The sequence below is a fragment of the Glycomyces algeriensis genome (assembly GCF_027622855.1).
GTDB classification, from domain to species: Bacteria; Actinomycetota; Actinomycetes; order Mycobacteriales; family Micromonosporaceae; genus Glycomyces; species Glycomyces algeriensis.
The window spans coordinates 1-46586 of sequence record NZ_JAPZVR010000026.1; the positions used below are offsets into that span (position 1 = coordinate 1).

Here is a 46586-nt window from a genome sequence, read left to right on the forward strand (position 1 = left end):
CCGCCTTCACGATGAGCACCTCGAACCTGTACCTCGTCCCGCTCATGACCGGACGCGGCACGGACACCGCCACCGCCGCATGGGTCCTGGGCATCTGCGGCGCAGGACAGCTCCTCGGCCGTATCGCATACGCGCCCATCGCGATCCGCACCGGACCGAGCGTCCGTGCGGTCGCCATCCTCGCCATCGGCGCCGCGACCACGCTCGCCACCGCGCTCATCGCGGGCCCCCTCGGCCTGGTCTTCGCCACGGTCGTCCTCCTCGGCGCCGCACGCGGCGCCTTCACCCTGCTCGACGCCACCGCCATCACCGACCGCTGGGGCCCGCACGGATACGGCACCCTGCACGGCATCCTCTCTGCCCCGGCCACCGTCGCCATCGCCCTCAGCCCCTGGGCAGGAGCCCACCTCACCGCCTGGACCGGCGGCACCCCGCAGATGTTCACCCTCCTCGCCGCCATCACCGCCCTCGCAGCGGCGATCATCCTGGCGGAGCGCATCATCAAGCGGCCCTTGGAGGTTCGTGCCGCACCGGAGTGACGGCTCGGCGCCTCAGGGTGCCATGGTCGTTCGCGGCGGCGTCCAGCGTCCGCGCCGGTGCGGCACGCCGAACTCCGGCTTCAGCTCCGCCGGGATGGCGTAGTGCATGACCCGGCCCCGGGTCAGCGCACTGAGCTGAAACACGGTGGTGAGGTGGCCCAGCCGGTCGATGCCCCACTCCCCGAACGGCGATCGCTCCTCGACCGACTCGACCACCCGCAGGAGCGACGGCGCGACCTTCGCGACCGCGTCCCAATTGGAGCGCGGCACGTCGAGCCAGTTGGCGCAGGTGTCGCCGATGAGGTGGCGGATCATGGCGCTCACGATCGGGTCCAAGAACGTCCCGGGCACGACCTCCTCGTACATCTCGATGAGCTGGCGGGTGAGGTCGGCGCCTTCGGGTGACGGTCCCATGTGGCGGGTCAAGTAGAGGTCGAGGAAGCGGCGGGCGCTCTCGAGGTCCGCCGGGGCGTGCGCCTGGTCGACGCCGAGCATCGCGCCGACCACCCGCCACGCGTAGAAGTACGCCTCGGCGCCTTCGGTGCTCATCTGGACCCCGAGCCGTTCGAGGCTGTCGAGGACCAGCAGCGAGAACAGCATCTGCCCGCCGATCATGTCCTCCTGGCAGATAGGCGTGCCGAGCCGGGCGACGTCCCAGCGGCCCTCCTGCGCGAGGTGGTGGCGGATGGACGCGTGCAGCAGCCGGACCTTCTGCGCGGCGGGGATGAAGCGGCCGCCGGCCTCGAACGCGTCGGGCTGCATGAGGAACACGGTGAACTGCCCGGTCTCGGCCATCCGCTTCGACGGGTACTTGAGCGAGTGCGTGGCGCTGAGCAGTTGCGCGACATGCGGGACGACGTAGCAGGCGGGCATCGACGCGAACGAGAGCGCCGTGGAGACGTGCACGTTGTTGTCGATGAAGAACAGCCGCGCCTGCTCCATCTGCGCCCAGTCGATCCACGGCGGCGGCATCGAGGTGGCCTCGAGGTACTCGCGCGCCGGTTCGGGGAGCCCCTCGGGCAGGTCCTGTCCGGCGGTCGAGAAGTAGCGCATGAGCGTGTTGAACTTGCCGATCTCGCCGCGCTCGAACAGGGCCGCCACGGTCGCGTCGGCCAGCTCGTCGCCGTACCGGCGGAGTCGGTCCATGTCGCTCGGGTCGTAGGTCATCGGGGCTCCTTGGCTCGGTTCAGCTTCGGCGGACGGTCGCGGTGTGCGCCAGCTCGACCAGTGCGTCGGCCGTGTCCCGGGGCAGCCGCGCGCGGCGCACGGCGTCCACTGCGGTGCCGACGCGTTCGGCGACCATCTGCTCCACTCGCTCGGGGGCGCCGGTGCGGCGCATGATCGCCCTGACGCGTTCCAGGCCCTCCGCGTCGACACGGGGCGACCCGAGCAGGCGGCGCAGATCGCGCCGCTCGGCACCGGTGGCGGCGTGCCAGGTGTGGGCGAGCAGGACGGTGGGCCGGGCGGCGGTGATGTCGTCCGTGTCGGCCTTGCCGGTGCGGTCGGGGTCGCCGAAGACGCCGAGGAGGTCGTCGCGCAGCTGGAACGCCTCGCCGAGCGGGAGGCCGTAGGCGGTGAAGCTTTCGCGCAGTTCCCTGGAGGCGCCGCCGAGGGCGGCGCCGATGTGGAGCGGGTGCTCGACGGTGTACTTGGCGGTCTTGTAGCGGATGACCGCAAGGGAGGCCTGGACGTCGGGGCGGGCGCCGGTGCGGAGGATCTCGAGGCATTCGCCGGCGACGAGCTCGCGGGCGAGCACCGACCACAGGACGCGCGCCCGCGCGAGGTAGGCGGCGGGGAGCCCGCTGTCGGTGAACAGCTGCCCGGCCCACGACATGAGCAGGTCGCCGGTGAGCAGCGCGAGGGATCGCGCGGCGCCGTGCGGGCGCGGCCGTCCGCTCAGAGCGTCGCGGAATGCCAGGTGGGCCGTGGGGAGTCCGTGGCGCAGGCGGCTGTCGTCGATGAGATCGTCGTGGACGACCGCGGCGGCGTGCACGAGTTCCATTGCGGCCGCGGCCCGGACGAGCGCGTCGCTGTCGGGCTGGCCGGTGGCGCGCCAGCCCCAGTAGCAGAACGCGGCGCGCAGCCGCTTGCCGTGCGCGGTGGCGACGCGGAGCTGGTCGGCGACGGGCTGCAGGTCCCGGTCGATGGCGAGGAGATGCCCGGTCTCCGTCTCGACGAACGCCCCGAGCACGAGGTCGACGCGGTGCTTCAGGGTTGTGGCGCGCTCGACGTCAGCGGTCGCGGTGGACACGGCGGGATTCCACGTGCTGCGCGAGGACCTCCAGGTAGGCGGGCGAGGCGGTGGAGTACCGCCCCAGGGCGAGTCGGCCGCGCGCCTTGAGCTCGGTGACGCCGTCCTCGGCGAGCGCGGCCTTGTCCCTGCGGCCGAGGAGGCTGCGGGCACTGCCGAAGGCGGTGGCGATACCGCTGACCACCAGGTCGGTGACTCCGGCGGCGATGAGCACCGCGCTGTTGGGGTCGCCTGGGTCGCTCGGGGTTCGGGAGGTCATTGGGGCCTTTCTCTCGGCTCCGGATCATGATCCGGTGAACCTGCCGGCGCCGCAAGAGAAGACGCGCGAATGTCATCCCTACGGGGGAACGCCGCCGACCAAGCCCGCGACGGGGGCGGCCCGTTTCCGGGCGAGAACTCAGATCCAGGACGCGATCGTCGCCTGCCAGCGGTCGGGGAGGTCGTCGAGGCCGGGCATCGCCGGGTCGAGCGTGAAGCACACCGACGCGGTGTCCCGGTAGGTCAGGAGCACCGTCGCCACCGGGACGCCGAGCGGCGCCCACATCACCGGCGTGATGCGGGTGACCGGCGCGCCTTGGAACCCGAGTCGGCGCCGCAGCACCAGATTGGAGGCGAGCGCCGCCGCGCGGGCGGGCCTGGTCACCACCTTGAGCATTTCGGTCATGGCGACGACCGGGATCAGGGCCGTGATCCGGCGCATGGCCTCGCGCAGGGACGCCGATTGCAGCACGGCGGTCGCGCTGGGCGTCAACGCGAGCCGCTCTTCGGCGGTGCACTGCCCGCCGGTGACGGCGATGGACGTGAGGATGACGCGGTTGCCGGGTGCGCCCTCCTCGCCGGCGCGTCGCAGGTTCACCGGGACCAGGAACGGCACGGCGTCCGGGACCGGGGCCGAGGGCAGCTGTTGCGCCCCTTCGGTGAGGGCTTGGGCGAGCGCGGCGAGGTAGACGTCGTTCACCGTGGTGCCGTGCGCGGACGCGGCGCGGCGGAGCAGGTCGACCGGCATCTCGCACCATCGGCGCGTCCGCTCGTCGGAGAACCCCGCCGGGTGCGACGCCCAGATCCCGGCCCGCCGGGCCCCGCCGAGGAGCGCGGCCGCGGCGGTCGTCGTGTCCCGCAACGAGACCCGCGGCCTCGGCGCGAACCCCGGATACGCGGAGGAGGGCACCCCGGTGTCGTCCGCGAACAGCGTCTCCAAGGTATGGAAGACGCCGCCGCCGTCCTGCAGCGAGTGGTGGACCCGGTAGAGCAGCGCGAAGCCGTCCTCGGTGTGGCCGTGCAGCAGGTGGAGCTGCCAGGCGGGGCCCTGCTCCGGCAGCGGCGCGCCGATGAGCTCGCCCGCCGCGGCCTCGAGCGACGCCGGGCCAGGGGCGAGGCGGTGCTCGCGCACATGCGCCGTCAGGTCCAGATCCGCCTCGATGCGCCAGGACGACCCGGCCGGGAAACTCCGCAGCGCCGGGAGCAGCGGCAGCCGCGCGGCGACATGCGCGATGACCTGGTCGAGTTCCGGTGGCGTGCCCTTGCAGTGCAGCACCATGCCCACGTGCGGTCGCGTGGACGGCGAGACCACCGGGGCGGCCCACAGCGCCCGGTCCATCGCCCGCCGCGGGGCCCAGGCCCGCTTGCCGGCCGCGCGTGCCGCTGCTGTCTCAGTCTCGTTCACCACCGGATCATAAGGGACGACGAGGCCGAACCCGGTCGCTAAGGTCGCTCCGTTCTCGAGCCGCGAGGAGATCTGAACGGCCCGAGCGGATCGGACGGCACGAACGCGTCGCCTGCCCTCCGGCCCTTCGCCGGTGCGATGTCGTATCCGCGTGCCGGACCTCGCCGCCGGAGGGGTCCCGTGCAGGGGCGCACATGATCGGGCCATGGCATCGGCTTTGTTTGCGGGCCTGGGCTTCTCCACTGGAGATGCGGCAGGTTTTTTGGATTGATGCTTCCCGCCGACCGCCGGTAGGGTGTCGTCCGTGATCGAGGTACCCCGGGCGTTCGCCGAGGAGCGGATCCGGCTCAGTGGCGGGCAGGGCCGCGAGTGGATCGCGGGACTGCCCGCGCTCGTGGCCGAGTTGTGCGACCGCTGGCGGCTCGAGCCGACCGCCGAGCCCGCGATGCACGGCGAGCTCGGTGTGGTCTTTCCGGTACGCCGGGCCGGCGAAGCCCTCGTCCTCAAGGTCGGGTGGCAGGAGCATTCGACGGTCGACGAAGCCGCGGCCCTGCGGGCCTGGAACGGCGTCGGCGCCGTGCGGCTCCTCGATGCCGACGACGATGCCGGTGCGCTGCTGCTGGAGCGGTTGGACTCGGCGCGGAGCCTCCGGGATCTGCCGCTCCTGGACGCGGCCGAGATCGCCGGCGGCCTGATCCGGGAGCTCGCGATCCCCGCCCCGGACGGCATCCGCCCCCTGCGCGAGGCCGCGGCATACGTCGCCGAGACCGTGCACCAGCGCAACGAGCTCCTCGGCCGACCGGTCCCCCAGCCATGGGCGGACCTGGCCGCCGGACTGGCACGCGACCTCGGGGGCGACACCGGATCCCTGCTCGTGCACGCGGATCTCCACTACGGCAACGTGCTCGCCGGTCATCGCCGACCGTGGCTGGCGGTCGACCCCAAAGCCGTCTCCGGCGACCCCGAGCACTCGGTGCCGGAGCTCATGTGGACCCGGCTCGACGAGGCCCCCGGCCCGGCAGGCGTGCACGCCTTGCTCGACACCATCGTCGGCGCCGCGGAGCTGGACGCCGCCAAAGCCCGCAGCTGGGTGCTCGTCCGCGCGATCGACTACTGGCTCTGGGGCCTGGACGCCGGCCTGACCGAGGACCCGCTCCGCTGCCACCGCCTGGTCGAAGCGCTCACCGCACCGTGATCAGCGGCCGCTGGTAGTGCGCGGGCGCGGACGGCCGCCTTCCTGCCGGTTTCCCGCCGGTGGAATGCCTCGAAATCACCGCATTCCGCTGCTGTACTTGGCATACGACAACCGCGGCGGCCCCGAGCCGCCACTAAGGAATGGAGCGAACATGCGCAGTCTCGTCAAGGCAGCGGTCGCCCGCGCCATCGGTGGCAAAGTCACCGCCGGACGCTGGTACGTCGCCTACTACACGGACTAGGAATGAACGCCGACGGTCGCGGCGCCGGCACGCATCCGGTGCCTGTCTCCACAAGCGGTTCAAGGGGATCTGTTCGAGCCCTTCCGGGACCGGCGCCGCGGCCGTTCGGCCTCGCCCCCGACGACTTCGACCGGGACCCGGTCGCGTCCCTGGCCCGCCTGCGAGGCGAGTACGGCGACGTCTACGCCTTCGGCGCCGGCAAGGTCGCGCTCGCCCGCCCCGACTGGTCGCACTGGATGCTGGCCCGCACCAACAACGAAACCCTCGTCGACCCGCCCGAGCCGCCTCGCTCGGTCCAGCGCAGGGGCCTCGTCCGCGACAGGGTCGAGACCTGGATGGTCACCAAGCGCACCGCCCAGTGGCACCGCCTCGGTCGCGACATCGCCGAACGGACGGCCCCGGCCATCCGTCGGCACCTCGAGCGGTTCCTCGACCGCGCCGAACTCGCGACCATCCGTATACGCGACTGCGAGCTCGCCCTGCTCGACGCCGCCGGTGCGATCTTCATCCGCGATCTGGAAGGCGATCTGCGCGCGAAGATGATCCGCGCGGCGGCCCTGCTCATCCCCCAGGGCAAGTCGACGATCGAACCGCCCGCCTGGCTCTCGCTGTGGACGCACCGACGCCTGCGCGCGAACGACGCGCTGATCGAGGTGCTCCTGGCGCACGTCGCATCGCGCCGGGCGTCCCGCGACCCCGATGAACCGCCGTCGGACCTGCTCGACCTGCTCCTGGACACCCGCGACGACGACCGTCCGGCATTCACCGATCTCGATGTGGCGCAGACGCTCTCCATCAACCTCGGGAACCTCTACGCGGTCGGCGGCGCCGGACTGGCGTGGCTGCTCGCAGCCCAAGGCGCGCACGACTGCGCACGGCCCGAGGCGACCGACCGCAAGGACTGGGCGCGGGCCGTCGTGAAGGAGACCCTGCGGGTCTATCCGCCGGTCGCGCTCACGAGCCGGGTTCTGGTCGAGGACAAGGAGTTCGGGGACTACACGGTCCCGGCCGGCAACTCGGTCTTCATCAGCCCGCTGCTGCTCCACACCGACCCCCGCTGGTGGCGCGAGGACCCGAGCCGGTTCGATCCGGCGCGCTGGCTCGCCGACGAAGTCCACGACCCGCACGCGTACCTCCCGTACGGCGCAGGACCGCGGATGTGCACCGGCATGCATATCGCCAACGCCGTACTGGAGACCGCGGCCGACCTGCTCGACGGCAGGACCGTGACGTCGCGCTCGGGACCGATCAAGCCGCAGTGGGACGCGATCGCCAGACCCCGCCGGTTCCGCGTTCGAGTCGGCCGCGACGAGAACCAGGGCGAGGAGGCGAGGCCGTCGGGCCCGTCCGTCATGCGCTTACGCAGACGGTGTCGCTCCGGCCCGGTTTGCGATAGCCTGGATGGCTACTCACTGTGCACACGGGAGGCCGCCATGCGGATAAGTGACATTCTGCGGTCCAAAGGCGATGCCGTGGTGACCATCCGGCCGGAGGACACGGTGCGCGCCCTCATCGCCAGGTTGGCCGAGCACAATGTCGGCGCGCTGGTCGTGAGCGCGGACGGCCGCGACGTCGTCGGCATCGTCTCGGAACGGGACGTCGCCAGGGGCCTGCACGCGGACCCCGGCCTGCTCGACGCGCCGGTCGCGCGGATCATGACCGCGGAGGTGCACACCCGGTTCCCGAGCGACTCCATCGAGGACCTGATGGTCCTCATGACACAGCAGCGCATCCGCCACGTCCCCGTGGTCACCGACGGCGGCGCCCTCATGGGCATCGTCAGCATCGGCGATGTCGTCAAGGGGCGCATCGGCCAGCTCGAGTTCGAGAAGCGGCAACTCGAGGGCTACATCTCCGGCACCGGCTGAGCACTCCGCAGCGCTAGACCAGTTCGCGCGCTTCCGTTTCGGCCGAGGTGCTGACGCGGAACTCGCGGAGCGGGCGGTTGCGGAGGGCGACCCACAGGACGCCCGCGACGCACAGCAGCCCACCGGAGGCCAGGGCGAAGGGTCCGGAGGTCAGCGAGGCGACCACTCCGGCGCGGGCGTTGCCGAGGTCGGGCCCCGCGAGCCCGATGACGAGTTCGGCCGAGGACACCCGTCCCCGATGGCTGTCGGGGGTGGCCAGCTGCACCAGGGTGCCGCGGGCGATCACGGCGATCGTGTCGGCGGCACCGGCGATCGCGAGCGCGCCGAGCACGGCCCACAGCGGTTCGGCCAGACCGAACGCGGCCAGCGCCAGGCCCCACGCAACCGCCGCACCGAGCTGAACCCGGCCGATGCGGTCGGCGCGGGAGATCAGGCCCGACCCGAGTCCAGCGAGGATGCCGCCGACGGCGATCGCGGCCGGGAACAGGCCCAGTGTCTCAGGGGCGCCGCCGAAGCGGAGTTCGTTGATCACCGGGAAGAGCGCGATCGGCATCGCCAGCAGGGTCGCGAACAGGTCGGTGGCGAAGGACCCGCTCACGGCCGGGGAGCGGACGATGTGCCGCAGCCCGTCCGCGATGGAGCGCAGGCCCGGGCGGTGCGGCTCGGAGCCCAAGGGCGGCAGGGCCGGCAGTCTGACGACGGCGTACAGGGAGGCGAGGAGGGCGACCGCCTCGATCGCGTAGCAGGCCGTCAGTCCCCATTGGCCGATGATGAGGCCGGCCAGCGCCGGTCCGGCCAGCATGGCGCCCTGGAAGTTCAAGTGCTGCAGAGCGAGCCCGGCGGGAACTAGGTCGCGCGGCAGCAGTCGGGCCGGGAGGGTGCGGCGGGCCGGGGAGCCCAGCGCCGAGCACGCCGACTGGACGGCCACGAGCGCGAGGATGAGCGCCAGGTGGTGCATCCGGGTCGCGGCCTGCGCGGCGAGGGCGGCGGCGGTGAGCATCTGGCCGAGGGTCGTCCACCGGACCAGGACGCGGCGGTCGACCGCGTCGGCCAGCGTTCCGCCGACGGTCCCGAAGACGATCATCGGCAGGGCCGAGGCCAGGCCGATCATGCCAGTCCACACTGGACTCTTGGTGAGCTCCCAGACTTGGAAGAGGACGGCGACGACCATCATCTGATGGCCGAGGCCCGAGAGCGCGGTGCCCGCCCACAGGCGCCGGTAGGCGGCGCTGGCGGCAAGGGGCCGCAGGTCGATCAGGCCGGTCCGCAGGCTCATCGCCCGGAGTCCTCGGACTCCTGGTCCCGCGTGCTACCGGCGCTTTCGGCCTCGCCCGCCCGGGGACGGTCGAGCCGTTCGGCGATCCGGTCGCGGAAGCCCCGCTGCTCCAGGCGGGCCGACATCGCCGCGACATAGTCGGCGAGGTGGACCGGCAGCTCCGCGTCGAGCGCTTCGATCGCGTCCTCGGTGGCGTTCCACTCGGCTTCCAGGAACGGCACCAGCGAGCGCCCGCGCTCGGTCAGCCGCACCACGCGGGTGCGCGCGTCGGCCCCTGGGGCGGTTTCGACCAGGTCCTGCTCGCGCATCGCGGAGACGGTCTGGCTCAGCGCCGAGTGGGTCCGGCCGAGGCTCGCGGCGAGTTCCCGGAGCGTCATCGGACCGCTGTGGGCCAGCCTGATCAGCGGATAGGCGAAGCGGGGGCGCACGCCGTGCACACCCCGCTCGGCGTAGAGGTCGGCGATCTCGGCTTCCAGCCGTTCCTGGAGCGCCAACAGCGGGCGCCAGTAGCCCCGCTCGGTGGGGTCGGTACTTGTCACAGCACTAATATAACAGCACTGTGATAAATACGAACCAGGGTGCCGCCGGGCAGGCGTCCTCGCGGGGCTCGTCTTCAGCCGCATGTTCTCGAGCAGGAAAAAAGGCCCCGACGCAACGAACAGAAGCGACGAAACCTTAATAAATGACTTGAGGACCTTCTTTTGCTACCGCTTTTTCTTTCTACAGACTATTTGTCCACAACATACACTAACTTTAAGTATCACCAAGACGTCTCAAGTATAGGGCCCGGACGCCCTGGGAGTCAAGGCGTCCGGGCCTGTCAACGGATCAATCGGCTGTTCAGCCGATGTCGAATTGCACCATCAGGTAAGCGCGGCGCACATCTTCGGCCAGCAGCGACCGGTAATCCGTCGCAACCGCCCGCTTGAGCTTCAACCGCCACTCCCCCAGCATCGCCGGGGCCGGCACCGGTGCCACCGACGAATGCGGGGCGCCGCCGAAACCGGGGTCGTTCGCGCCCGGCACTTCGCTGGACGACGCCTGTCCGGGCAGCCGCCAGGTGACGGTGAACGCGTCGGTGTGGACGGTGTCGATCACGAGGTCGGCCGCCGAGACCTTCACCGGCTCGGTCGCCGCCCGCACCTTCGCCCAGAACGGCAGGTGCGCCGTCGTCAGGTTGAACACCAGCTCCTGGTCGTCGTCCTCGTCGTTCGGGTGGAGCATCTGGAACCACTCGGTGCCGAACTGCTCCTCCAGGGCGAACAGGACCGCGCCGGAGGTCGGCAGGACCTCGTCGAGGTTGGCCTCGGCGAGCGCGATGAGCCCCGGCCCGCCCGCGCGGGCGGTGTAGTCCAGGTGCAGCACCACGTCCGTGATCGAGGCGAGGTCGAACTGGTTGTGCGCCTTGGGGAGCGCGATCGTCCACTCGCTGACGGCGCCGGCGCCCTCGAAGGGCAGGAACCGCTCGTCGTCGAAGCGCAGCTCGAACATGCCCCGGTCGTTCACCGCGTGGCTCGTGGCGATGGCCTTGGTGGGGACCGGGCTGGTCCAGAACCGCGCGTCCCCGCCCACGAGCGGGTCGCCGTAGCCGCCCGCGGTCGCGTCCGTCAGCCGCACCCCGTTGTTGGTGACCGCGAGCGTGCAGTTCACCGACGTGTAGGGGCCGACGACGCACGGGACGGACAGCGCCACGGACTTGAGGCGGCGCCGGATGTGGCCGGGGTAGTCGAGGTCGAACATCCACTCCGGGAGCCGGATCGCGGCCCGCCCGGTGAGCTTGAGCGCCAGCAGGGCCAGGGGGTCGACCTGCGCGAGCGAGACGTGCTTGGTGATCTCCAGGTTCCGCGCGTTCTTCTCCAGATAGGACGATTCCATGCGGCGGATGTCGTTGGTGAGCCGCTCGGGCGCGAGCAGGCCCTTCTTCAAGGAGTCCCAGTACCCGAACTGGATGAACGAGGCGTCCGGCTCGGCCAGCTCGAACTGGTAGGACTGCTGCGCGAGCATCGCCATGTCGAACGCGATCTGGTACGCCTGGAAGTACACCGTGGACACCTTGCCGAGCATCCAGTCGTACAGCTGCTTGTTGGTGTACTTGGTGCGCAGGAAGTGCTCGACCGCCTCGGAGTCGGCGATCACCTGGAGGTGGTTCGTCAACTCGGCGGCGGCGATCTGCTCGCGCACCTGCGCGCCGATGATCTGGGCCTCCAGTTGCGCGAGGTCGTCGGCGGCGAGGTCGCGGTTGAACTGGTGGTCCTCGAAGTCGCGGGTGTAGCGGCCCTGGTTCTGGGCCATCCCGGCTCCTGTGTGGAGCATCCCGGCGAAGCCGTTGACCATCGCGCCGGTGTTCGACAGGAAGCCCGCGACGTTGGAGCCGCCGATGGACATGCTCACGTTCGGCGAGCCGCCGAACCCGGCGATGCCGATGCTGAAGTCGGGGATGAGGTTCGCCGCGCCCGCCACCCCGGACATGACCGCCGAGACCGCGTTCCCGTTGAGCCCCAAGGTTTCCAGGACGACCCCGGCGATCTCCCAGCTGTTCATCCGCGGGACGCTTCCGTGGTAGGCGATGCGGGTGTTCAGCGCGTCCCGGCCGGCTTCGAGCGCCGCCCGTGACGCGACGGCCTCGTCGCCCTGGAGTTCGCGCACGGTCTGGATCGCCTGGTTGATCACGACCTCCTGGCTCGCCCGCAGCAGCGCCAGCGACTCGGCGTCGCGCGTCTCCAGCACCCGCAGCAGCTTCTCGCCCAGGGCCCGCAGCTCCGAGCACAGGTCCACCGCGCGGGCGGCCAGGACGGGGAAGCGGTAGCGGGTGTCGGTGGCCGTGAACAGGCTCAGGACGGAGGAGAGGTCGGCGCCGGCCGCGGCGGCCTTCACGAGCATGCCCGGGTCGATCGGCGGCTCGAACAGCGGGAGCTGCCGGAAGACGCCCTCAATGTTGAGGCCGTTGCGGACCTTGAACAGGCGGTCGGCGACCGTGTCCCAGTAGCCGAGGAGCTTGTCGTTCACCGGGATCCCGAAGTACTTGACCTCCAGGTGCGGCAGCGGCTCGTCGGGTTCGGCGTCGGGGATGCCGATGTCAACGGGCGGGGCGAACCCCTCCAGGACCGCGGCCACGTCCTGGTTCCCGAACGGGTCCAGCGCCGACTCGGCCGTCAGCTGCGCGTAGCTCTTGTCCTCCCGCTCGGGCGGCGGCACCTTCTCCGGGCGCCGGCCCAGGATCTCGGCGGCGAGGGAGTACAGCAGCACCGCCTGGTTGATCGACTCCAGGGTGTCGCGGCGGAACTCCTGGTCCGCCCAGCCGATGAGGTTGTCGATGTACTTCATGACGATCGTCTTCTGGTAGGCGACCGGGCGGTGGCGGGCGATCGTGTGCGGGGAGAACGGGTGGTTCTTCCAGGCCCGCAGCTCATCGAGGTGGCTGCCGATGTCGCCGAGGATCGACTCGATCCGCTGCTGCCGGTAGTCCTCGCCGGAGTTGTCGAAGAACGGCTTCGTGATCCAGTACCGCTGCGGCGCCTCGGCCCCGTCGGTGCTCGTCGGGTCGAAGATCCGGTGGTACCAGCGCATCGCCTCCTCGAAGCGGTGCTCGGCGGTGAGCTTCGCGGCGATGAGCATGGGCGCGTGGAAGAACAGCTCCCAGTTGTAGGCCGCGTACGCGCCGCCGCGCGTGAAGTCCACACCGCCTTGGGCGGTCGGGTCGATCGCGTTGCCCGGCTGCGGACCGTACGAGAAGGTCGTCTCGGAGTTCGGCGCGATGCTCTGCTGCTTGCGGGTCACCAGGCCCTCGACGCCCTTGGTGTCCAAGGCCGCCAGGAAGTCCGAGGCGTACGGGTGCCAGAACGGGAACCAGCGGTGCCCGATCGTGGTCACCGGCACGTGGATGAGCGTCATGCTCCCGGGCGCGCCGTACCAGAACGTCATGGTCTGGGTGACCTGCGTGCGCTTGAGCCAGTAGGCCCGCTGGCGGTCCTGGTAGATGACCGGGCTGCCGGCGTGCTCGTTGTACTGCCGGGTGCCCGGGGCCATCACGAGCTCGGAGGGGGTGCGGGCGCTCGAGAGCAGCGCCCGGGTGTCCTCCCACCCGATCATGACGTCCACTGCGGAGCCGACCGCGCCGAGGCGGCCGTTCGCGTAGCGCATCGTCCCGGGCTTGCGGAGCTTCGGGCCGCGCTCGGCGGCCTCCAGGGTCTTGATGCCCCGGCCCTTCTCGCCGAAGTTGGTGCGCACATGCCACAGCGAGTCGGCCGTGACCAGCGTCCCGCTCGAGCGCTCCGTGTAGTTCCCGTACAGCGGCTTCATCTTCAGGTCGACGACCGCGCCGGTGAACACGAACGACGAGGAGTGCCACGGCCAGTACAGGACCGAGTGGCGGCGCTTGGTCAGCCGCTCGTGCGAGTCGCTGAACTCGTCGTAGAACCGGTTGTCGTTGAACTCCGGCGAGGTGGAGATATAGACGTCGAGCCACAGCTGGCCGTCGCGCGGGCGCGGCTTGAGCGTGTACGAGGAGCGCGGGCGCGGCCACGGGTGGATGAGCTTCTCCCCCGAGGTGCGGCGGGCCGTCCACCCGTCCGGCGTCCGCTCGGACCAGCACAGCTCGATCTCCAGGGACCCGGCCGGGTCGGCCGTCGTCCCGGGCTTGTCGGTGATCTGGGCGGGGGGCTGGCGCTTGGGCTTCTGGGTCTTCTCCTCGAACTGGAGCCAGAACAGGTGCAGCCGGCCCCGGTAGACCACGGGCTGGACCTGCTCGGAGGCGATGTCGACGTCGATCCGCTCCCAGCCGGTCCACTCGCCGTACGCGACGTCGAGGGTGCGGTAGTAGCAGTGGCTCGGCTGCGCGGCCGAGCGGGCCACGACGTGCACGCGGTTCGCCCCGGGCGTCTGCTCGTGGCAGATCCCGAGGGTCTGCATGTGCGCGACCTCGGTGAGCTTGCGCAGGTAGTCGCGGTAGGCCTTCTCGGCGTTCGCGTCCGTCAGCTCCCCTTGGGCGAGCTGGTCCTCCATCTCCTTGAAGAACGGGGTCTTGTCGTCGCGCAGCTCCGCCTCGATCCAGTTCTCGGGGTAGAGGAAGACCTTCCGGTTGGCCTCCCACAGGCGATAGCCGCTCATCCACTCCCACTGGCTCCACGAGTCCAGGGACGTCGTGTCGGCCATCGCGTCGGCGGTGATGCGCACCAGCGGCTGCTCGAGGTTGAGCAGGCACCGCTGGGCGAACATCTGGACGGCGCTGATGGCCTGCTTCAGGCGCGAGGTCTGCTGGACGGCCATCATCTGGGTGTCGAGCAGGAACCAGCGCTGGAGGTCGTTGGTGTCCTTCCAGTGCTTGGGGTTCGCCCACTCCCGGCCCTCGGCGCTGACCGTCTCCGGCGTGGTGCGCAGCGAATGCTCGATGAGGTACGCGGTGAGCGCGTCCCGGCGGGCCTCGCGCAGCGGGTCCTGGAGGTCGGGCATGAGCGACAGCCACGCCCCGGTGTCGTACTTGGACTTCATGGTCTGGCGCAGGTGCTCGGTGGCGAGGCGCTGCGCGTGGGCGACGTCGTCGTCGCGGTCGACCCACTGGAGCGCGTCCGCGGCCGGGACGCCCAGGCGGCGCAGGGCGTCGGCGGTCACGCGGGCCTTCGCCAGCCGGTCCACATCGGTGTAGAACGCCGGGTCGTTCCCGTCGAAGTCCTCCAGATCGACCGGGTCCCAACCGGTCAGGGCCGCCACAGACGTTCGCACGTCCGCGATCGGGCCGCCCGCGTCGGCGGCGTCGAAGACCTCGGGCCAGCCCGACTCCTCGGGCTTGGGGTAGCGCTGCCGCAGGCCCATCCAGGCGGCGAGGTGCCGCCACGCTTCGAGCGGGACGGCCGGGTCGGCGGCGGCCACGGGCAGCGCGCCGGGGTGGAGCCAGCCGAAGTCGGCGGCCCGGTCCATCAGCCACGGCAGGTCGGCGGTGTCGATGCGCATGCGCCGCAACAGGTAAGCGGCCTTGTGGAGGAGCCGCCAGGCCTCGAAGAGGTCCCCGAACTGGGTCTCGGTGATCGGGTTGGCGTACACGCCTTCGTCGTCGGCCGCCATGAAGTCGGGGTCGGCGAAGACGTCCCACAGCGCCTCGGCGGGGCGCAGCAGGTCCAGCAGTGTGACGGCCTGCTCGTCCGGCAGGGAGAACGTGGCCGCGACGGTGGCCGCGATCTGCCCGTTCACCTCGTCGGCGGGCGTGGTCCGCAGGCTCTCGCGCAGGGCGTCGAGCTGCTCGGCGATGGCCTCGACCCGTTGGCCCAGTGCGGATTCGGGCCGGTCGTTGAGGAGCCAGTCGACCTCGTTGACCTGGAGCCCGGCGGCCTTGACCTCCGCCAAGCGGTCGGCGAGCCTCGCGGTGGCGGCGGGCTCGCCGAAGAGCGCGGGGATGTCGGAGGAGAGGTCTGCAAAGGACAGCAGTTCGGCGATCGGCAGGCGCAGGGCGTTCGCGAGCAGGACGTAGCGCAGCGGCGTCGTCAGGTCGGCGACCGTGAGGTTCGCGCCCGTGCGCGCCAGCAGCAGTGTGAGGTCGGCTTCGCCGACCTGCCAGGCCGCGCCGAGCGCCGGCAGGTGTGCGGCCATCGGCTCGGTCCCCGGCAGCGGCAGCGCGAACGCCGGGTCCACCGGATCGAGGAGGTTCGGGTTGGCGAACAGGTCCGCGTACGGCGAGCGCGTCTCGTCCGGGCCCGGCTCGGTGCTCAAGGGCGCGTAGAGGATCAGGGCCTGCTCAGGGGTCAGGCGCAGGCGCTTCGCGAGCTCCGCGAACGCCGCGAGGCGGCGCAGGGCCGCCGCGTCGAGGGTCCCGTTCGCGAGCCCGGGCGCGCGCAGGATCCGGTCGAGCTGGACCTGGCTCCACGGCGTGTGCCGCCACAGCCGGATGAACCGGTGCACGCGGTCGTAGCGGGACGGGTCCAGCCCGGTGAGCGACTGCTCCTCCAGCAGGCAGGTGCCCTCGGGGCGGACCAGTTCGATCGCGCCGCCCATGTGGATCCACTCGGTGTCCAGCAGGGTCAGCAGCTCGGTGTACGAGAGGCCCGCATGGCGGAGGAACGGCAGCACGCCGACCTCGCCGTCCGTGGTGTCCAGGCCCCAGATCTCGTCCTGGGTGACCTGCGCCGGAGCGGCCGTGGTCACGAGCTGCACGTCGAGCGTGGAGAGTCCGAAGTACTCCCCCGCGGCGGACGTGCCCGCGAGGGCCGTGGCCGGGCCGAGCAGGCGCATGAGCTCGTGCCTCGGCACGCCCAGGTGCGCGAGGATCACCCGGGCCTCCTCCTGCCAGGCGTTGAACGCGCCGCGCAGCGGGAAGCGGGCGGTCTTGACCTTCTCGTACGCGGGCGCGTGGAGGTGCTCGGGGACGGCGCGCAGCTCCGCGGCAGTGCGCGTGGTCTGCGGCTGCGGCGCCGCGACACCGGTCGGGACGGCCCGCTCGAGCAGCTCGTTCACCAGGTCGAGGTACGGCAGCGGCGTGTTCGTGTTGGGGCAGTTCAGGAGGAGGTCGTCGATGTCGGGCCGCCGGGCCTGGAGCACCTGCAGGATCTTCTGCGACGCACCGGACTTCGCCGGGCGCGTGGAAAGGAACCGGAGCAGGTCCGCCAGGTACGCGGCGGGCCCGTACACCGATTCGCAGTGGCTGCACTCGCAGTAGTCCAGGCAGCCGAACAGCAGCGCCAGGTCGGGCACGTCCCCGAGGACCCCCGTGGCGTCCTCGAGGGTGATGGACTGGCCCGAGAACACCTGGAACTGCCCCGGCGCGTAGTCGCCCTGGAACGTGGCGAGCTGCGACAGGACGTACGCGTACGACATCTGCGCGGTCTGGTGGATCATCGCGACGGCATGGGCGCTCACACCTTCGTGAGGGCTCAGCCTCGCGGCGAGCTCGGCCCGGTCGAGGGACGCGATCTGCGCGGCCGAGTGCAGCTGCTCCGACAGCAGGGCCGTTGCGGCCTTGTGGTCAGGGGCCAGGCGGACCGCGCGCTGCTGCACCCGCAGTTCACTGTGGAGGTCCGGGTCGAGCTCGATCGCGTTGGCCTGCACGTACGAGTCCAGACCCGTGGTCTTCAGTTCGAGGTCCGGGTGGTCGTCGAGGAAGGTCTTCGCCCGGTCGAGCAGGACCAGGCCGTGCCCGTCCGTGCGGGCGAGCTCGGCGACCAGCGCGAACGTCGGATAGTGGGCCGCGGCCGTGGCCTCCAGTTGGAGCGCGTACGCCGCCGCGGGGTCGTCCCCGGGCGTGTCCGCCGGGAAGCCCGTCGCCTCGACCACGGACTTCCATTGGGCCGTCGAGAGGCCCGCGAGGTGGCGCGGGCTCGTCAGCGCCGGGACGTCCGGATCGTCGAGCTGCGCCTTCAAGTACGCCGCTGCAGGGGCGTGCCCCGCCGCGATCGCGGCGGTCTCGATCGCGGCCGCGACGTCGGCGACGACCGCGTTCCCGCCCAGGTCCTCGGCCGCGCCCGTCAGGTCGGTCCAGAACGCCTCGCTCGCCTCGCCGTGCTGGAGCAGCAGCGAGCCGACCGTGTCGTAATGGGCCGCTTCGAGTTTCGAGACGTCGAGCAGCGACTTCAGCGACGCGTCCCCGCCCACGGGCGGGGCGTTCAGGACCGCGCCGACCGAACGCGCGGCCAGCGTCGTCAGCACCGCCTCCTCGTCGCGGACCAGGCCGATCGGGATGATGTTCTCGTCGGCGGCCCGCGCGAAGGCCGCGGACTGCTTCTCCGGGCCCAGCAGCAGGATCCCCGCCGCGATCTCGGCCGTCATCGCCTCGATGCGCGTCCACTCGTCCGTGGCCGTCAGCAGCTCCTCCGGGAGCGACCCGGGCAGCCCCTGCGCGATGAACCCGAAGTACAGGGCCGCGCCGAGCGCCGGATGCCCGACGTGCTTCGCCACGCGCACGGCCAGGACCAGGCGCATCACCTCGTACTGCGTCAGCCCGGCCTCCATCGCCGCGACCGTGATGTCGTTGCGGTCGCCGTCCTCCACGAGATCGGTGACCCCGAGGCTCCCGAGCACCGCGTCCAGGGCGGGGCGCTGGCGCTCGTACAGCGACGGGCCGCGGTACGGGCGGTCGCCGATGGTCTGGTTCGTCCACTGGATCGGCGTGGGGTTGAACAGGATCCGCGAACCCAGCGGGGTCTGGTCAGGCCCGATGAACTGCACGATGAGGTGCAGCGGCTTGGCGACCGCACCCGTCTGCGCGTCCCGCGGCGGGTCGTACGCGATGTCGTAGAAGCCCGCCTCGCTCGTGACGCGGGTGGCGATGAGCGGGCCCTCGCCGTCGATCGAGCGGAACGACAGGCGCACCTGCGCGCCCTTGACCGGGCGCCACAGCTCGTCGCGGACCGAACCGCGCAGCCGGTAGTGCGGGACGGCCTGCAGGTGGTCGGGCAGGGCGTTCGCGATCTTGAGGTTGAGGGCCTTGAGGGTGCGGCCGTCGAGCTGCCCGGTCGCGGGCAGGAACCTGTCGGCCTGGAACGCCAGGACCGCCAGGCGGGTGGCCTTGCCGTAGCGGGCCTCCCCGTGTTCGGACATGGGGACGGCGTACCCGAAGTGGGCGAGGGCCTGCTGCGCGGCGGCCACGTGCCCGCCGCGCATGTTCAGCTTCGCCTGGCGCTTCAGGGGCGAGAGCGCCAGTGCGGACTTCACCTTCAGCTGCTTGGCGGGCAGCGGCTTCGAGGCGGCCACGGACTCGACCTTCTCCATTGTGGCCAGGTCGAAGCGGCCCGAGGCCGGCAGCTTGTACTTGTCCTGGAAGGCGAGCAGGGCCGCCTGCGTGCCGGGGCCGGGCTGGCGGGCGCCGAGCTCGTCGGCCGGGATGGAGGCGTCGAGGCTCGCGATCTTCAAGGCGCGCAAGAGGGTCCGCTGGGCCTTGCCGAACTGGGTGCGGGAGCCCAGGCGCGACTGGAGCTCCTCGGAGCGCAGGCGCTGCACGAGGCCCTCGTCGACCCACCAGGAGACGCCGCGGGACTTGGTGCGCTGGCGGAACTGCGCGAGCGCGGCGGCGGTGGTGGGGCCGACCTTGCGACCGGAGAGCTCGTCGGGGTCGATGCGGTGGCCGAGGGCGGTGAGCAGGCCCTGGATCTTCGCGGCGCGGTGCGGGGCGGCGGTGAAGTAGCGGTGCTCGAGCTCGCGTTTGATCTGGGCGGCGGTCTCGGGGGTGACCATGCCGGTGGGCATGAGTCCGGCGGAGACCTGGACGCGGCGTATGGCGTCGCGTGTGGACGGTCCGAGTCGGGAGGCGCCGACCTCGGCCGGGTCGACCGGCTGCTTCAGCTTGGCGAGCGCGGCGTGGAGCGCGGCGACGGGCTTCCCGGTGGACTCCTCGGGCCGGCGCGGGAGGTGGATCGCCATGGTCCGGTCCGGGTCGCCGCCGGGCATGGGCGGGGCCGCCTCGACGGGCAGCGCGAGCTTGCGGACCGCCTCCGGACTGAAATGCCGCTGGCCGACATGCCGCTGACCGACGGGCCGCTTGGGCTGGTTCATGTTCGTTCCCTTCTGTGTCTTGCGGTTCGTCGTCGATCCATGTCGTCGTGCTGTCACTTGGGCAGGTTCACCAGTTGGCGAGGATGCCGCCGATGCCGCCGGCGATGCCGCCGACGATCGCCCCGACGGCGTAGCCCGCCAGGTTGCCGACCCCGGGCAGGACGGTCCCGCACACGGCACCGATGAGCGCGCCGGTCGCGGCTCCGGCGACGAAGCCCGCCACCATCGCGTCCTCCCTGGTGCCGCCCGCGCCACGGACCGCGTTGCCGACCCCGCCGCCGACGAAGCCGCCGGCGACGAACCCGGCCGCCGCCACCGGCAGGTAGGAGGCGCCGAGGAAGCCCGCGCGGCTGAGCCCGGCGAAGCCGTTCACGTGCGCCCAGTAGGAGCCGCTGAGCAGCGCCGTCTCCGCTTCGGCCACGCCGCCGATGAGGCCGCGCGAGAGCCCGATGCCGACGTTGCCCGCGGCGGTGGCGAGGGTCGGCCCGAAGATGTACGGCGGCATCGGCCCGCGCGAGCCGGTCATGGCGTTCATGGTGCGCCGCCCCGCCTCCACGAACTGCACGCGCGCGGTGGTCATGTTCCGCCAGAAGCCGCTGCCCTGCACGCGCCGCACGAAGTCCGGGTAGAGGCCGCGGTCCGCGAAGGTGTGCGGGGTCGCGTACATCCTCCCGTTGGGGCCCAGGCGCGGATAGCCGGGCCCGGCGAGGGAGGAGTCCGACTGGAGCGGGCCCATGTACCTGGGGTCGTTCGTGATGCGGGGGTCCAGGCCGGTGCGGCGGCCGTCCCTCCATTTGAGCCAGTGCTGGGCCTGGTCGCCCACGCCGTAGCCGCCGCCCGCGCGCGAGCGCACGCGCCCGGCGGCTTCGGCGGCCTCGAAGTCCGTGCCGGGCGGGGCCTGCGGCAGGTCGATGGGCGCGACGGGGCGCACGGGCGTGACCGGCCCGGTGATCGGACCGGTCCTGGGCACGATGCCGGTCCCGCCGCCGCCGGGGCCGTCGCCGTCGTCCTCGCTGCCGCCGGTGTCGTCTGCGGCGCCGTCTTCGCTGCTGTCGCCGGTGCCGGCGTCCGTCCCGGTGCCCGCTCCCGTGCCGGTCCCGGTGCCTGTTCCGGTCCCGGTGCCCGTTCCGGATCCCTCCTCGGTGCCGCCCCCGCCTTCGCCCTCGCCTCCGCTCTGGTCCTGGGGCAGGGTCTCGTTGAAGAACCAGCCGCCGTCGCGCCATTCCGGCAGGACGGTGAACGCGAGACCGCGCGAGCGCGCGAACTCCCGGACGTTGGCGCGGAAGGCCGGGTCGGTCTGCTGGGCGGTCGTCGGATTGCCGACGTCCCCGTACCGGGCGATCTCCGCGGGCGTCGGCGGCTGCACCGAGCGGGTCGTGGTCTCCTGGGTGCCGTCGGGGTCGACCTTGCCGATCGGATCGTTGGCGCAGTAGGCGTACTGGTTCGGCCCCGCGGCCGTGCCTATCGGGTCGGCGCTGATCCAGCGGCCGAGCCAGGCCGCGTAGTAGCGCGCGCCGTAGTGGTAGAGCCCGGTCTCCTCGTCGCGTTCCTTGCCGTGGAAGCGGAAGCGCTTGAGGCTCAGGTTCACGCCCGGCCGGGAGGAGCGGTACGCGGAGGAGCCGTACGGGTGGTACTCCTCGTAGGTGATGACCGCGCCGTCCTCGTCGGTCTCCAGGGAGGCCGAGCCCAGGTGGTTGCCGTACTGGTAGCGGATCACGGGCACGCCCACGGGCGCGTCGCCGATCCCGCCGGGGTCGGCCACGAGGGTGTCGGCCTGCGCGAAGCGGCCCGCGCCGTCTCCCAAGTGGACGGTGCTGCGCTCCAGGCGCAGCACCCCGTTCATCCACTCGCGGTAGACCTCGACCGCGCCGAGGTAGCGCCGCTCGGTGCGCAGCCCGCCCAGACGCTGGACCACTTTGCGGGCGCGGGCCCCGTCGCCCGTGTAGCCGTACCAGGCGGTGCCGCCGCCGCCGAGGTCCGCCGACCGCAGCTGCTCGCCGCGGGTCCACGACACCGAGGCCAGGTGCGGGGCCGAGGTCAGGTTCCCGTAGTCGTCGTACGTGTACTGGTGGCTGTAGGGCCCGTCGGGGTCGTCGGAGGGGACGCTGGTGGCGGCGAGGCGGTTCCGCCGGTCGGCCGGGTCGGCCTCGTGGGCGTAGCGGTAGCGGCGGGTCCAGCCGCCGCCGTTCGCCGTGTGCCGCATGACCGAGAGGTTGCCCAGGTCGTCGTATTCGTACCGCTGCGTGTAGAGCCGGACGGCGGCGGCGTCGTTCGGGTGCGGCAGCGGCGCGCCGACCAGATCGGCCGAGCCGGTCTGCTGGTCGGGGCCCACGCCCGCGTGCTCGCGGCCTGAGGCCTGCACGAGCTGCCCGATCGCGTCGTGGCGGAAGCGCATCCGGGCGGGCACGAACGCGCCCGCGAAGAAGTGGGACTGCTGGGCCGTGTCGTCGGTCTCGACGAGGCGGCCGGCGGCGTCGTAGACGTAGTGCAGGTGCTGCATCGCGTCCGGCGAGCCCTCGGCGGCCGTGCGGGTCGCGGTGACCCTGCGGTTCAGCGGGTCGTACGTGTAGCCGGTGGCGAGCCCGTTGCCGTGGCGGGCGATCGTGCGCCGCCCCATCGCGTCGTACTCCTGCCCGGCCAGGAAGGTCCGGAGCGGGCCGACGCCGCCGATCCGGGCGCGCAGCGAGGCCAGGTGGTTGCCTTCGTCGTAGTCGGGGTCCATCTCGGTGCCGTCGGGGAGGACGACGGCGGTCATGCGCCCGAGCGCGTCGAAGGCGGCGGTCGACTCGGTCTGCTCGGGTTCGAGCAGCGGCGCCGCGGCGGCCAGCGCCAGGGCGGGGTCCTCGATGCCGTCGAGCACGGACCAGTCGGGCTCGGTCTCGGGGTCGGCGGTGAAGCGGCGCAGCACCCGCACCGGGCGGCCGCGGTGGTCGAGCCGGTCGAAGACCGCGGCCCCGCTCGGGTCGAAGACCAGGTGGGCCTGGCCGATGAGGTTCCGCTCGGCCGCTTCGGGGTGGGTGTCGCCGTAGACGATCCGGGTCACGACGGACTCGGGTTCTCCGGCGTCGGCGGCGAGGGTGGCGACCGGCCGGTGGACCGGGTCGTAGACGACGCGGTGGGTGCGGCCGTACTGGTCCCAGGAGCGGACCAGCCGACCCACGATGTCGGAGAGGGTCCACCGGATGCCCCGCTCGGCGGCGTCGACGCGCATCGGCACTCCGGCCATGTTGGACACGGCAGCGTTCACGAGGCGGTCGCGGGTGTCGTACTCGCGGGTGAATCCGGCGGTGACGTCGGCTTCGCCGCGGGAGGTGCGCAGGTCGCCGCCGCCGTTGTCGGACACGGCCATCGCGGTGCGGCCCAGCACGTCCAGGTGCGCGACCGAGGGGGTGTCCGCGTGCTGGGCGGCGAGCCATGCGGCCCGCTGCTCGGCGTCGGCGGGCTCGGGCCCGAGCGGGTCGGGGCTGCCGCGCTCGGCGTACCAGGCGCTGTCGAGCACGGTGTCGCCCGCGTCGTAGGAGGCGGTCCGCCAGGGGTCGATCTCGTTGCGGGCGTGGGTGCCGTCGGGGAAGTCGGTGCGGACGACCCGGCCGAGCGGGTCGTAGCCCGGGATCGCGGTGACGCCGAGTTCGACCAGGGCCGCTTCGGACTCGAAGCCGCTCGTGGTCGAGAAGTACGGCTCGTACTGCTTGACGGGCAGGCCCTTGTTGTTGACGATGGTGCGGCCGTTGCCCACCCAGCGCGGGTCGGCGTCCACTTCGGAGGCGGTCGCGGTGGCGGGGTCCCAGGCGAGGGCGGGTCCGGGGGCGACCCGGCTCTTGGTCATGACGGCGGCGCCGGAGCCGTCGAAGTAGGCGTGGGACTCCTGCCAGGCGGTGTTCGCGGGGCCGTGGCGCTCGCGCCGCCGGGTGCGCGTCCAGGTCGGCCGTCCCTCGTCGACCCAGGCGAACGGGTCGTACTCCATGGTCGCGGTCGGGTCGGCGAGGCTGTCCATGCCGGGGTCGCCCGGTTTGCCGAGGAGGGCGGCGGCGACGATCGCGCCCCGCGTGTCGAAGGCGATCTCGGCCCGGTTCCCGGCGGCGTCGGTGACGGCGCGGGCGGCGAGCACCCGGTAGTCGTGCTCGAAGTGCGTCTGGAAGCCGAGGGGGTCGGTGACGGTGACGACCGCGAGGTCGTGGACGTCGCGCTGGACGGTAGAGGTGACGCCGAAGGGGTCGGTCCCGCCCGTGGGCAGGTGGAAGTGGTCGGCGGCGTCCGGCGGGTAGACGTCGGTTCCCGTCGGGGCCCACCAGCCGCCGTCGAAGGGCTCGTATCCGGCGGCGGTGAGCTCGGTCGCGGTCACCGAGCCGTCGTAGTGCCCGGCGACGAGTCCGTCGGTGAACACGAGGGACCGCGAGTGGTGGGTGAGGCCGAGCGCGCCGTGGACGCCGAGCGGCAGCGGCCCGGCCAGGTCGTCGGAGCGGAAGAACATCTGGGAGCGGGAGGTCAGGCGCAGCACCGGGCCGTCCGGGGCGGGAACCGTCCCGTCCTCGTTCACGTGCTCGTACGGCACCCGCTCGGCCGCGGCGACCGCCGCGTCCACTTGGGCGGTGGTGAGGCGGCCGGCGGGGAGCCCTGCCAGTTCGAAGGTGCGGGCGTCGTAGACCTGTCGCAGGCTCCGAGTGTCGGGCTCGTCGATGTCGGGGGTCTGGTCGACTTCCTCGTAGCCGCCCCGGACGCGTGCCTGCGAGTCCCGGACCGCTTGCGGCGCTGAGAGGTCGGGCTCGAAGCGCGGGTAGGCGACGGTGGCCGAGCGGACCGGCCGCCCGAGGTCGTCGGACTCCAGCACGAAGGTGTGCGAGACGCGCGGGTCGCCGGGGCGGCGGTCGTAGCCGTAGGCGACCGCCTCGGTGGGCAGCAGCTGGAAGACCGCGTGCCGCCGGTCGTCCTGGGGCTGGCGCAGCGCGATCGCGTAGGCGGCCTCGCTCACCGCGTAGGGCACCGCCGCCTCAGGGGTGCCGTCGAGACCGTACGTCTCGGTCCGGAGGGACACGCCCTTGAGGGCCCGGCAGGCCTCCCGGTACTCGTCGGCGGTGAGCCCGTCGGGCAGGACCGGTTCGGGCAGCGGGGGTTCGGGCAGGACCGGGTTCTGCCAGTACTGGGCGCGCCGGGTGTGGACCATCCGCTCCCCCGCGCCTGCAGCGGCTCCGGTGTGGAACCAGGTGCGGGTGCGGACGGGCGGCTGGCGCAGGTCGGGGTCGGGGTCGATGCCGGCCGGCGACACCTCGTAGGCCTCGGCGTCGATGCTCTCGACGCGGCCGAAGCCGCGGAACTCGCGTTCGACGGGGTCGAAGTAGCCGTCGTGGTAGCTGGTGGTGCGGGTGAAGACCGTCTCCCGGATGTGGTCGGTCCGGGTGACCCGGTGGGCGCAGGCCACGGGGAACGGGAGCTTGCCCGGCCACGGCCGCCCGTCCCGCTCGTCGGCCATCGCGAAGTGCGTGGAGGAGCGGTAGTCGATGCGGACCTCGCCGCCGCTGCCGTTCTCGTAGCGGGACAGCAGGTGCGGGACCCCGGCGGCGTGGAGGTCGATGTAGCGCATGGCAGAGGCGGTGCCGAACGGCAGGCCGGTGGACCACACCAGGCAGGCGGTGCCGTTGCCGCGCAGGTCCACTACGGACACCATGCGCCGGTTGTCGGCGGCGGGCAGGCCGGGGAGGATCCGGGGCGGGGACCAGCCGCCGCCCGCGCGGTTGGCGTAGAGGCGGACGCCTTCGGCGGCGAGGTAGACGAGGTCGCTGCGGCCGTTGCCGTCGAGGTCGGCGAGGATCACCCGGCGCGGATCGAAGTGGTCGGGGTGGTCGAACCAGGGCGCGTCGTCCATGGCGACGGCGGCCCCGAAGCGGCCGTGGCCGAGGTTGGGGCGGTAGGAGAGGGAGCCGTTGGCGATGCGGACGAGGTCGGGGAGGCCGTCGCCGGTGAGGTCGGCGAGCTGGACCGCGACGGCGGCCGAACGCTCGCGGAGGTCGGGAGGGGCGGCGTCGGGGAGGTCGAGCGGCCGCGGCCCGGCGAAGCCGTCGCCGCCGAGGTTCTCGCACCAGCGGACGCCCGCGGGGTCGGTGAGCACCAGGTCGCCGAGGCCGTCACCGGTGAGGTCGGCGATGTGGAGGTCGCCCGCGTACAGGTCGACCTCGGGCAGGTTCGCGAAGGGCGCGAAGGGTTTCCAGCCGCCCTCCTCGTCGCGTCCGGCAAAGGCGGCGTTCCCGGTCCTGAAGCGCACGAGGTCGGGCGTGCCGCTGCCGTCGAGGTCGAGCAGCAGGTCCGAGCCGAGCGTGGCGAGGGCCGTCTCCGGACGGGGCCCGACCGGGGCCGGAGCGGCGAACGCGACGCCGTCGGACTCCTCGACGGGGCTGGTGTTGCGCAGGTAGTACCAGGCGCCGCGGCGGGCGGCGAGGACCCCGGCGACACCGTCGCCGTCCAGGTCGACCCAGGTGTGGTCGACGAGGTCGAGCCCGGCGGGGAGGTGCTCGGCGCGGACGTCGCTCACGGTCATGTCGATTGTGGACGGATGGTAGTGGAAGGTGAGGGGCGGGCTGGCGGCCCGCAGGTAGCCGTCGCCGTCGCGTTCGTACCCGGCGGGGGTCGCCGCGGTCAGGTGCGAGTCGCCGGTGTGCTCGTCGGTGGCGTAGGCGAAGTCGACGGAGCGCACCAGCGCGGGCTCGGGACCGAGCTCGGGGATGTCGTGGAACATCAGGGCCCGCGCGCAGCGTCGGTAGGTGCGCAGCTCGAAGCCGGGGCGGCAGTCCGAGTAGGGGTCGGGCCGGGCGGGCCAGGGCCGGTCGGCCTCGATCTCGGGCGCGCCGGGGTCGTGGTCGCCGTAGTCGAGGACGAGGGTGAACAGCCAGGAGGCCAGGCGCGCCACGGGCGGGTCGACGGGGTCGAGCACGGGGTGGTGGGGGGCGGTGTTGCCGTAGCGGATCCGTTTGAGATGGCGTGCGGCCGAACGGGACTCCTCGGTCCGGTTCGCCTCGCAGGCGGCGGTGCCGACGCCCGCCGAGTCCTCGGCCGCGTACTCGTAGGCGACGGCGCCGCCCTTGTCGTCGTGGCTGAAGCTGAGGAGCCAGGCGAAGATCCGGGCCGGGTCGGCAGGATCGGCGATGCGGCTCTCGGGGCCCTCGCCGAACCAGAGGGTGTGGTCGTCGCCGGAGAGGGTGCGCCACTTGCAGTCAGTGTGGTCGGCGGTCGCGGTCCAGCGTTCGATGCGCGTGAGCCCGGAGTCGAGGCGCGGCCGGAAGCGCTGGACGCGGTACTCGGTTCCGGCGACGGTGCGCAGTGTCGCGGCGGCCGCGTCGGGAACGAGGTCGTCGCCGTCGAGGGTGACGAACACGTCCGTCTGGTCCCGGTACTTGGGGACGCCGCGATCGGTGCGGCGGCTGATCCGCGGGACCGGGAGGTCCCAGCCGTAGCCGAACAGGCCCGCGGAGCTGCCGGAGTCGTACCCGACGGCCATCGAGGGGGCGCCGCGCCCGGCGCTGAAGGGCAGCGGGACCGAGAGGGCGGCGGAGCCGGTGACGGGATTGGTCTTGAAGGTCTCGCCGAGCCGGGCGGGAGGGCTGCCGACGACGGGCAGCGACGGAGCGGCCGTGGCCCCGGGCGTCGGCGCGGGCTCGCGCCCGGGCCGCTCGGACCTCGCTCCACCACCCCAATGTGCATCCACGGTCGCGGCTCCCTTGCGGCAGAAAGGCGGAGAAAGGCACTTTCGCCAGCGCCTGGTTACGGAGCGTAGACCGGTCGGGGCACCCGCGCAATTGTCCGGAAGGACTAATTCGAGTGCAGCACTTGGAGATCGATCCTGCTAGAATCCGTCGCCATTCATGAACGCGTGGGGCTCAGCGCGAGTGCAAAATAGACACAGGTTCACTCCCACGTGGGACCGTGCGCCGATTGCCATTTCGCCACACGCAGCGTTGATCAAAGTAGACGCCGTCCCTCGCGGGAACAACTTCGCGCATAAGCGGCTCGATGCGCATTAACCGTCCCATTCAAGGAAGGCGCACGTCCTGCCCAAGAGGTTGACAGTGCAACGATCCCGTCGTCACGGCCGGCGCCGGGCCGGCCGGCGGATCGGGCGGCGGGACAGCACGGCGGCCGTGAAGAAGCACACGGCACCGAGCATCGTGCCGAGGTTCGCCCAGAACAGGCTCACGAGGTCGTCGGTCCGCGGCGAGACGTACGCGCCGACCGCCGATGCGGCGAAGGCGATCGACCCGATCATGTTCAGCCAGGTGCCGTGCCAGGTGCGGGCCTCGCGGTCCCAGAGGGCGAGCCGCTCCCGGGTCGCCGCGACGGCAAGCGCGCTCGACACGAGGAAGGCGAGGGAGCCCCACGCGTCGGGGCGCCAGCCCGCTCCGATGTCGTCGGGCGCGGCGATGGCCGCGGCGAGCGCGGCGCCGGTGCTGAGGTTGAAGAGGAGCGTTCCGACGAACTGGACGGCGGCCGACCACCAGTCGGCGCGGTCGGCCCGGTTGGCCTGCCCGCGCGGCAGTCGACGGCCGCTGAGACTCAGCTGGATGAAGCCCGCCGCCGTGAAGCACAGCGACCCGACGAAGAACGTGACGCCGACGCCGACCGCACCCGCCCACTCGGCGTAGCGCGGCAGGGCTCCTACCAGGAAGAACAGCGATCCGATCGCGAAACCCCACGCCTCGCGGCGCAGCCGCGACCTCCGGCGGTCGCCGCCCGCGGGGTCCGGGGCTCCTTGGCCGGGAGCCGCTCCCTCGCTCATGCCGCCCCTCCTGAATCCGGCTGCCTGGGCAGCGAGGCGAGAGCCGGCGCAGGCGGCCGGCCGCTGTTCGCCGGGTCGGCGCTGGTCGTGAGCACCGAGGGCCGGCGCCGGCTCGCCGAGGACTGAGCGCCCCGCAGGAGACGCGAGGCGCTCACCGGCCGCACGGGAAGGCGTGCAGTGTCAGGACTTGGCCTTCTTCTTGACCTCTTCGGCCAGCCGGGCCTTGTTCATGTCGGAGGTGCCGCTCATGTTCATGTTGCGCGCCTGCATCTCGAGCTCCTTGCGGCTGGCCTTCCCGGGCCGGTCGCCCAGGTGCGCCGCGCGGGAGGCGGCGAACGCCTCGCCCAGCTCCATCCGGCGCGAGTCGTCGAGGCCGGTCTGCATGCCCGGCAGCACGTTCGACTCCTCCTCCTCGACGTGGTGGGTCACGGCGTCGACGAGTTCCTGGAGCACCGAGTCGAACTCGGGCGACGTCGGGTCGGCGGCGTTCAGGCGCACCAGGATCTCCTCGGCCTGCTCGTGCTCCTCCTGGGAGTGCGCGACCTGCTCGGTCTCGCCCGCCTCGGACTTGGCGACCGGGTACACCTCGGCCTCCTCCGCCCGGGAGTGCGCCGTCAGCAGCGCCGAGAGCACCGGCAGCGTCAGCGGCCGCTTCTCCGGGAACTCCTTGAGCTCGGCGAACAGCCGCTCCACCTCGCGGTGGTCGGCCATGATCAGATCCACAACGTCGCTCACGACATCGCCCCTCTCGTTCAGTGCACCGGACCGCCCTCGAGCGGCCGTCGCACCCGGCCCGGCCAGGCCGGATGTCCGCCAACCACCGTACGGGTTCTGCCCGTGTCCCGGGCCGTATCCGCCGGTTAGGGCGCCGGTCGCCGTGCGCTCCCCACGGGGTCAGGAGTCCAGGTCGCTTCTAAGCCGGCGTACCGCGACGAGCACTGTGGCCTGCATTTCGGTCGTCGGGCCGTCGGTGTCGACCGTGTGGGTGCGGCGCTCCAGCGCTTCCAGCGCCGCATCGGCGGGGTCGAGGTCGACGGGCTCCCGGTCGCGGAGCGACAGCAGGCTGCCGAGCTCCTGCTCGTAGGCGTCGATCGCCGCGTCAAGGGCCGTGGCGCAGTCCCGGCGGTAGGCGGGATCGAGCGAATGGTCGGGCACGGCGACACGGGCGGGGCCGTCGAGGAGGTCCGCGAGGGCGCGGGTGGAGCGGCCGACCCGCTGGTTCAGCTCGAACGCCGCGTTGAACCGGTCGAGCGCGTCGGTCTGCTCCCGGGTCGTCTGGGGGTTGAGCCGGAGGCTGTCGTGCGCCCGGTGGAGGGCCGATCGGGTCTCGGCGGCCCGGTCGCTGATGCGCCTCGCCTCCGCCGACCAGGTGCGGGCGCCCTCGTGGCCGGCGTCCTCGCGCACGCCGGCGGCGATCTCGCGCAGGAGGTCGACGGTCGCGTTGCCGTCGTGCCGGATGCGGCCGCCCACCGACAGCACCCGCGCAGGCGGTTTGATCAGCAGGTTCACGCCCATGCCGATCCCGGCTCCGAGCGCGGTCTCGAGCAGGCGGACCAGCACGAACGGCTCTTCGACGCTGTCGACCGCGATCATGAACAGGGCGGTGAACGGCACGTAGAGGCCCTGGTCGCTCAGCCGGGGCCAGCAGCTGACGAGGAAGGCGATCGGCACGCCCACGGCGAGGGCGAGTTCCTTCCCGGGCGTGACGGTGACCGCCAGGACCGCGACCAGGACGCCGAACCCGACGGCGGCCATCTGCCGCAGACCCGTGAGGACCGACCAGTGCACGGTCGGCCTGACCACCGCCAATGCGGCCCAGGGCGCGAGGTACGGCTGCGGAAGGGTCAGCACGTAGGCCGCGACGAACCAGGCGAGGACGGCCGCGATGGCCGCCTTCAGCGCCTGTACCGCGGTCTCCTGCGCCCACGTGCCGGTGCGCGGGACGTCGCGCGTGAAATGCCATGCTCCGCGAAGATCGTCCGCGACGCCGTCGCGTACCTCGTGCCACATCATCCGCAGCGGTTGCCCGGCGCAGCGGACTCTTATGCCTGTGACGTCCTCGACCGGAACCGCGCCTGACCGCCGGTGACGTCGGTTTCCCGCCGATGGAAGGCGATGCGCCCGGAATCGGATACAAGGCTCCCCCGGCGGTACATCATCGAAGACGGCCCGGGTACCCGGAGCGCCGACAGGAGGTGCCGCAGCATGACGGAAGCCGAGACGTTCGACGCGGTGGTGATCGGAGCGGGCCCGAACGGGCTGGTCGCCGCGAACCTGCTCGCGGAGGCGGGCTGGGAGGTGCTCGTCCTGGAGGCCGCCCCCGACCCGGGGGGCGCCGTGCGCACCACCGAGATCGCCCCCGGGTTCCGCTCGGACCGGTGCAGCGCGTTCTACCCGCTCGCCGGCGTCTCGCCCGTCATGCGCGGACTCGGGCTCGAGCGGCACGGGCTGCGCTGGCGGCGCGCCCCGGACGTGCTCGCGCACGTGCTGCCCGACGGCCGCGCGGCCGTGCTCTCCCAGGACCTCGACCGCACGGCCCGTTCGCTCGACGAGTTCGCCCCCGGCGACGGCGACGCGTGGCGGACCGAGTTCGAACGCTGGCGCCGGGTCCGCGAGCACTTGATCGAGGCGATGCTGCGCCCGTTCCCGCCCGTGCGCGCGGGCTCCCGGCTCCTGCGGGCCCTCGGCGCCGGCAGTGCGCTCCGCTTCGCCCGCGACCTCGTGCTGCCCGCCCGCCGATTCGGCGAGGAGCGCTTCACCGGCGAAGGGGCCAGGCTCCTCATCGCGGGGAACGCCCTGCACAGCGGCCTCGGCCCCGACCAGGCCGGCAGCGGCCTGTTCGGGTGGCTGCTCGCGATGGTCGGCCAGGACGTCGGCTTCCCCGTGCCCGAAGGCGGCGCGGGCAGCCTCACCGCCGCCCTGGTCGCCCGGCTCGCCTCGCTCGGCGGCCGCATCGACTGCAATCGCCCGGCCGCGAAGATCCTGCACGCCAGGGGCATCGCGGTCGGCGTCCGCGACGGCGAAGGCGGCCTCATCCGGGCCCGGCGGGCCGTGCTCGCCGATGTGGCCGCCCCGCACCTGTACCTCGACCTCATCGGCGGCGAGCACCTCCCTGCGCGGCTCTCGGCCGACCTCAAGTCGTTCGAATGGGACCCCGCCACCGTCAAGGTCGACTGGGCCCTGGACGGACCCGTCCCGTGGACCGCCGAAGGGGCCGCCCGCGCCGGCACCGTCCACCTCGGCGCGGACCTCGACGGCCTCTCCACTATGGGCGCCGAACTCGCCTCGGGCCGCGACCCGCGCGAGCCGTTCCTGCTCATGGGCCAGATGACCACCACCGACCCGACGCGCTCCCCCGCCGGGACCGAGACGCTGTGGGCGTACACGCGCCTGCCCCGCGGCGGCGAGTGGAACGCCGACCGCGTGCGCCGGGCCGTCGACCGCATCGAAGCAACCGTCGAACGGCACGCGCCCGGATTCGGGGACCGCGTCACCGCACGCCTCGTCAGCGGTCCGCGCGAGCTCCAGGGGCTCGACCGCAACCTCGACGAAGGCGCCATCAACGGCGGTGCCGCAGCCGTGCACCAGCAGCTCTTCTTCCGGCCGGTGCCCGGCCTCGCCAGGGCCGACACGGTCCTGGACCGGCTCTTCCTCGCCAGCGCCTCCGCCCACCCCGGCGGCGCGGTGCACGGCGCGGCGGGCGCGAACGCGGCCCGCGCGGCCATGGCCCGCAACGGGCCGGCGGGCGGCGGTTACCGCGCGGCCGTCGCGGGCGCGCACCGCCTGCTCTACCGCGAGGATTGACCGGTCACGCCCGTGACCAGGTTTTACGGCCGACCGCGGCGGGTACCTGGCACGTGCTCGAACGCGCGGCCGCGACCTCCGCGCCCGACGAAGGCGGTGCACCATGGGTCAGAAAACGGCTTCCGACGCGATACGGCGAGGCGTGACCGCCCGGGTCTCGGCCCCGCCGGAGGCGGTGTTCGCGATCCTCGAGGACGGCTGGAACTACGCGTCCTGGGTGGTGGGCGCCTCCAACATCCGCCACGCCGACGAGCACTGGCCCGCGAGGGGCTCCCGCATCCGGCACAGCATCGGGCCCTGGCCGCTGGTCATCAAGGACTCCACGATCGTGGTCGCCGCCGACCCGCCGCACCTGCTCGTCCTGGAGGCCCGCATGTGGCCGATCGGGAAGGCGCGCGTGCGCTTCGACATCGCCGCCGACGGCGAGCGCACCACGATCAGGATGACTGAACTCGCCGTCAAGGGGCCGATGGCCGCACTCCCGGACCCGCTCCAGGCCAAGCTCCTCGGACCCCGCAACCGGGAGACCCTCCGCCGCTTGGCGCGGCTGGCCGAAGCCAAAAGCCGGTCCTAGCGAAATACCGTCGCGTCCGCTAGACGAGGTCGGCGTCGTGGGCGAGGAGGGCGATCTGGGTGCGGTTGTCGAGGTCGAGCTTGGTGAGGATGCTCGAGACGTGCGACTTCACGGTGGTGACGCTCATCAGGAGGGCGCGGGCGATCTCGGCGTTGGAGTGGCCGTTGGCGATCGCCACCGCGACCTCGTGCTCGCGAGGGGTGAGCGCGGCGAGGGCGGTGCGGGCGCGTTCGTAGGCGCCGGTCTGGGTGACGGTGCGGTCCATGAGGCGCCGGATGACGCTGGGAGAGAGGATCGGGGTGCCGGCGGCGACGCGGGCGACGGCGTCGGCGATCTCGGCGGGCGGGGTGTCCTTGAGGAGGAAGCCGCCGGCGCCGGCGCGGAGGGCGTGGACGATGTGCTCGTCGGTGTCGAAGGTCGTCAGGACGATGACCTCGGGCGGGTTCGGCCGGGCCCGGAGCCGCTTCGTGGCGGTGATGCCGTCGACGTGCGGCATCTGGAGGTCCATGAGGACCAGGTCGGGGGCATGGGCGGAGGCGGCCGTCAGGGCCTCGCGGCCGTCGCCCGCCTCCGCGACCACGACGATGTCGCCGGTCCCGTCGAGCATCATGGACAGCCCGGCCCGGACCAGGGCGTCGTCGTCGACCAGGAGCACTCGGATCACGTCGGCCATGGTAGCCGGGCCCGCAGGCGGAACCGGCCGTCGCCGCGGACGTGGTCGAGCCGCCCGCCCGCCAGGCGGACCCGTTCGGTGAGGCCGACCAGGCCCAGGCCGCTGCCGGGCACCGTGGCCGTATCGTCTTGCGCGGGAAGCGGATTGGTGAGGTCGATGGCCAGTTCGGCGCCGGGCTCCCCGCTCAGGGCGAGTTCGACGGGCCTTCCGGCGGCGTGCTTGCGGGCGTTCGTCAGCCCCTCCTGCAGCACCCGGTAGGCGGTGCGGCCGAGCGCGGGCGGCAGCACCGCGACGGCCAGGTCGATGCTCACGTCGACCGGTTGCCCTGCGGCCCTTGATTCATCGATGAGCCTCGCGAAGTCGGCCGCGGTCACGGGACCGCCCGCTGCGGTCTCGTCGTCCTCCCTGAGCAGGCCGATCACCTGCCGCAGTTCCTCGAGCGCCTGGTGCACGCCGGCGCGGACGACCCCGGCGGCCATCGCCACCTTCTCAGGCGGGGCGTCGGGCCGGAACTCGAGCGCGCCCGCGTGGGTGGCGACCAGCGAGAGCCGGTTGGCGAGCACGTCGTGCATGTCCCGGGCCAGGGCGCGGCGTTCGGCGGCGCGGGCCTCGGCCACGCGGCGGCCCTGCTCGGCCTCGGCGCGCTCGGCCCGTTCATGCAGGGAGATGAGCAGCCTGCGGCGGGCGTTGGCCAGGGCGCCCCAGCCGAGCAGCGCGCCGTAGGAGACGACGACGAGGAGGGTCCACCATCCGAACCCGAGCGCCGGGTTCGGATGCCGGATCCATTGCAGGAGATGCGCGGCGATCCCCGCGACCGCCACGAGCGCGGCGGTGCGGAAGCGGCCCCGCCACGCCGACTGGAGCGCGCCGACCGTGGCCGCCGGGGTCGCGACCGGCGAGAGGACGGCGAGCACCGTCGCCCCCAAGGCTCCGGCGACGGGACGCCAGACCTGTACGAACGCCGCGCCGAGGCACAGCGCCGCGACGGCGAAGTCGAGCGGCCCCGGGTCGGTCCGCCCCCAGAGCGACAGGGCGGTCAGCACGGCCACGACGCCGACGAGGGCGGTCACGTCGGCGGGGCGGGGTCTTCGCGGCTCGGTCACCGGGACGATGCTAGCCGCGGCGACCGCAGTCCGATCACCTCCGAAAGTAGGAGACGCCCCCTCCCCCGGCAGGGGACGCGGCGGCTCCGCGACCGATGCGGCGACCCCTCGGTCCCGACGAGACTGGCCGCATGACCACACGAACCCGGCGCCTCGCCGCCGTCCTCGCCGCCACCGCCGGCGCCCTCCTCCTCTGGGCCGCAGCCGTACCGCTCGCCCGCGTCGACCTCACGGTCGACCAAGCGGGCACCCCGCTCACGGTGGGGCCCGCGCTGATCGCCTTCGCCGGCCTCGCGGTCGGATTCGCCGCCTGGGGGCTCCTGGCGGTGCTCGAGCGGTTCGCCGCCCGCGCGGCACTGATCTGGTCGATCATCGCCGCGGTCGTGCTCGCGGTCTCCCTCACCGGCCCGCTCGCCGCCGCGACCACCGCGGCGATGCTCGTCCTCATGGGCATGCACGTCGTCACCGGCGGCGTCCTGATCGCGGGGCTGGTGCGGCGATGAACCTCCCCTGGGGCTACCTCATCGGCCTGCTCGTCCTCGTGCTCCCCGCGGTGCGCCTGCCGCGCATGCCGATCGGACCCGGCACGGCGTGCTTCTTCGCCGGCATCGCCGTCCTCGAACTGCCGTTCCTCGCCTCGGCCGCCTTCGCGGCCAGCACCGCCCTCGCGGCCGCCGAAGGCGACCTCGACTCGCCCGTGACGATCACCGCCGCCGCACTCGCAGGGGCCTGCCTGACGCTGACGACGTGGCGCGGCATGCGCGCCATGCCGATCCTGATGCGCGCCATGGGCGGCCTCTGCCTCTCGCCCCGCCTGCCCTGGAGCCGCATCCTGCTGCGCCCCTTCGCGATCCGCCCGCGCTCGATCGAGCGCATCGCGAACCTGTCCTACGGCCCGCACGGCAAGCGCAACCTGCTCGACCTCTACCGCCACCGCTCCGCACCCGCGAACGCTCCGGTCCTGATCCACTTCCACGGCGGCTACTACACGACCGGCCACAAGAACTCGCAGTCCCTGCCGCTGCTCCACCGCCTCGCCGAGCAGGGCTGGGTCGGCATCAGCGCCAACTACCGGCTCGGGCACGCGGGCGGCTTCGAGGCGCACCTCCAGGACGCCAAGCGGGTCGTCGCCTGGGTCCGCGCCCACGGCCGCGAATGGGGCATGGACCCCGACCGGATCGTCCTCTCCGGTTCCTCTGCGGGCGCGCACATGTCGGCGCTGGCGGCGCTCACATCCGGGCAGCCGCGCTTCCAACCGGGCTTCGAGGACGCCGACACGTCCGTGTCCGCGGTGGTGGGCCTGGGCGGCTACTACGGCGCGTACTTCGACGGCGGGCCGGACGGCGACCCGCTCACCCACGCGCACGCCGACGCCCCGCCGTTCCTGATCGTGCACGGCGGCCACGACACCGTGGTCCCGGTCGAAGGTGCCCGACGCTTCGCCGAAGGGCTGCAGGCGGTCTCGGCTCAGCCCGTCGTCTACGCCGAGCTGCCGGGCGCGCAGCACGGGTTCGACCTGTTCCACTCGCCCCGCTTCGAGGCCGTCGTCAACGCGGTCGAGGCCTTCGCAACCCATGCCTGCGCGACCGCAGCCAAGCGCTGACGACGCGAAACCCGGAACGCCCGGGCGCGGCCGCGGGCTCGAACAGTCCGGCACCAGGCGACCGCGTTCCGCGTAGTAAGTTGGGTCATGCGTAAGAACTAGGCCGCGACGTCCTCCGGGAGGACCCGATGAACCAGCCCGCAACACCCGAGCGCTGCGCCCGCTGGGGCGTGTACGAAGTCGAACTCCATGGACCCGCCGACGGCAACCCGTTCACCGACGTCGACCTGACCGCGGTCTTCAGCGACGGCGAGCGCGAGATGCGGGCGGGAGGGTTCTACGACGGGGACGGGACCTACCGGATCCGCTTCATGCCCGACGCCGAAGGGCTTTGGACCTTCACGACGGCCTCGAACGCCCCCGTTCTCGACGGCGTGACCGGCGAGTTCGCCTGCACCGCAGCGGCACCGGGCGCTCACGGCCCCGTCCGGGCCGACGGCTTCCACTTCGCGCACGGCGACGGGACCCGCTACCTCCCGGTCGGCACGACCGCCTACGCGTGGACACATCAGGCCGAGGGGCTGCGGGACCGGACCCGCCGGACCTTGGCCGCCGGGCCGTTCAACAAGGTGCGGATGTGCTTGCTGCCCAAGTGGTACCAGTACAACCACGTCGAGCCCGAGTACTACCCGTTCCCCGGCTCGGCCGAGGAGGGCTGGGACACGACCCGGTTCGACCCGGCGTTCTTCCGCCGCTTCGAGCAGGAGGTGGCCGCCTTGCAGGACATGGGGATCGAAGCGGACGTCATCCTCCTCCACCCCTACGACCGGTGGGGATTCGCCGACCTCGGCGCCGAAGCCGACGACCGGCTGGTCCGCTACGCCGTCCGGCGCCTCGCCGCCTACGCGAACGTGTGGTGGTCCATGGCCAACGAGTACGACATGATGGGCGCCAAGAGCGAGGACGACTGGGAGCGCCTGGCCGCCGTAGTGTCCGAAGAGGACCCGCACGGGCACCTCAACTCGATCCACAACTGCGGCCCGTTCTACGACTACGCCCGACCGTGGATCACCCACGCCAGCGTCCAGCGCCAGGACGCCTACCGGACCGCCGAGTTCACCGACGAGTGGCGCGAGCGCTGGGGCAAGCCGGTCGTGGTCGACGAGTGCGCCTACGAGGGCGACATCGACCAGGGCTGGGGGAACATCTCCGGCGAGGAGATGACCCGGCGCTGCTGGGAGGGCGCGGTGCGGGGCGGCTACGTCGCGCACGGCGAGACCTACGTCAACGAGGCCGAGGAACTCTGGTGGTCCAAAGGCGGCGAGCTCGTCGGCACCAGCCCGGCCCGCATGGGCTTCCTGCGCGAGGTCGTCGCCGCGTCCCCGACCGGGGTCCTCGACCCGCTCCCCTCCAACTGGGACGCGCGGACCGGCGGGGTCGCCGGCGCGTACGAGGTCACCTACTTCGGGTTCAGCCGCCCCCGCTTCCGCGAACTCCCACTCCCCGAAGGCAAGCGCTGCAGGGTCGACGTGATCGACACCTGGAACATGACCGTGGAACGCGTCGCCGACGACGCCGAGGGCACCATCCGCGTCACCCTCCCCGGCCGCGAGTACATGGCCGTCCGGGTCGTCGCCCAGCAGTGATGATCGACCCGGGCCCGTACGCCCGCCCCGCTCCTCGATGAAAAAATTCAGGACCGGTCCGGTCCGGATGTCGAAAACCGCGGGCCGGGTCCGTCGTCCCGGGTGAGGATCCGGAAGCGCCGGAGCCGCGACCTGGAGGTCATCATGAAGTACGTCATCCTCATCCACTCCAACCCGCAGCCGTGGGGCCACCCGACCGGGGAGTTCGTCCCCGAGCACCAGGCGCTTCCCGCGGAGGAGCGCGAGCGGCTGAACGCGGAGTTCGAGCGGCTGCTCACCGAGATGAGCGCGAACGGCGAACTCGTCCACGGGGAGGCCCTGGCCGACCCGAGCACGTCGACGCTCTACCGCTGGAGCGGCGGCGTGCCGCTCGCGACGGACGGCCCGTACTCGGAGTCGAAGGAGCACCTGGCCGGGTTCTTCCTCATCGACGTCGCCGGACCCGAACGCGCGCAGGAGATCGCGCACGCCTTCTCCGGGCCCGGCGAGACCGTGGAACTGCGCCCGGCGATGTGGCCGGGCGGCGAGGAGCACTGATGGACCGCGAACTCGAGGACGTGTGGAGGCGGGAGTCGCCGCACGTCCTCGGGGCGCTGGTGCGCCGCTACGGCCACTTCGACGCCTGCGAGGACGCCGTGCAGGAGGCCCTGCTCTCCGCGGCGGTCCACTGGCCGCGCGAGGGCGCGCCCGCCAACCCCCGCGGCTGGCTGATCCGGGCCGCCTCACGCCGGCTCGTCGACGCCCTGCGGTCGGATCGCGCCCGCTTCGACCGCGAGACCACCGCGGGCCTGCTCGAACCGAGCGAGGCGCCGGTGCCCGGCGGCGACGACTCGCTGCACGTCCTCCTCCTCTGCTGCCACCCGTCGCTGACCCCCGCTTCGCAAGTGGCCCTGACCCTCCGGGCCGTCGGCGGCCTCACCACCGAGCAGATCGCCGCGGCGTTCCTCGTGCCGGTGGCCACGACGGGCCAGCGCGTCAGCCGCGCCAAAGCCCGGCTCGCGGCGGCGGGGGCGCGGCTCGGCGACGTCACCAGGGCCGACCTGCCCGCGCGCGTCGAATCGGCCCGCCAGGTCCTGTACCTGATCTTCAACGAGGGCTACGCGGCCACCGGCGGCGCGGAGCTCCTCGACGTCCCGCTCACCGCCGAGGCGATCCGCCTCGCCCGCGAACTGCACCGGCGCCTGCCCAGCGACGCCGAGACCGCCGGGCTCCTCGCCCTCATGCTGCTGACCGAGGCCCGCCGGGCCGCCCGCACCGATGAGCGCGGAGACCTGGTCCCACTCGCGGACCAGGACCGGTCCCGCTGGGACCGATCGCTCATCGCCGAGGGCGTGCGGCTGGTCGAGGCGGCCCTCCCGTCGGGTCCGGTGGGGCCCTTCCAGTTGCAGGCCGCGATCGCCGCCGTCCACGACGAGGCCGCGGCCTATGCGGACACCGACTGGCCCCAGATCGCCGAGCTGTACCGGATGCTGGAGGCCGCCGCGCCCGGTCCGGTCGTCGCCATGAACCGCGCCGTGGCGGTCGCGATAACCGAAGGGCCGGACGCCGGTCTGGCGATGCTCGACCCGCTGCTGGATGATCCCGCCCTGCGCCGGGTCCACCGCCTCCACGCGGTCAGGGCCCACCTCCTCGAGCAGGCCGGCCGGCTCCCGGAGGCCCGCGACGCCTTCGGCGAGGCGGCCCGGCTCGCCACGAGCACCCCGGAGCAGCGCTACCTCCGCAAGAAGGCGGCGGCGATCGGGACCTGACCGCAGGGCGACCGTTCGCAGCACGTTCGGCGCAGCGCGACCGCCTTCCGGCGCAGGCGTCTTGTCCAAGTCCTTCATGTACATCGATAATTCTCAATGTCTACTGCATCGCTCCATCGTCCCCCTCATGACGATCACGGCCCTCACCCCGGGAACCGTCGACGCGGACTGATGCGCCGCATCGCATCCCAAGGAGGGCAGCATGCACGGCATCCGCCGCCGCATCCGACCGCTCATCGCCACCCTGTCCGCACTCGTCTTCACCGCCGCGACCGCCGCGGTGCTCCTCGCCGCGACCCCCGCGCAGGCCCAGACCTGCAACGGCTACGTCGCCCTCACCTACGACGACGGCCCCAACCCCGGGACCACCAGCAGCCTGCTCAACACGCTCACGGCGAACGGCCTGCGCGCCACCATGTTCAACACCGGCCAGCGGGCGGCGAGCAACCCCTCGCTGGTCGCGGCCCAGGTCAACGCCGGCATGTGGGTGGGCAACCACTCCTACTCGCACGGGCACATGACGCAGCTGTCGTCCTCGCAGATGGCGCAGGAGATCTCCAGCACCCAGCAGGCGATCCAGCAGGCCGGCGGCGGCACCCCGGTGCTGTTCCGGCCGCCTTACGGCGAGACCAACGCGACCCTGAAGTCGGTCGAGGCCCAGTACGGCCTCACCGAGGTCCTGTGGAGCGTCGACTCCCAGGACTGGAACGGCGCCAGCACCGCCCAGATCGTGTCGGCGGCGAACAACCTCCAGAACGGCGGCGTCATCCTCATGCACGACGCCTACCAGAACACCATCAACGCGATCCCGCAGATCGCGGCCAACCTGCGCTCCCGGAACCTGTGCGCGGGGATGATCTCCCCGTCCACCGGCCGGGCCGTCGCCCCGACGACCGGCGGCGGCGGAGGAGGCGGCGGTGGCGGCACCGGCACCGACCTGCTCCGCTCCGAGTCCGCCGGCAAGTGCATCGACGTGCCGAGCGGCAGCACCGCCAACGGCACCCGCGTCCAGCTCTACACCTGCTACGAGGGCGCGAACCAGCAGTTCACCTACACGGCCGCGCAGGAGCTGCGCGTCCTCGGCAAGTGCCTCGAACCCTCCGCGAGCGGGAACGGGGCGCTCGCGCAGATCGGCAGCTGCTCCAGCGGGAGCAGCCAGAAGTGGACGTTCGGATCGGACGGCACGGTGCGCAACACCGGGACCGGCACCTGCCTGGACGTCTACGGCAGCGCGAACGGCGCCGCCGTCCAGCTCTACTCCTGCTGGACCGGCGCCAACCAGAAGTGGACGCGCGTCTAGCACCTGAAGCCGGTCCCGCGGCCGCGGCCGCGGGGCCGGCGGGCGCCGCGGGGGAGGGGGGGGAGGCGACGTGGGGGGACCCGGCCGGGGCCCCCGTGCCCACTTCGGCGTCGAGCATCGTCACCTCGAACCGCACGCGCGAGACACCGGTGACGTCCACTGTGAACTCCTCCAGGCCGCCGTACTCGAGCTCGGTGCTCCAGATCGGGTCGGTCTCGTCGGGGATCGCGTAGATCGCGAACGTCAGGCGCATGTCGCTCGCGTCCGAGTTCTCGTCGATCCCGGCGGCGCCGGTCAGGGTCGTCGCGCCGGTGGGGACCAGGAAGTCGATGTAGCCGCCCGCGGTGTCGGTCGAGCTGCCCTTGGCCATGCCGCAGTTGAAGCCGCGGCTGTAGGAGCCTCCCGCGTATTGCACCGAGGCGGCGGTCCAGTCGCCGTAGCCGAAGTTGTCGCAGCTCTCGCTGTCCACGTTCGTCTCGAGGGTGACGTAGCCGCTCTCGTTCTCCGAGCCCGCCCCGTCCGTCGGCGCGGTGTCGGCTTCGAGTTCGTCGATGCGGGCCTGCAGCGCATCGGCCTCGGCGTCGCGCTCGTCGACCTGCTCGACCAGGTTGGTGATCTCCACGGACAGGCTCTGCTCCTGCTCCTGCGACTGGGTGAGCTCCTGGCCCTGCTCCTCGAGCTGCTTGTCCTTGCTGATGGCCAGGAAGATCGAGACGACCGCGGTCACGGTGAGGATCGCCTCGAAGACCAGGCGGACGCGGTCGATGGTGAACAGGCGCTTTCGAGGGGGCTTTGCCATGGTGACTCGTCTCTGGATACGGGTATCCGAGGTCGTTGATGCTCCTGGGCACTGGCGAGCACTACGGTCGGATTGTCGGTTCCATTGGGCGCCAATAGCACTCGGTTCTTAAATGGTCGCACTCCGGGGTCGGCTCCCGATCGACCGACCACCCGTGGGCCGATCGGTCACCGAACGACTACCGGAGGGCCATTGCGCTCGGGCCCGGGCCGCGACAGGCGCAGACCGGCCCCGGACCCGAGCGGGTCCGGGGCCGGTTCGTCACTCAGGCAGCGCCCTTGCGGGGCCGCTCGAAGAGCGCGACCGCGTGCGGGTCGAGCTCCAGCGGGTTGCCGGCGAGGTCGACGACGGCGCCGTGGGGGTTGCAGTTCAGCACGAACACGTGGTCGTTCTCGCCGTCGCTGCGGACCTGGGCGGTGACGCCCGCGGGGAGGTCCGCGTCGAGCGCCCGCTCGACGCCGGTCTCCTCGACCACCGCGCGGTAGAAGTCGGCGAGGAAGTCCGCGCCGGTGCGGGCGGCGATGAAGTACGCCCTGCCCTCGCCGCGGCGGTTGACGGTGAGCGCCGGGCGGCCCGCGTAGAAGTCCGATCCGTACGCGCCCAGGACCTCGGCCCCTTCGGCGTGGACCAGCTCGCACAGGTCGAAGGCCTCGTAGGCCCTGCCGTCCCATTCGATCGCGTTGCGGTCGCCCGGGTTGAGCGCGTCGATCTCCTCGGCCCAGACGCCGAGGGTCTCCCGCAGCGGCCCGGGGAAGCCGCCGAGGAAGGTGCGGTCGTTCTCGTCCACATAGCCCGAGGCGTAGGTCGCGACGAAGGTGCCGCCGCGCTCCACGAAGGCGTCCACCGCTTCGGCGACGCCGGGCCGGAGCATGTACATCATCGGCGCGACGAGCACGCGGTACTGGTCGAGCTCGCCGGGCGCGGCGATGAGCGAGCCGTCGATGACGTCGACGGGCACGCCCTGCTGCCAGAAGGCCTGGTAGTGGTCGATCACGGTGCGGGCGTAGCCGGTCCGGTCCTGCAGCATGCCCTTCATGTCGTCCAGGGCCCAGCGGGTCGGCCAGTCGTAGACGAGGGCGACGTCGGCCGGCGTCGTGGTGCCGACGACCGCGTCGAGCCCGGCGAGGCGCTCGCCGACCTCGGCGACGTCGCGGAAGACGCGCGTGCGCTCGGTGCCCTCGTGGTCGACGATCGCGCCGTGGAACTTCTCCGAGCCGCCGCGGCCCTTGCGGAACTGGAAGTACTGCACGGTGTCCGCGCCGTGGGCGACGGCCTGCATCGACTGGAGCATGTGGACGCCGGGGCGGTGGAGCTTGGCGACCGGCCGCCAGTTGGTGGCCGAGGGCGAGGACTCCATGAGCATGAACGGCTTGCCCTTGAGGCTGCGCGTCAGGTCGTGGTGGAAGGAGGCCTCGACGCCGGTGCGCACATCGCTGTCGGTGCCGCTCCACTGCGGGTAGGAGTCCCACGAGACCACGTCGAGCTCCTGGGCGAGCCGGTAGTAGTCGATGCCCGGGTAGGTGCCCATGAGGTTGGTGGTGCACGGGATCTCGGGGGTGAGCGCCTTCAACGGCGCGGCCTCGTGGCGGTAGAAGTCGGCGAACTGCTCGGTGGTGAACCGCATCCAGTCCAAGTGCAGGCCGTGGATGTCCTGCTCGCCGCGCCCGTGGGGGCTGGGCGACTCGATGTGGGACCAGTCGGTGTAGGTCTTGGCCCAGAACGCGGTCCACCACGACTGGTTGAGCTCGTCGAGCGAGCCGTAATTGACCTGCAGGTACGCGCGGAACCGCTCCTGGCAGAGGTCGCAGTGGCACTCGCCGCCGTACTCGTTCGAGAGGTGCCAGACGCCGAGCGCGGGGTGCTCGCCGTAGCGCTCGGCGAGGGCGGTGTTGATCGCGAGCGTCTTCTCGCGGTACACCGGGGAGGTGAGGCAGTGGTTGTGGCGGCCGCCGTGGCGGTTCCTGGTGCGGTCGCCGTTCACGCGCAGGACCTCGGGGTACCGGTGGCTCATCCAGCCGGGGCGCGCGCCGGAGGGGGTCGCGAGCACGGCGGTGATGCCGTTCTCGGCCATGAGGTCCATGATCTCGTCGAGCCACCCGAACTCGTAGCGGCCCTCCTCGGGCTCGAGTGCGGCCCAGGCGAAGATGCCCACCGAGAGCGTGTTGACCCCGGCCAGCCGGGCGAGGCGCATGTCCTCCTTCCAGGTGGCGTCCTTGGACGCCAGCCACTGGTCGGGGTTGTAGTCCCCGCCGTGCAGCAGGTGGGGGACGCCCTTGGCGATGGGCGCGTGACGGACGAGTTTCCGGCTCACGAGGCGAACTTCCTTAGATCGAAGACTTTATCGATAAAGAGCCTAGGGGTTCGCAGCCGATTGTCAAGCCCGAATCGGGCCCGTCACGCCTTCGGCGCCTCACGCGGCAGGAAGACCAGTTTCGCGAGTTTGACGACGACCGCGACCGCCAGCAGGACCAGCGGCAGGCTCAGCAGGCCGAACAGGACCACCAGGGGCAGGTACCCGGCCCAGTCGTCCGCCCCGGCCGCCCAGGCCCTCGGCTCGCCGTACCCGGTGAACATCGAGGACCGGCCCTCCATGAGGCGCGCCTCGACCTCCTGGCCCTCCTCGCACTCGCCGTCGACCTCGATGCGGACCTCGACCGCGGCGCCGCCGTCGGGCGTGAACACGCCGCGGCAGACCTGCCCGCCCTTGCCGTCGACCGCGCTGTCGATCATGGCGTTACCCGGCGTCCCGGCCTGCCCGTGCGAGGCCCGGTAGCCGTCCGCCATCTCCATCGCGTTGGCGTACAACGCGATCGGGAACAGCGAGAGCACGCCGACGACCAGCAGCAGGAGCAGCGCGGTCACCGCGGGGTGCGGCTTCACGGGCTTGCCGCGTACTGCGGCCATGTGCGCCTCCAAGGGTCGGTCGCGGAAAATCAGAGCAGGTCGTCCTTCGCCTGCTCGATCGAGCCGCACCACCACGACGCGGCCAGCGCGTCGGGGTCGGCCCGTTCGAGCGCTTCGAGCAGGCGGCGCAGGCGCTTTCGGTGGGGCACGGCGGGACGCGCCGGGGCCCGCGGCGCCACCTTGCCCGCGCGGAGCAGGGCCAGGCGCTCCGCGGCCTGCCGCGCGTCGAGCACCATGGGCGCCGGCGCGGGCGGTCCGTCGTGCAGGTACGCGCCGAACGCCGCGAGGAAGCGCTCGGTACGTTCGCGGTCGCGGTTGAGCGGGTGCAGTTCGCCTCGGGCGACGTCGAGGACCCACACGGTCGCGTCCGCAGTGTCCTCCCCGATCAGGAACTCCGCCGGGGAGTGCACGTGCCCGATGAGGCGGAGCGTGCGCCCGGCTGCGGCGCGGGTGCCGGACTCGTCGGTGAGCGCGAATCCGAGGGGGTGGTCCATGGTCCGAGCATACGAGCGCGGCGCCATCGCGCGATTCACGGCCGGTGGAGCGGGGGCGGATGAAATCGGCCGTAGTGGCACGATCCTGGGAGGACGGGGCTTGCGAGCGGGTTCTATGGTTCTCAACGACAGCACCGAACACATCCCCAACCCGAGGCAGGGAGACGATGAGCGAATTCGACAGCGGAGACGACTTCACCACGGATGGTTATGGAGCCGACTCGGCCGATGACTTTTCCACTGAGGACTCCACGAGCTACACGGACGACTCGTACACCGAGGACGCCTACGCCGACGACACCTCCTCGGACGACGTCTACACCTCGGTCGCGGACACCGACGTCGACGGTGACGGCGTGAACGAGTCGACCGCCTTCGACTACGACGGCGACGGGTACAACGAGACCATCGAGTCCGACATGGACGGCGACGGCTGGGTCGACACCGTCACCACCGACGCGGACGCCGACGGGTACTCCGAGACGATCCTGGTCGACACCGACGGCGACACGTTCCTCGACACCACCGGCACGGACACCGACGGCGACGGCTTCGTCAACACCGTCGAGTCCGACACGGACGGGGACGGCTTCTACGACACGTCCGCCGAGGACAACAACAGCGACGGCGTCTACGAGAACGTCCAGAGCATCTAGCGAGTCGACGACATGTGAAGCCGCCGACCGGCGCTGCCGGTCGGCGGCTTTCGCGTTGCCTCAGGCGAGGTCTTCGGGGCGGATGGCGAGCTTGGCGGCGATGCGGGCGAGCGCGCGCTGATCCTCTGCGTCGAGGGGGTCGAGGACGGACTCGCGCACGGTGCGGACGTGGACCGGGGCGGCGGCGACGACCACGTCGAAGCCGGCGTCGGTGAGCGCGGCGATCGTGTAGCGGCCGTCCTCGGGGTCGGGCGAGCGCTCGACCCAGCCGCGCTGCTCGAAGCGCTTGACGACGTTCGACAGGCGCGACAGGGAGCCGTTGGCGAGGTAGGCGAGCTCGCTCATGCGCAGGCGGCGGTCGGGCGCCTCGGAGATGTGGCTGAGGGTCAGGTAGTCGAAGAGGCTGAGGCCGAACGCCTTCTGGAGGGGCGCCTCGAGCCGTCCCGGGAGGAGCCAGACCAGGGACGCGACGCCGGTCCAGGCCGCCTTCTCCTCGGGACCGAGCCACAGCGCCTCGTCGGGGTCGGGATTCGCGGCGGCGGTCATGGCAGCAATATACCCACCGATGTTCACTTCAAGCGTGAAGTCAAACGTGCTAGGTTTACTTCACGCTTGAAGTCAATCGAGGGAGACCATCATGAGCAGGCCCGAATTCTTCGTCACCCCCGGCGCGGGCGAGAAACTGGAGGCGATGCTGCACTACCGGCAGGCGCTGCGGATCGGCGACCGCGTCGAGATCTCGGGGCAGGGCGGCTGGGACGACGACCTCGCCTTCCCCGAAGACCTCGAGGAGGAGATCGTGCGCGCCTTCGACAACGTGGAGCGGACGCTCGCACTGGCCGGGGCCACGTGGCGGGACGTCGTGCACGTCAACTCCTACCACCTGCCCGACGCCCCGGACCAGATCGGGGAGCGGCCGACCCGCGTCATGGCCGAGCAGTTCCGCAAGCGCATGGGCGACCGCGCGCCGATCTGGACGCAGCTCGGGGTGGCCGCGCTCGGCGCGCCGAAGATGCGCGTCGAGATCCGGGTGACCGCGGTCCTCGGACAGGACTGAGCAAAAGAGGGCCGGGCCGGG

Annotated in this window: 30 protein-coding genes and 1 pseudogene; 14 read left to right on the forward strand and 17 right to left on the reverse strand. The window is 72.2% G+C overall.

All coding sequences use genetic code 11. The features are described from left to right. The coding region (locus tag O2L52_RS24500) for an MFS transporter (RefSeq protein ID WP_333490227.1) at window positions 1-539 on the forward strand (539 nt) is incomplete at its 5' end. A gap of 12 nt (window positions 540-551) precedes the next feature. On the opposite strand, the gene O2L52_RS24505 is transcribed toward O2L52_RS24500, so the two are convergent. The 4 genes from O2L52_RS24505 to O2L52_RS24520 form a co-directional block, all read right to left on the reverse strand. Beyond that, window positions 552-1706, reverse strand: a complete 1155-nt coding sequence (locus O2L52_RS24505; RefSeq protein ID WP_270118848.1) for an oxygenase MpaB family protein — start codon at window positions 1704-1706, stop codon at window positions 552-554. Between the two features lie 19 nt (window positions 1707-1725). Further along, window positions 1726-2790 (reverse strand): polyprenyl synthetase family protein, encoded by a 1065-nt coding sequence (locus tag O2L52_RS24510; RefSeq protein ID WP_270118849.1) that lies wholly within the window; start codon window positions 2788-2790, stop codon window positions 1726-1728. Then, entirely contained in the window at window positions 2771-3049 is a 279-nt protein-coding gene (locus tag O2L52_RS24515) for a hypothetical protein (RefSeq protein ID WP_270118850.1), read from the reverse strand. The genes O2L52_RS24510 and O2L52_RS24515 overlap by 20 nt, the downstream gene beginning before the upstream one ends. 138 nt (window positions 3050-3187) lie before the next feature. Then, on the reverse strand, window positions 3188-4453 hold the full coding sequence (locus tag O2L52_RS24520) for a wax ester/triacylglycerol synthase domain-containing protein (protein WP_270118851.1): 1266 nt from the start codon (window positions 4451-4453) through the stop codon (window positions 3188-3190). A gap of 304 nt (window positions 4454-4757) precedes the next feature. Here O2L52_RS24520 and O2L52_RS24525 point away from each other — a divergent pair, with 304 nt between their 5' ends. The 3 genes and pseudogenes from O2L52_RS24525 to O2L52_RS25540 all read left to right on the forward strand — a co-directional run bounded on the left by O2L52_RS24525 (window position 4758) and on the right by O2L52_RS25540 (window position 7757). Continuing rightward, on the forward strand, window positions 4758-5648 hold the full coding sequence (locus O2L52_RS24525; RefSeq protein WP_270118852.1) for an aminoglycoside phosphotransferase family protein: 891 nt from the start codon (window positions 4758-4760) through the stop codon (window positions 5646-5648). 780 nt (window positions 5649-6428) lie between these two features. Beyond that, window positions 6429-7064 (forward strand): annotated as a pseudogene (locus O2L52_RS25535) (cytochrome P450); the annotation flags it as partial. A 258-nt stretch (window positions 7065-7322) separates the two neighbouring features. Then, the gene (locus O2L52_RS25540) at window positions 7323-7757 is read left to right on the forward strand and encodes a CBS domain-containing protein (protein WP_344472530.1); all 435 of its coding nucleotides are present in this window, start codon (window positions 7323-7325) and stop codon (window positions 7755-7757) included. A 13-nt stretch (window positions 7758-7770) separates the two neighbouring features. Here the strand turns inward: O2L52_RS25540 and O2L52_RS24535 are convergent, their stop codons facing one another. The 7 genes from O2L52_RS24535 to O2L52_RS24565 all read right to left on the reverse strand — a co-directional run bounded on the left by O2L52_RS24535 (window position 7771) and on the right by O2L52_RS24565 (window position 30274). Next, on the reverse strand, window positions 7771-9033 hold the full coding sequence (locus tag O2L52_RS24535) for an MFS transporter (RefSeq protein WP_270118854.1): 1263 nt from the start codon (window positions 9031-9033) through the stop codon (window positions 7771-7773). Continuing rightward, on the reverse strand, window positions 9030-9572 hold the full coding sequence (locus O2L52_RS24540; RefSeq protein ID WP_270118855.1) for a MarR family winged helix-turn-helix transcriptional regulator: 543 nt from the start codon (window positions 9570-9572) through the stop codon (window positions 9030-9032). Before O2L52_RS24540 ends, O2L52_RS24535 begins: the two co-directional genes overlap by 4 nt. Before the next feature lie 301 nt (window positions 9573-9873). Next, a complete protein-coding gene (locus O2L52_RS24545) occupies window positions 9874-19503 on the reverse strand; it encodes a Tc toxin subunit A-related protein (RefSeq protein WP_270118856.1) in 9630 nt (3209 codons plus the stop codon). Between the two features lie 67 nt (window positions 19504-19570). Next, on the reverse strand, window positions 19571-27196 hold the full coding sequence (locus tag O2L52_RS24550) for a SpvB/TcaC N-terminal domain-containing protein (RefSeq protein WP_270118857.1): 7626 nt from the start codon (window positions 27194-27196) through the stop codon (window positions 19571-19573). 378 nt (window positions 27197-27574) lie between these two features. Beyond that, window positions 27575-28264 (reverse strand): hypothetical protein, encoded by a 690-nt coding sequence (locus O2L52_RS24555; protein WP_270118858.1) that lies wholly within the window; start codon window positions 28262-28264, stop codon window positions 27575-27577. Window positions 28265-28444: 180 nt separating this feature from the next. Continuing rightward, a complete protein-coding gene (locus tag O2L52_RS24560) occupies window positions 28445-28999 on the reverse strand; it encodes a hemerythrin domain-containing protein (protein WP_270118859.1) in 555 nt (184 codons plus the stop codon). 159 nt (window positions 29000-29158) lie between these two features. Continuing rightward, the gene (locus O2L52_RS24565; protein WP_270118860.1) at window positions 29159-30274 is read right to left on the reverse strand and encodes an FUSC family protein; all 1116 of its coding nucleotides are present in this window, start codon (window positions 30272-30274) and stop codon (window positions 29159-29161) included. 195 nt (window positions 30275-30469) lie between these two features. Between O2L52_RS24565 and O2L52_RS24570 the strand changes: the two genes are divergently transcribed. Further along, entirely contained in the window at window positions 30470-32068 is a 1599-nt protein-coding gene (locus O2L52_RS24570; protein WP_270118861.1) for a phytoene desaturase family protein, read from the forward strand. A gap of 103 nt (window positions 32069-32171) precedes the next feature. Further along, complete coding sequence (locus tag O2L52_RS24575; RefSeq protein ID WP_270118862.1) at window positions 32172-32642, forward strand: SRPBCC family protein; 471 nt, start codon at window positions 32172-32174, stop codon at window positions 32640-32642. Between the two features lie 19 nt (window positions 32643-32661). Here O2L52_RS24575 and O2L52_RS24580 read toward each other — a convergent pair whose 3' ends face one another. Continuing rightward, window positions 32662-33315, reverse strand: coding sequence for a response regulator (locus O2L52_RS24580; protein WP_270118863.1), 654 nt, complete (start codon window positions 33313-33315; stop codon window positions 32662-32664). Then, window positions 33303-34418, reverse strand: a complete 1116-nt coding sequence (locus tag O2L52_RS24585) for a sensor histidine kinase (RefSeq protein WP_270118864.1) — start codon at window positions 34416-34418, stop codon at window positions 33303-33305. The genes O2L52_RS24580 and O2L52_RS24585 overlap by 13 nt, the downstream gene beginning before the upstream one ends. 131 nt (window positions 34419-34549) lie before the next feature. On the opposite strand from O2L52_RS24585, the gene O2L52_RS24590 reads away from it, so the two are divergent. The 6 genes from O2L52_RS24590 (at window position 34550) to O2L52_RS24615 (ending at window position 40655) form a co-directional block, all read left to right on the forward strand. Continuing rightward, window positions 34550-34921 (forward strand): DUF6069 family protein, encoded by a 372-nt coding sequence (locus O2L52_RS24590; RefSeq protein ID WP_270118866.1) that lies wholly within the window; start codon window positions 34550-34552, stop codon window positions 34919-34921. Continuing rightward, a complete protein-coding gene (locus tag O2L52_RS24595) occupies window positions 34918-36021 on the forward strand; it encodes an alpha/beta hydrolase (RefSeq protein WP_270118868.1) in 1104 nt (367 codons plus the stop codon). Before O2L52_RS24590 ends, O2L52_RS24595 begins: the two co-directional genes overlap by 4 nt. A 128-nt stretch (window positions 36022-36149) precedes the next feature. Further along, complete coding sequence (locus O2L52_RS24600) at window positions 36150-37607, forward strand: DUF5605 domain-containing protein (RefSeq protein ID WP_270118871.1); 1458 nt, start codon at window positions 36150-36152, stop codon at window positions 37605-37607. Window positions 37608-37751: 144 nt separating this feature from the next. Next, window positions 37752-38144, forward strand: a complete 393-nt coding sequence (locus O2L52_RS24605; RefSeq protein WP_270118872.1) for a YciI family protein — start codon at window positions 37752-37754, stop codon at window positions 38142-38144. After that, window positions 38144-39355 carry an RNA polymerase sigma factor gene (locus tag O2L52_RS24610; RefSeq protein WP_270118873.1) on the forward strand — a complete coding sequence of 404 codons (1212 nt, stop codon included), beginning with the start codon at window positions 38144-38146 and terminating at the stop codon, window positions 39353-39355. The genes O2L52_RS24605 and O2L52_RS24610 overlap by 1 nt, the downstream gene beginning before the upstream one ends. Before the next feature lie 202 nt (window positions 39356-39557). Next, entirely contained in the window at window positions 39558-40655 is a 1098-nt protein-coding gene (locus tag O2L52_RS24615) for a polysaccharide deacetylase family protein (protein WP_270118874.1), read from the forward strand. 1064 nt (window positions 40656-41719) lie between these two features. On the opposite strand, the gene O2L52_RS24620 is transcribed toward O2L52_RS24615, so the two are convergent. The 3 genes from O2L52_RS24620 to O2L52_RS24630 all read right to left on the reverse strand — a co-directional run bounded on the left by O2L52_RS24620 (window position 41720) and on the right by O2L52_RS24630 (window position 44852). Then, window positions 41720-43765 carry a beta-galactosidase gene (locus tag O2L52_RS24620; RefSeq protein WP_270118877.1) on the reverse strand — a complete coding sequence of 682 codons (2046 nt, stop codon included), beginning with the start codon at window positions 43763-43765 and terminating at the stop codon, window positions 41720-41722. An 83-nt stretch (window positions 43766-43848) separates the two neighbouring features. After that, a complete protein-coding gene (locus O2L52_RS24625) occupies window positions 43849-44358 on the reverse strand; it encodes a hypothetical protein (RefSeq protein ID WP_270118879.1) in 510 nt (169 codons plus the stop codon). 29 nt (window positions 44359-44387) lie between these two features. After that, a complete protein-coding gene (locus O2L52_RS24630; RefSeq protein ID WP_270118882.1) occupies window positions 44388-44852 on the reverse strand; it encodes a hypothetical protein in 465 nt (154 codons plus the stop codon). A gap of 167 nt (window positions 44853-45019) precedes the next feature. On the opposite strand from O2L52_RS24630, the gene O2L52_RS24635 reads away from it, so the two are divergent. After that, window positions 45020-45508, forward strand: coding sequence for a hypothetical protein (locus O2L52_RS24635; protein ID WP_270118884.1), 489 nt, complete (start codon window positions 45020-45022; stop codon window positions 45506-45508). Window positions 45509-45568: 60 nt separating this feature from the next. On the opposite strand, the gene O2L52_RS24640 is transcribed toward O2L52_RS24635, so the two are convergent. Further along, a complete protein-coding gene (locus tag O2L52_RS24640) occupies window positions 45569-46054 on the reverse strand; it encodes a MarR family winged helix-turn-helix transcriptional regulator (protein ID WP_270118885.1) in 486 nt (161 codons plus the stop codon). A gap of 91 nt (window positions 46055-46145) precedes the next feature. On the opposite strand from O2L52_RS24640, the gene O2L52_RS24645 reads away from it, so the two are divergent. Beyond that, complete coding sequence (locus tag O2L52_RS24645; protein ID WP_270118886.1) at window positions 46146-46565, forward strand: RidA family protein; 420 nt, start codon at window positions 46146-46148, stop codon at window positions 46563-46565. Window positions 46566-46586 lie beyond the last annotated feature (21 nt).

What these genes read in the sequence shown, in the direction of transcription:
- O2L52_RS24505 (WP_270118848.1), bottom strand. Translation starts at nt 1,706, where the DNA reads ATGACCTACGACCCGAGCGACATGGACCGACTCCGCCGGTACGGCGAC.
- O2L52_RS24515 (WP_270118850.1), bottom strand. Translation starts at nt 3,049, where the DNA reads ATGACCTCCCGAACCCCGAGCGACCCAGGCGACCCCAACAGCGCGGTG.
- O2L52_RS25540 (WP_344472530.1), top strand. Translation starts at nt 7,323, where the DNA reads ATGCGGATAAGTGACATTCTGCGGTCCAAAGGCGATGCCGTGGTGACC.
- O2L52_RS24535 (WP_270118854.1), bottom strand. Translation starts at nt 9,033, where the DNA reads ATGAGCCTGCGGACCGGCCTGATCGACCTGCGGCCCCTTGCCGCCAGC.
- O2L52_RS24545 (WP_270118856.1), bottom strand. Translation starts at nt 19,503, where the DNA reads ATGAACCAGCCCAAGCGGCCCGTCGGTCAGCGGCATGTCGGCCAGCGG.
- O2L52_RS24555 (WP_270118858.1), bottom strand. Translation starts at nt 28,264, where the DNA reads ATGAGCGAGGGAGCGGCTCCCGGCCAAGGAGCCCCGGACCCCGCGGGC.
- O2L52_RS24565 (WP_270118860.1), bottom strand. Translation starts at nt 30,274, where the DNA reads ATGTGGCACGAGGTACGCGACGGCGTCGCGGACGATCTTCGCGGAGCA.
- O2L52_RS24570 (WP_270118861.1), top strand. Translation starts at nt 30,470, where the DNA reads ATGACGGAAGCCGAGACGTTCGACGCGGTGGTGATCGGAGCGGGCCCG.
- O2L52_RS24575 (WP_270118862.1), top strand. Translation starts at nt 32,172, where the DNA reads ATGGGTCAGAAAACGGCTTCCGACGCGATACGGCGAGGCGTGACCGCC.
- O2L52_RS24580 (WP_270118863.1), bottom strand. Translation starts at nt 33,315, where the DNA reads ATGGCCGACGTGATCCGAGTGCTCCTGGTCGACGACGACGCCCTGGTC.
- O2L52_RS24590 (WP_270118866.1), top strand. Translation starts at nt 34,550, where the DNA reads ATGACCACACGAACCCGGCGCCTCGCCGCCGTCCTCGCCGCCACCGCC.
- O2L52_RS24595 (WP_270118868.1), top strand. Translation starts at nt 34,918, where the DNA reads ATGAACCTCCCCTGGGGCTACCTCATCGGCCTGCTCGTCCTCGTGCTC.
- O2L52_RS24600 (WP_270118871.1), top strand. Translation starts at nt 36,150, where the DNA reads ATGAACCAGCCCGCAACACCCGAGCGCTGCGCCCGCTGGGGCGTGTAC.
- O2L52_RS24605 (WP_270118872.1), top strand. Translation starts at nt 37,752, where the DNA reads ATGAAGTACGTCATCCTCATCCACTCCAACCCGCAGCCGTGGGGCCAC.
- O2L52_RS24610 (WP_270118873.1), top strand. Translation starts at nt 38,144, where the DNA reads ATGGACCGCGAACTCGAGGACGTGTGGAGGCGGGAGTCGCCGCACGTC.
- O2L52_RS24615 (WP_270118874.1), top strand. Translation starts at nt 39,558, where the DNA reads ATGCACGGCATCCGCCGCCGCATCCGACCGCTCATCGCCACCCTGTCC.
- O2L52_RS24625 (WP_270118879.1), bottom strand. Translation starts at nt 44,358, where the DNA reads ATGGCCGCAGTACGCGGCAAGCCCGTGAAGCCGCACCCCGCGGTGACC.
- O2L52_RS24630 (WP_270118882.1), bottom strand. Translation starts at nt 44,852, where the DNA reads ATGGACCACCCCCTCGGATTCGCGCTCACCGACGAGTCCGGCACCCGC.
- O2L52_RS24635 (WP_270118884.1), top strand. Translation starts at nt 45,020, where the DNA reads ATGAGCGAATTCGACAGCGGAGACGACTTCACCACGGATGGTTATGGA.
- O2L52_RS24640 (WP_270118885.1), bottom strand. Translation starts at nt 46,054, where the DNA reads ATGACCGCCGCCGCGAATCCCGACCCCGACGAGGCGCTGTGGCTCGGT.
- O2L52_RS24645 (WP_270118886.1), top strand. Translation starts at nt 46,146, where the DNA reads ATGAGCAGGCCCGAATTCTTCGTCACCCCCGGCGCGGGCGAGAAACTG.